Here is a 41,857-nt window from a genome sequence, read left to right on the forward strand (position 1 = left end):
CCGCATGCCTTGCCCATCGTAGTGCGTTGCACGCCTCTCACGCCAACTGCAATTGGGCCTTTAACGCCCTCAACGTTCGTCGGTGTATGCTCTAAACCTAAACCCCACGGTGGGCATTAGAAAAACAAAAACATCAAATATTTGTATTTCCTCCACTTATTCCCGCCATAAATGGCGAGGTTTCCCCCATGTGTATAAATGGTTCCTCCTCAATTAGAAATAATTATTAAGCCCCAACCGATAATAAGACCAGTAGGACAAGCGATATTATTATGGCAACCACGTATTGAGTCGCAATGTATCTAATAAACCTAGTAGGCACGCTTCTCTTAGTGACCCTGAGGACCAAGGTTAATCCCAGTATTAATCCCTCGGCGACTGGAAAGAACATGCTTATCATTATCGCCATGGCTGATGCCACTCCGCTGTATCCTATGGCTGGTATTGCTGCAACCACGCCGAGGTTAACCATGGCATACGCGGCGTACCACATGCCTATTATCGGTATATAGGCCACCCATACGGTGCTTAGGAGAGACGCGAATCTGGTCATTGATGCTGCGATGAATGACATGCCGGCTATGCTCTCGTCAAATGCCTTTATTTGGGACATGACTTCTGCAACATATGATGATGGAGAAGTCACCGCGTAACCCATTAGGAACGCGCCTATGAGCGACATAAGTACCGCCGCATAAACAACTAATCGGGATTTTATGTACCATCTAATCAGTTCCCTCATTAAATCGTTGCTCTCCATGACTCACCGATTCATTGCTGCTTTAAAAACGAATCGGAGTCGATTAATTCTGAACCCGTATTTTTATTAAGGGGGTTATTCTTCTTCGCCTGTGCAGGATAGGTGGAGGCATTGGACTATGAAGAGGAGGGGCCTTAGGTACCTCATACTTTACCTCCTAGCGTCTAAGGGGGCAATGACTGGGGCCCAAATAACGGATGAGGTTGAGAGGGCAAGCATGGGTATGTGGAGACCCAGCCCCGGCTCGCTGTATCCAATGCTGGACGAGTTGGAGAGGGAGGGATTAATACGGATAGATAGGGTTGAGGGAACAAAAAAGTACTACATCATAACCGATGCCGGAAGAAACATAGTGGGCCCCGCTCCCGATGATAGGCTAGCGCGGAGCATCGATGAATTCATATCAATGGCCAGATACGTTCTGGATAATTGGGATAAGTTAAGGATTGAGGATAAGAGCAGGATTAAGGCAATATTAATGGAGATGGAGAAGGTGATCCAAGAGTAGCTCTCGCTGCCGAAAAGATTAAATTCACTCATGGGCATCACGCAATCAATCATTGAGCAACCATGAGATGCATTATAGATAGGTTGGAAGTAGAGACGCACGCTCATGCAACGGAGGATCTGGGCAAGGTGATTCAGGCATTAAATAATCTAGTGGGCCAAGTAACTTACGAGACTATACAGGTGCAGGGGCATTATGGAAACCCCATAACCGTAGTGAAGGCAGCCATGGGAAAGGCGAGCGGCGAGTGCCTTGACGTAGTGGCTAAGAGGCTCCTCTCTATGCTTAGCGATGCCGATAGGCAGTTGCTTCTCCTGAGCTTAGATGAGAGGATGGATGGTGATAAGCTTTATCTCAGATTCAATAAGCAATCAGCCTATAGGGGCTTAGCCAGGCTCGATGATGGTGGCGACGTCATTAAGGTGGTTATCCACTTCAATCCAGGCTTAGCTTGGGGCCGCGGCATTAAGTCTCTCCTGGAGGGCTTGGTGAGAGCATGAGCATATTATCGGCGCGAGGAATATATAAGACATATGATGGCCAAAAGTGGGCCCTGAGAGGCGTTGATCTAGAGATAGATAGGTCTAGAATAGTTACTCTATTGGGGCCGAATGGAGCAGGGAAGACCACATTCGTGAGGATTGCGTCAACGGAGCTCCTCCCAACTAAGGGCGATATTGAGGTGCTTGGCATAGATGCAATTAAGTACCCAAACAAGGTGAGGCCCCTCATATCCATCATTCCCCAGGAGGCGCGACCGATCAACTTCATTACTGCCTGGGAAGCCGTTTACTCATATCTACTCCTAAGGGGCTTCAGTAGGGGGGATGCGCGGAGAATGGCTAGGTGGGCAATGGAGAGGCTCTCCCTAGATCAATATAGGGATACCCAATTATTCAATTTATCCGGCGGCTTAAAGAGGAGGGTATTGGTAGCCATGGCCCTCGCCAGCAATGCCTCTCTCATATTCCTCGATGAACCAACGGTGGGGCTCGACATAATAAGCAGGAGAGGCGTGTGGGACGCCTTAGCCGAGTTACGGAAAAGCGGCGCCGCAATACTATTAACTACCCACTACATAGAGGAGGCGGAGTTACTTAGTGATGAGGTTTTCATAATAGACGCGGGAACCATAGTGAGGAAGGGTTCCCCCCATGACTTGCTCTCGCTGGTTCCGGAGGATGCTGTGGTGGAGGCTTATGGGGATTCCCTTGACTTGGATGAGAGACATGTAAGGCTGGGCAACAGGTATATAATATACGTCGATCCATCAATGGCCGGCCCGCTTTCATCTGAATTGATCAGGCGAGGCATGACAGTCACTATTCGCAGAAAGACTCTTGAGGATGCGGTAATTTACTTACTGGGGGGCTGGAGGGAGGAGGAGGTCAGCAATGAGTAGGGTCAATAACTTACTAACTCAATTAAGGGGTTCCCTCGTGATTGCCTGGATAAATGGTTGGTTAGCCATGACTAGAATGCCGATATGGCTCGTCTCATCCCTAACGGCCCCCGCCTCGATTGCATTGATGATAATATTCTTCGGGGGTTATCGATACTTGGGGATAGGATTGATAGGCGGCATATCCATGTTAATAGGAGTTAATGGGGTTGAATTGGTCGGTGATGGCGCCTTCTACAGGTTAGAGTTGAAGTTTCAAAACATGTTAATAGCTACACCCCTAACCCCAGTCAGTTACACGCTTGGCCTCGCTCTCTCCTCCCTGATATACTCCATGCCCGGCATAGCAGTCATGGCTGGGATACTCGCATATAGGGGAATAATAACGCCCTGGAGCGCTGCGCCAATTGCTGCATCCCTCTTCGCCGAGTGGTTATCTACATCAATGCTTGGATTCACGATATCCACATACCTGAGGGACACCAGGTACGCCTGGGCAATAGGTAACATACTGGGATTCACGTTAGGCACATTATTCCCAGTGTTCTACCCAGCCACAATACTTCCGGTTCCTTACATAGCCATTGCATCCCCAGTTAGCGCTGCCTCTATAGTGATTCAGTACGTGAGCGGCGTCACGAGGTATGATGTGGGTCTCCCGCTTGCGGCCACCGCATCCCTCGCTGCTCAAGCAACAATATTTACCCTACTAGCCATGTATAAATCACGGTGGAGAAGTAATTAGGTCTTCACTGGTCTCTGTCTTATCTGGAATAGGCCTATGATCATCATTATGATGCCGACAAGGGATAGGAATGGCCCAACATATGGAATTATTGCGAGTATATAGAGAATGGCCCCGACACGAACCATGTCCGATCCATAATCCACCCCCAATCTATAGTAGCCTATGACGATTAGTATGAGACCCACAAGCGATAATATCCCACCCACTAGTATTAGAATAATGGATGGAATAAGCATGCTCAATGCAGCGGTTATCGGTTGCATCATTATTCCAAGGGTCGGCGCCGAATTGAGTTGATTAGTTGAAATCAATTCCTTCATTGTATCTATGAATAAGTAGATGCCGGGGACCTCAATTATAGAACCCACGGGGATCAATAAGGCGCCGATCTTTGCCGTGGAGTACCTGGAATTAATGCTGCTTAACTCGGCGAAGCCAAGGTACTGAATCACCGCTGCGATCACTGTGATGCTTACCCCAACCATGAGCATTATGGTTAATGAATTGAATACAGCCATCAATGCACTGACGCTTAGGGGAGCGCTTGGTTGAATCATTAGCTTAATTAGGGAGCCATACATGGTTATTAAAGTCACCGCGGCAGTCACGATGCCTCCCACAAAGCCTATCAATAGGCCGCTTGCTAATCTAGTTATGGCCCTCGTTGATGAGCTCATTGCGTGCTTAGCGTTAACTTACTTATAAAAATTTTTCAATACATTATTAATTAGCGGAAGCGAGTCATTAATGGATTTATTGCTTCTTGCTTTGGAGCTTCAGTATTGCCTCGGCTAAGTCGCCATTGCTTTCCCTCAGTGCCTTAATTGCCTCGTCCCTGGTTACGCCGGTTTGATCCATTATTAGCCTAACATCATCCTCGGACACGGGGGTCTCCTCTTGGGGTCTCTGCATTATTATGGATGGGGCTGGGGCCGCGGCGGCCTGGGTTTGGGTGGTCTTAATATCCTTCTCGCTTGCCTGTACCTGGTAGATCATCATTCCCTGCATCTTAATCGCGGCCACGCTTGGGTTTGGGATTTCCAGTGTTGATCCATTCCTTAAGTAAATCACCACTTTAGCGGCGTTGATCTCCTCCACATTTAGGTTGCCTATCCCCATCCTCTTAAGCATCTTACGGAGCTCATTTGGATTAATCATTGACCAAGCTCACCCAGCACATGCTTTAAAGCTATCTCAACCTTAGCTGCATCGCCCCGTAAGCCCTCGATCCTTCCCTGGGCATAAGTTGCTCCTCCTCCCCCTCGTCCCCCCAACTCCTTGAAAATTGACTTAGCTAATTCCCCTGCCTTGATCCTCCCATTAGTGTAAATATATACCTCGTCCCCCAGCACCTCGATCAACACGTCAGCGGTGGAGGTATAGGCCTTAGCTAGTTCCTGGGCATACTCCCGCCCCTCCAATGCGATCACTGCCCCCCTAACACCATTAATGCTCACCTCGCGGCTCCTCAACTCATTAAGCTCCGCGTTAATTGCCTTCCTAGCCAACCTCCTCGCCGCCGTCTCCTTCTCGCTTAATTCCATTATTAATTTATCTAGGGATTGAAGAACGGCCTCCCGCCCAACGCCCAGCCTCCTCGCCGCCTCATCCAGCGTCGACTCCAGATCATGAATATACCTAATCGCATGCCTCCCCGTGGTGAACGTGAACCTCACGACGCCCTCCTGTATCTTCTCGGCCTTAATTATCTTAATGGGGCCAATCAATCCGGTCCTCGTCAAGTGCGTTCCTCCACATGCCTGTACATCAAACGGCGTTTCCTCCCCGATCTGAAGTATGCGAAGCACTTTACCGGGCACAACGCCGCCCTGGTAAATGATGAAGCCGAACCGCCTCTCCGCCTCCGTTCTAGGCAGGACAAGGGGCTTAACTGGCATATCCATCATGACGGCATTATTGGCGATCTCCTCTATTCTCCTCAATTCCTCGGGGCTCGGCAACTTATAATGAGTGACATCTATCCTGCTCACGGGCACATCCTTCTGAGCCCCGGCCTGCCACACGTGGCGCCCAAGGACGCGCCTAATGCTTTGAATAAGCACGTGGGTGCCAGTATGCATCCTCATCAAGTCAAGCCGCCTCTCCCAATCGATCTCCAACTCAACCTCCTCCCCCTCCCTAGGCGGGGCTCCGCTCACCTCATGAACTATGACTGGCCCAACCCGCTGCACATCCACAACGCTCGCAGTTCCCCCGCTGTGCCTAATTACTCCCCTATCAGCGGGTTGCCCTCCGCCCTCTGGATAGAAAATGGTTGAGTCAAGGATGATCCACTTGCCATTAATCACCTTAATCACTCGCGCCCTTGATTTAGACTTATACACATCCTCATAAAACTCCTCCCTAGTTGGCGGGAGATTAACCACATCCTCCGGCGGCACCGCGGTCTTCATTGCTTCCTCCTTGACTGGCCGTTGATGCATCTTGGTTATGCGTTCATAAAAATCATCCGGCACCGTCACCTCGACGCCGCGGCTCGATGCAACCTCGGCAACAACCTCCGGCGGAATGCCGTGAGAATCATAGAGATTAATCAAGTCATCCACGGATATCTTGCCGCTCCTCAAGTGCTTCTCCACTAATTGAGGCGCAGCCTTCAGCGATGCCCTATACTTCTTGTCCTCCATATCAACAAGCTCCAGTATTAGTGGGGAGCTCTCCCTTAGCTCTGGATAATCATTGAGCAGCAGTTTTAGGTGGGCATCGAATACCTCGGTTATTGGGTCCTCAATTCCAAGCAGCCTAGCGTATCTCATCATTCTCCTAACGAGGAGTCTGGCCAAGTAGCCGACCCCTGAATTAGATGGAATCACTCCATCATTGATCATCCAGGACACCGTTCTACTATGATCTGCCAATACGTAGAGCGCCTCCTGCGGCTTCACTGCCTTAACTAGGTCCCCGGCATTGATCCCTATCTTCCTGGCGACAGCCTCATATGCCTTATCCAACGCCAGCACCTCCGGATCCAGTTGCCCCATTAATGTGGCTATTGATTGCATTAATGCATCGTTCGGTTTCTCGACGCCGAACCTGGATCGCGCCCAGGACAGGAATGGGGAGAAGACGGCCTCATACACGGTGGGCTTCCCAGTGAGCACCCAGTAAATCCTCTCAAGCCCATACCCAGTATCAACTATCTTCATCGGCATATCCCTATACTCCCCATTAATTATCCTGTAATGCATGAAGACCAGGGTAGCGACCTCCAGGCCCCTCACGAGGACCTCGAATGATTCCCCGGCATTGCCTCCCCCCTCCCAAATATTCTCCTTATAAGTCACCTCATCGCTCTTAATGCCTAATTCCTTGGTGAAGAATTCATGCGCGTACTCAACGGTCTCATTAACCCAATACACGCTCTTATCTGGGAAATTAAAGGCGTGATGCGCCATCATCTCGAACCCAGTCAAGTGCCTACCGCTTCTCCCAACCTTATCCACATCTGTTAACCTAATGCTGGGTTGTGAAATGGTTAAGGGATTGGCGGGCGGCGGAACAATGCCCTCAGTAACCCAGGGCTGGAAGTCATATATGGAGGCCCCCACCAAGTAAACATCATCGCGCCACCTAGCGACGACGGGGTACCTCCCCACCCTGGCGTGTCCCCTCTTCTCGAAGAATGAGAGGAACTTCTCCCTAACATCGGCCACCGAGGATGGCCTATAGGTGCCGGGCGGGTTACCTATGAAGCCGTATGGAGTGCAGGGCTGATCCCCGCAATTATCCTGCTTATCGTTCAGTGTCCAATAATGATGCCCACAGTAGGGGCACTTCCCCCTCCTGAAACCGTTCTCCCTGAATAGCCTCGTCCTCAGCAATTCCTCGTCAAAAACCATGCATCAACTCCAACTCCCCTTAATTTAAGATTTCCCTCCACGACCAATAGTTATTGGTCGGTTAGCGGCTTTATCGGCGTCAATGCTTAAAAATGCGTATTGGAGGGTTCATTCATGTCCAAGACAAGCAATGTAGTGGTTTGCCCCTCATGTGGTTTCCTGGGGTCCCCCAGCGAGGACTTGGCAAGTAAGGTTCAGGCCCTTGACTCCATGAAGTGCCCCAAGTGCAAGGCCGACGTAACTATAAGGGATGCCGCTGCCCACATGGAGAAGCACATAAAGGTTCAGGGAAAGAATTATGTCTGCGACATCTGTAACTCGAAGCTGCCCAGCATGGGTGCGGCCGAGAGACACGTTAAGCAGCACCTAATTCTCCAATTAAGCGGAACGGGCTTAAATAGATTCATTTGCCTCGTGTGTGGGAGGGAGTTCCTAACCATGAAGGCCGCATTGGCCCACATGAAGGCCCATCAATGAGCCTCGAGGCCCATGGCTAAATAATCATGGGCGTGCCCCGTCACGGCTTTTGCGTTATCTAATCAGCCCCAAGTTCCTCATCATTGTTCAGGGGCCTGTGTTCTCCTCATTGCTTCCGCTCCTAAATGGGTAAGGCTTTAAGCATTGGCGTTGCGGCGAAGCAGTGCTGGAGATATACCTGGGCAAGGAGCACGGCGAGGCAGTTATGGAGGAATTGAAGATCTTGGGGGTAACCGAGTTGATTGAGGGTGGCCCCACTATGCTCTTTGGCAGGAGGGTGCTGGGGAAGGGCCAGAACGCTGTCGTGATTAGGTGTAGGCATGAGGTGGTTGAGGGCGAGTGGGCATGTAAGTTGAGGCGGAGGGATGCCTCGAGGCCCAGCTTATTTTGGGAGGGCTATATCCTTCGCTTGGTTAATGGTATCGGCATTGGTCCCCGGCTCCTGACTTTCTCTAGGAACGTGGTAATTATGGAGGAGGTGCTCGGCGAGTCGCTGAATAAATCTCTTAATCCAGATGTTGCTCGGCGATTACTGGAGCAGGCCAGGAGGCTTGACGTGATGGGGATCAGCCATAACGAGTTGGGGAGAGGCGGGAGGCATGTGGTGGTTAGGAATGGGGAACCCATTATCCTGGACTTCGAGTCGGCGACAATTAATGGAAGCAGGAGCAATGTTCTTCAATTAATCAATGCCTTGGTGGGCGGCGCGCCCGAGCTGCGTGGCGCTGCGAGGAGGTATAAGGTGGAGAGGAGTGATGAGGCCTTCAGAGAGTTGGTTGAGGGCGTGGTGAGGTTAATGGAGAGGCGTGTCCGCTGAGCCATAACTCGACATCGGTGGCCTTGAGTCCCGGTTCATTCATCTATTGCTGTTAGGAATGGGGGCGTTGATGTTCGTAGGGGCTCCGGGGATGGGGTTTCCAGCAAGGCTTTTTTGGGAGCCATTAGTCCTTGTTTAGTTCCTCGAATATCTTCCATATCCTATCATTTACGTGATGAATGTTTTGAATGACTTTCCCCTTGCTCATTCCAATCATGTCGCCACTTGAGTATAGTGCTACCCCAACCGCTATGACTAGTCCCCGTGGATCCCTCACGAGAACTATGCTTCCCTTGCTGAAGTTCCCGCTTATCGTCTTTATTCCGGGCCTCATCACGTCCGCCCCGCCCGCCACGTGGCTGACGGCTCCTTGATCCACATCTATTAAGCCGTACCTATCCTGTAATTGGGGGTTCCTATTTATGAATGGGATAGTGGGGAACCTATACTCCCTCTTCACGCCCTCAATTATTAATTCAGTGACTGCCAGTATAGGCATTTTCTCGGCCACGTAGAGAGTTAAGTCCTCTAACCCATAATTCTCCAATTCGCTTAATCCCCTCAAGTAATCGCTGAGCTCCGGCACCGCGTTGATTAATTCCTTCATGTCGCGCTTGCTCAGGAGGTGCCTCTTCACGAAATAATATGGAGCCGGTGGTATAAAAACTAAGCGAATGAGGGGCAAGCAAGGAAACTGCCCAGCCCTCGCTTGATCATGGAAAAGGAAAGCAAAAATAATTATTTAAATCAAAAATAATTTGGTTTAAATTGCTGGGTCTTTCACCAGCAGTGCCTCCATCCGTGCCTGGCTCCCCATGCAGGATATGGCGGCCACGCTTGCCAGGGACCCCACGTTGAGAGCGCGGCCCTGCCCGCCTCCGTTAGCTCAAGGTACTCCTCNCCGCCCTCGCTTANTCGCTTGGCGAGCCCAGCCGCGAGTAGNCCNGTTACTGCCCAGTCAAAGGCGGAGCCGTAAAGCGGCGCCTCCTGCCTGAGTTGGTTTATCTTTTTCCTACCCCCCTCCAACTGCTGGAGGAGGGCTTGTATCCCCATCCACATCATTCCCCTCATATTTACCCGATAACGCTTCAGTTATCGGATATATAAACCTAACCCCAATGAGAAAGGAGAGAAAATAAAAACCGCCGCACACATGAAGCAAGCATGACCATAACAGTGATAGACCACCCACTGGCACAATCAATAATCACAATGCTAAGAGACAAGAGAACAGGCCAAATAGAGTTCAGGAAGGGACTAGTGAGGCTTGGCCGGCTCATGGGGTACGAGGTCGCCAAGTCATTCCCAACAAGGGNNGTGGAGGTCGAGACGCCGCTCGGAGTAAGAACCAGGGGAGTAANNATGGACATGGGCGATGTAGTTATAATTCAAATACTGAGGGCAGCAATGCCGATGGTGGAGGGCCTCCTCAAGGTATTCCCAATGGCCAGAATGGGAGTGATAAGCGCCAAGAGGAGGGAGGAAACGCATGAGAGGGGCTCCATGGAGTTCGAGATAGAGATGAATTACGTGAGGATACCAAGGATCCAGCGGGACACAACAGTGATGGTGGTGGATCCAATGCTCGCCACTGGATCCACAATGATAGCTGCATTAAACACAGTGAGGGAGAAGGGGGAGCCCAGGAGAATGATACTGATAAACGCCATTGGCACTAAGCAAGCAATAGATCGAGTACTAGGAAGATACCCCCAGGCAGACATATACCTAGCAGCAATAGACCCAGAAATCAACGAAAACGGATACATAATACCAGGACTAGGAGACGCAGGAGACAGAGCATACGGAGAAGCATAAAAATAATAAAAAATAATAAAAATATTTTTTTATTTTAAAAATGCCTAATATAAGCCTTTTACGATGATGATACGGTAAACGGGTACGTTTGACCTGAGGTAGTAGTTAATTCGCCCGAGTATTGAGTGCCAGCAGTCAACGTTACAGATCCAGTGCACACAGAAATAGAATCACCACTACCAACACCACCGATAGTAATAGAAGCAGAAGTAGTAGAAGGAGTAGCTACTGTATTACCACTACTAGTAGAAGAAACGTATGCCCCGTTACCTGCAGGTAAGGTAATAATTAATTGGGCACCTTGAGTTCCTGGTTGAATAGCTATTGCCGTTGAGAAGGTGCATGTTAATCCGCCTAGAGTGAAGCCGTTTATCCCTATTGATGAGCTTGAGGGATTGCTTAACACTAAGGTCAATTGACTATTTGAGCCACTTGTGGAACCTATTGTTAATCCCAGCGCTTGTACGTTGAGTGTTGCTGTTTTTGCTGATGAGCCGGCGAGGCCGAAGACCCATACGGCCACCGCTACTGCGAGGGCTATGGCCACCGCTATTAGTATTATTGTGGCCACGACATTGCTTATACCCTTCCTATTCCTAATTTGAGGTGCCATATGTAATTGCAATAGCTCCACTATTTAAATATTATCCTATTACAGGTGCGGCGGGGGAGTTGGCCGTTTCATTTGCGCTTAATGGATTGGGTGAAGTTTTAAAAGCTGGCCTGGGCGGTGCATTTCATGAGTTGGTCAGTTGATTACGGCGACTTAATTGAGTTGGTGAGGAGGCGATTCGGGGTCTCGATTGGGGAGGATCAGGTTGCGCGGGCTAGGGCCACGTTCCGCATTAGTTGGAAGAGCAGCATAGATGTGGCTAGGGCAATTAAGGGCCTCACGCTGGAGCAGGCTAAGCAGTACTTGGAGAGCGTAGTAAGGGGCGAGGCACCGGTCCCCGTTAAGGGCCATGATAAGAAGAGGCCCCATCACTCGGTGCCTTGGAGGGGTTGGCCAGTTGCTCGGTGGCCCAAGAGAACCGCCGAGGCCTACCTAGAGTTGCTGGAGAACCTCGAGGGGAACTGCACGTATAAGGGCTTAAATGCATCTAACGTGGTCATAATTCACGCTGCATCCAGCAAGGGCGCGAAGATACCGGGCTACATGCAGAGGGCATTTGGGCGATCAAGTCCATGGTACAATTACGAAGTGAATGTAGAGGTGGCTGCAGCCGAGCTCCCAACAGAGCTGGTTCCAAAGAAGCTCAGCCCAAGCAGGATACTTAAGAACAGCTGACCTCCTCCCCGCCCTGAAGGGCGAGGCTTTCCGCCCCCTTAACCCCCATTTCGGTAAGAATCCCATCCTCTGCACTTCCCCTAAGAGTCCAATGCCTTGTCGCATTCACGATTGAATCAAGGTCACGGTTCCCGGCCTTAATTTGTCTGGATCACTCATTAGGAACCCTATGGGGTTGATTCTATCCCCTATCTCCAAGTTGCTTATGGCTATTATTAATTGCTTGTTTTTCGGCACATAAATCACTTCCCCCCTCCTCGCGAATGTTCTGAAGGTCTCCGGCCCAGTTCCTAGGTCTAGGGGTATTATTGCCTGTGGCCCCGCCTTAATGATCGATGCATTGAGGGGCAGGGAAGCAAGTAATTTACTGACGGTTATGGGTGCCGCGGATGTTTCCAACTTAATCTCTACCTGTGAACCATCCCTGAACCTGAGGGCAAGCTTCATCTTGAACGCCTCGCTTGAGACGCATGACTTATAAATGCTTTTCCAATGCAAGTGATAATGCCTAATAGGGACGAAATCAGGAGGGCGCTGGATCCAATCCTCGGCGGGCGAGCCATAGATAACGGCGAGGATAGGGCTTGGCTATATTATGCTGAGGTCAAGGGGGGCCGGGATAAAATGGATGAGACAGTGAAGAGGGTTGAGGAGGCTCTACAGGGCTTAAACGCCAGGAAACTGGAAGAGGGGGACTCAGTGATATTCACCACAAAGAGCGAGGCAATAGCCATAATCCACGTATGGGCCTAAGCGCTCGCTCCAATCCCCACACTAAAGGGCGAGGTTCACCGCTCGCTTCAGGAACCCGCCCCGTCTCGAGGAGGATTTTCCTTAGAGCGGTCCTATTCTTCGTCGCTCCATGAACATTAGGGCGGCCGATTCATCGATGCTCGGCACCGAGTCCTCGTTCTTTTTCGGGTTATGTATGAAGTCTTGGATGCTCATTTGACTTACCTAAGTCAAATAATCCGAGACCCCCTTAAAAACCCTTCCCCCACGTTCACCGAGCCAATAAGGAAGCCCCTCAAGGCGGGAGCCATTAGTGCCGCGAAGTCACCGAATGCCTCAGTGCGGATTCAACGATGAAGTCGGCCGCGGCGGCATCCAGCACGGCGAAGCCAACCCCCTTATAAATCGATGCATCGCTGACCTCACACTTAACTCCCCTCAATGCCTCCCCCAACTCCACCAGCTTAACTCCCCTCAAGTCCTCCCCCGCCTCATTAATTGCGTTCCTGGTATCAACCAAGACGCATCCAACTCGCTCTATCAATTTCCTCCCCAACTCAACCACGGGCCTCGGTGCACCAATGCTGGCCACGTGCCTCCTTCCCCTCGGCACATCCTCCACTATGGGCGACGTGCTTGACGTGGTTAGTACAATAATGTCGGAGCTAAGCAAATCGCTGAGCTCAACCGCTTCTCCCCCGAACTCCTCAGCCAATGTCCTTGCCTTATCCATTCTCCTTCCCCACACCAATACGCGCCTCGGCCTCAATGCCTCCCTAAGCAGCAATAAGTGATACCGCGCCTCAACCCCGGTCCCCACAATCCCCAGCGACGATGTGGGCGCATTAACTACCCTAGCCCCAATCGCTGTAGCGGCCGCCGTCCTAATCCCGGTCAATGCCTCGCCATCAATCAATGCAACTAGGCTGCCCCCCTCATCGAAGTAAGCCGCCGTCGCCGTGACTGTGGGCAACCCAATCCCGGCATTGCCTGGATGCACGCCCACTACCTTAACGGTGACTCCGCCCCCAACATAGCCCGGCATGACTCCCCACCAATCGCTCCCTATATTGAATGAGAGTCGAGGCGGCGCAATGCCTAAGCCAGATGCATGGGCGATCAATGCCCGGCTCAAGTGATTGAGGAAATCCTCAAGCCTCGTCATCACGCCCTCAATAACTTGATCACCGCTAATCCAATTAACCACGAATAATAATGCATCCACTAACAAATAAAAAGCTTTATTATTAAGGAAATAAGTGGGGCATTGCTTCATAACCATGAGTTGAGCGTAGCTTAATGCATTGCTTTGCCGAGAAACATGGTGAGTAACGCCCGAGAATGATAAGGCACGTATTTTTAAGTTGATAATCGCTATGGAGCGTGTTTTCGCTATTATTTGTCTCTCACCGGCTTTGGCGTCGTTCATGGTTGGGCATTAAATGAAGGTCACGAGGGATTCCGTGGGTTGAGGGGTCTTCTTTTCTGGTAATGATTCTTTAATTGCTTGTGATGGCGGGCCCGGTGGGATTTGAACCCACGGCCTACGGCTTCGCAGGGTCGGCCCAAATTGGTCCGCCGCTCTGATTCCATGCTGAGCTACGGGCCCCTCCTTGATTCTGGGCAAATGCTTTAAAAGGATTGCTCCCCACCCTATCTTTATGCCGTACCTAGTGGCGTCCGATTACCATAATACCCTCGCGGCTCGGCTTAATGACTCATATATTGTCAGGGCGGAGGTCGAGGAGGCCGTTGCCGATTATGTTAGGTCGGGGGGCCTTTTTGCTGTGGTGACCAGCGGCACTCATAGGCATGTATCGCTGGATAGGTTGCGGGGCCTCATAATAATGGTGATAGAGAATGGGCTAGTTATTGAGATGCCTGGCTCAGGTAAATTAATGCTGGAGCCCAATGATTGGCCCCAAGCCAGGGAACGCGCTGCCGCACTATTGGCCGAGCGTGGCATTCCATTCTATAGGGGGGAGAGCAGCATATTTATCAATGAGGCTAGGGGAGTATTGGAGCCGCTCAGCGATGAATTGCTTCGGCTCGGCGTTAGGATTGAGTGGAATAGGAGGAGCGCCGCGTTGATGCCCGTGGGTTTCAATAAGGGCTCCGCGATTAGGTTTCTCCGGCGCGCCTTGGCTCCCGATGCTGTTGTTGCCGTGGGCGATGCCGAGAACGATATACCGATGCTGAGGGAGGCCGATGTGGCCGTGGCGGTGGGCAATGCCGAGCCCACTGTGAAGAGCATGGCTAAGTACGTGGTGCGGGAGGATGGGTTTGGAGTAATGGATGTTTTAAGCATGGTTAGGGATTGGGGAAAGGCTTATTAACTCAGTTATACTAGTAATTCCATGAGTTCCAGTACATCCGATAAAGACGCACAACAAGAAAAGAAGCAGGTCACGATAAAGGGCATAGACAAGGAACTATATGAGAAGGCGGTTCAATTATCCAGGGAAATGGGAATGACGGCGGGCGAACTAGTGAACAAGGCGCTTCGAACGGTCATGTCGGTGACCGATGCAGCCACAAAGACCGTGGCCGGCGCAGTGCAGGCAGTTGGGGAATCAGGCAAGGCATTTGCCGAGGGAGCGAAGGGGGTTAAGGTCGTGACGGGGATCGATGATCTAACAATAACGAAGGCCGACCTCGAGTCAAGCGATTCTCCCATATCATTCAGGGGAATAAAGAGGCTGGAATTCGCGGACGACGTCGATTGGGACACATTTAATGCCAAGGTGAGCTCCATAGTGATGTGCGGCACGGTCGTGCTTCCCCGCAGCCTACCTAAATTGAAGGTGCTGGAGAAGTGCAGTATGGTTAATAAAGTGGAGAGCAAGTGACGCTCTTCAATGCCGGAACTAAATGATCTTGAGAAAAGGATACTGGCCCACATCTATAAGTACGGCCCCGATACTCCCTGGCTAATGTCGAGGAGACTATTGGGCAGGGCGGGCTGGAGCCCCCTCGTGCCGCCAGAGGAGGTGGAGGCAGCCTGTCAACACCTAGAAGCGGCCGGCTTGCTTCAGAGGTTCCGGGGAAACCTGAAGGGGAGGGTAACCAGCTCGCTTAAGCCTTGGCTTAAGGTTAAGCAAAAGAATCCAGAGCATAAGGGCCGCGGTGTCTACTATGAATTAACCAGGGAGGGACGCAGAATAGCCGGCGACATATATAAGAACGAGATAAGGAATCGCTAGGCCACGCGCCCCCATATAACGGCTTAATCCATTTGAGGCCGATTCGACATGTTTATTTAGCCTGCTCAGCCCCATCATTAATGCAGTGCTTCGATTCGGGGGAGTACAGGAGCAGGATAGGAATGCTTGAGAATGCATTGGACTCGGCCGGCATTGATATGGCTGTGATAACGCCCGGAAGCAATATGATTTACTTCACGGGGTTCCCCGAGCCAGCCATGGAGAGGCCAATAATGCTAGCGGTGGGGGCCGGTGACCCAGTCCTAATAGTGCCTAAGCTATATGAGGAGCAGGTGAGGGGGCTACCGGTTCCAGTGCGCTCGTATGGTGATGGCGAGGATCCCTTTCAGCTGCTTAAATCCATTAAGCCCTCCCCAAGAAAAATAGCGATCGATGATTATGCCTACGCCAAGGATGCGGCGGCCATGGCTAGGACCTACGGTTCATACCCCTCCCTCCTCGGTCCCATTGCTTCGCGATTAAGGCGAGTCAAGACCGCGAAGGAAATAGAGATGATCAAGAGAGCAGTTCAATTAAGCGAGGATGCATTATCATCATTTATAACTAAGGTGGGGCCGGGCATGACCGAGCATGATGCGGCTCGCCTACTTAAGGATGAGCTTGAAGCTAGGGGCTTGGGGTTGGCCTTTGAGCCCATAGTGTCCTCAGGCCCTAACTCAGCCATGCCTCACTTAACCCACACGGAGAGGCGATTAAGTCCCGGCGATTCATTGGTGGTTGACTTCGGAGGAAGATTATGTGGTTATAATGCAGATATAACGCGGACATTCTTCATTGAATCCGTTTCCAGCGAGGGGGAGAGAATTTACGATACAGTCTTAAGGGCCCAATTATCCGCCGAATCCATTGCCGGCATACGCGTTGAGGTTGGCGACGTTGATGCGGCCGCTAGAAAAGTCATAGCGGAGGCGGGTTTTGGGGCCTTCTTCATACATAGAACCGGGCACGGGCTCGGCATTGATGTTCATGAGGAGCCCTATATAGTGGCCGGCGGCGATCAAAGACTTGAGGAGGGTAATGTGTTCACGGTTGAGCCCGGCATATATATGCCAGGCAAGCTGGGGGTGAGGATCGAGGATGACGTTGCGATAATGAATGGCCGCGCCAATCCCCTTAATGGCTTCCCCAAGGAATTAACGATAATAGGTAAGCGTTAATTCCCTAGCCTGCTCTATATGGGGGAGCCTAGGGTCGGGGAGCGATTTTCTTCATTGCTTGGCTTCCCCTGAGGAGAACTGTTATTAGTATGAAGTCGATTATTATCGCGGAGTGCATTATGGTGCAGTATACGCATATTGCCCTCACTATGGCTAGCTCTATATAGATTAGGTAAGGAACTATGGCTATCCCTATGAATCTCCATCCCATTAATGCCTTTAGATATGTGCCGGGCCTTCTCGATGTCGCGAATAGGATGACGAGTCCAGCGTTAATTATGAACCAGATCGCCGCCAATGCGTCGAGGGGAATGCCTGCCACTTCGGAGTAGGGACTGGAGAGAACCGCGGCGCAGTTTATGGTTATTCCTCCCCTGGGCTCTATGCTTGTGGGGGCGGTGCAGATGGGGAGGGGTTGCCTTAGGAGGTACCAGGTATAGAGAACCATGAATGATGATGCCATTCCCACAATCGACATGGCGAGGAGAACCATGAGTCGTGCCCTACTTATGTTCATTTAGGGACGGATTCATGTAAATGAATTAAAAACATATCGCGTTTTGCATGTTTTGCATAGTAACTCATCCATNTTAAAGTTTATATAGTNGCTCGTGTTATTGAATTGGGAAATGTCTCAAACCACGCTTTTCATGCCGCTGGATGCCAGGCTAGCGGATGTGCTTGGCCTCCTGGATACATTGGAGAACGACTTCGGCGGCGCGGCGGATATATATAAGGTAGCTCAGCAAATGGATTCGGATCTAGATGACTTGGTTCCCGCGCTTAATGCTGCGTCATCGCTTGGATTAGTGGAGGTGGTGAATGGGGACGTCAAGATAACCAGCGACGGCAGGAAGTTCCTCTCCGCAAAGATAAGCGAGCGTAAAAGGATGTTGAGGGATAAAATAATAAACATTGAGCCATTTAGGACCGCAATGGAGCTGGGGCGAAGGTCGCCTTTTCATATTGATGAATTGATAAGCGAATTGGGGAGGCGGGGCTATCATGATGCCAAGGATCCAAATGCCCGTGACCTCCTCTCCATACTGCTCGCGGAGTGGGGGGTTTATGCCGGCATACTTAGGCGAAAGGGGGATGAGTACGTCGCATTATAGCGCTGCTTGTTTCCTCCAGGCTTCAATTTGGAAACAAAGTTTATAAGAAGGCTAGTCGAGGTATTCCCCGTGAACTTTGACGAAGCCATTAATGGATTAAACACGATGCTGGGCCGCATAATAGATGAGAACAAGGAGTACCTCAGTGGCCTGCTTCTGCTCTCCAGGGACGGTTCCCTATTAGCCTATAGAACAAATGGTCCAGTGCTGGGGGATAGAAGCGATGCAGAGGTTGCGTTGCCCGCCAGTAAATTAATGGAGTGCATAAATAAATTCATTGAATCCAGTAGAATAGGTTCATTTAGGTCCATGGTTATGGAGACTCCGGAGCTAATAATCGTGATTAACTCGACGAGTAATGGCTCCATAATGGCATTAATGCCGCCCAGCGTGCCCACCGGCGTTGCATACATGGTTATAGATAGGTATATGCAGCAATTGGATCAAGCCATGGCCGACATAGAGAGGAGCGAGAGGGATATAACCATTGAGGAGATAGGGAGGCCTGGAGAAGGATCCGAGAGCTTGGCGCCCGATGATTTTGACTACATAATACTCTACTTAAGGGAGAGGCTAAAGGCCGTCGCAAAGGGTTAGGAAATGAAGATACTTAAGATAGTCATAGCGGGAAGCTACGGCAGCGGCAAGACCACTTTCGTAAAAACGCTAAGCGAAGTAGTGCCCCTTGAGACCGAGGTGAACACGAGCGATCCAAGGGGGGAAAAGAGGACCACAACGGTGGCATTCGATTACGGCAGGATAGCGGTTCGCAGCGACTTAGTGGTGCACTTATTTGGGTTGCCGGGTCAAGAGAGGTTCAGCTTCCTTTGGAGGGGATTATCCAGGGGAATGCATGGATACATCCTCATGGTGGACTCCACATCGCTTGACACAGTGAAGGAAAGCATTTTCGTGTATGGGTTCCTGCGGGAGTTCTTTCCATATACGCCGCACGTGGTGGCGGCCAATAAGCAGGACTTGCCGAATCACGTTCCGCCGGAGGAGGTTAGGAAGCTTCTTGAGGTGCCGAGCAGGGTGAAGGTGTTGCCCCTAGTAGCTAAGGATAAGGAAATGGTGGTTAACACGCTCATCTCGCTTCTCGAGGAGATCAAGTTAACTGGCGAGTATTAATCCTCTCCGAGAGGAACTTAATGAGTTCCTCCACGTCATAGAAGTATTCATGCACGTACTCAAACGGGTTCTCCGCGGCATTGCCGTCCTCATTGCTCCAATGAACATACACGGGTTTCCCCAAGTGAACAGCTAGATTAACCTCGGAGAGGCCTCCCTTGCTTAGAGTTCCACCATAGTTTGGCCTATACGCCACAACCATATCTGATTGCTGAATATACCTGTAGTCCCGCTTCATTATTTGATCCTGAATCAAGTCCCGCTTCGTTATTGGGTTCCTCGCCGTGACCTCCTCAACCTCCTCCTTCTTTAGCTCTATTGGGTACTGATCCAGGTCGGTCTCGGTTGGCCACCTAATTTCCTTAGTGATGGTTACGTTGCTTATTATGGATTCATCTATGGTCGTCGGCTCAAAGACAGTGGCGACTTCTCGAAGCTTCTTTGCGAATCCCATTATTTCCTGCACCGCCTCCCTATTGCGCCTAACGTGGGTTATGGGGTGGGATAGGTATGCCTTGGGGTAATTAGTGAATATCAATTTATAGAATGTATCTATTGGATGCTTTATGGCCACCACGTAGTGCGGAACCCCAAGGGCCGTGGCAATGGTGTCCCCCATCATTGTCTCCACCGTTCTCCAAATGAAGACGTCTCGAAGCCGCATGTAGACGCCATGTCTCTCCCTGGACTCCCTCTGCACTATTCTGCTCCAGACAGAGTAAGCATCATCTATTAGGGTTATCAACATATTGACCTTAAGCTCCTTAAGCATGTTTAGATCAACCAAGCTCCAATAAGAGTTATGCCTAAAGTAGGTTAAGTGCATCCCTATCAATGCATGCTCGGCCCCGCTCTCCCTTAATTCATCGAGGACCCTGGCGAACTCCGAGTACCACCGCTCCCTCTGCTTCTCCATGTAGCTATCCAGGAAGTACGGCATGCCTCGGGAAAGCATTGAGTCGAAGTCCAACGCGAATACTTCCTTGCCGGTCCTCGCCTTAGCTGTCTCGCTTAATTTATTAAGTAAATTGATCTTATTTAATCCACTGTGCCCCGCTATTAGTGCCCTCATTCTAGTCGAAGCCCAGGAGAGCATTTTAATAATGATTTCGTTTTCCTGCTTTGAGATGATGTTTAGGGCTCGGGAGAAAGTTTTTAAGCCATAGCAATTAGGATCAGCGATTGGTGGATAAATGTGGGTTTGAAAATTCATAGGCCTAGACGAGGATCGATGGCGTACTATCCACGGAAGCGCAGCGAGACCCTTGTGCCTAAGATATATAATTGGCCCCAGATAAATGTGGGTAAGCCGATGCTCTTATCATTCGCGGCGTACAAGGCTGGAATGGCCCACGTCGTAATGGTTGATGATAGGCAAACAAGTCCATTCTATGGAAAAGAAATCGTGAGGCCAGTCACTGTGCTGGATGCGCCGCCCATGCGCGTAGTGGGTGTGAGGGGATACGCCGTGGATCCATTTAAGGTGCTTAAGGCCAGTGTTGGGGAGGCATGGGTCAGCGAGGTTCCTAACTACCTTAGGAGGGTATTAACGCTGCCGGAGAAGATTAATACGGAGACAGCCATGTCAAGGCTACAGTCCCGCCTCAATGAATTAACGGAGATCAGGGTAATAGCCGTGACTCAGCCCCACCTCTCCGGCATCGGTAAGAAGACTCCTGAAATAATGGAGATACCGGTTGGGGGGACAAGCAATGTCGATGAATTATTCAAGTACGCCTCCTCGCTTCTCGGCAAGGAATTAAGCGCGCGAGACGTGCTCAGGGAGGGGCAATTAGTTGACGTAATAGGCATCACTAAGGGCAAGGGCACTCAGGGAGTCGTTAAGAGGTTCGGAGTCATGACTCTACCTAAGTGGAACAAGATGAGGAAGGGATATAGAAGAACCGGAACAGCGTCGCCCCAGAACCCGGCAGTCATGTTCACCATACCCAAGCAGGGACAGACCGGTCTCCACAGGAGAACGGAGTATAATAAGAGGGTACTAGCCATAGGCGATAATGGAGCCGAAGTAACGCCGAAAAGCGGTTTCCCACATTATGGCGTAATAAGGGGCAGCTACATAATAATTGAGGGCAGTGTTCCAGGTGCCATAAAGAGATTAATTGGACTACGATACCCAATAAGGCCGCCGCCCAGGTACGACTACGTTAATGTAAATAAGCCCCAGGTACAGTGGGTTAGCACCCAGGCGGTGACCAGGTGATGGGCATGAACATAGTTGGACTGGATTTGGAGCCTTACCTGAAGGGCTTGCCTCAATTACCCACTAAGGCAATAGTGTTGGGCAGGGATGGTTCAAGCAAGGGGGAGCTAGAGCTTCCGCTTCAATTCATGACCCCTATTCGCCTTGATGTGATAAGAAGGGCTTACCTAAGCGCATTCACTGCATCGCTTCAGCCCAAGGGCGCTGATCCAATGGCAGGCAAGAGAACCACGGCCAAGGCATTTGGAGTTGGATTAGGCATAGCTAGGGTTCCCAGGGCCACTGGCAGTTTATGGCCTCGTGCGCGGCTTGCCACCAACGTAGTTAAGGGCCGCTCAGCGCATGCGCCGACCGCCGAGAAAATCATTCATGAAAGGATCAACAAGAAGGAGCGTGACTTAGCCATTCGTTCAGCCATAGCTGCCACCGCCGTGAAGGAATTGGTTCAGAGGAGGGGCCACAATATTAGTGGGATCAAGGAGTTGCCGTTAGTGGTTGCCGATATTGAGTCCATTGAGAAGGCAAGGGATGCCAAGGCAATGCTTGAGTCCATTGGCGCGTGGAGGGACGTGGAGAGAGCAAGCGCAGGCGTGAGGGATAGGGCTGGCATAGGTAAGTTAAGGGGTCGCCGATACAAGGAGCCCAAGAGCGTCTTAATAGTGGTTTCAACCCCGCGATCCCCATTAGCCAGAGCCGCCAGAAACTTTCCGGGAGTTGATGTTGTTTACGTGAATAATTTAAGCGTGCTTTACTTGGCTCCAGGCGGTGTTCCAGGTAGATTAACCCTATGGAGCGATGCCGCAATCAAGGCCCTTCAAGAGAGGGGCCTATTCATGAGGTGATGAGGAGTGGCCGAATCCATAATTAGGTTCATAATAACCGAGAAAACAATTAGGTTAGCGGAGAAGGAGAATAAGGTGGCGATAGCTGTTCCCCTCAATGCTAGCAAGAGGGAAATAAAGAAGCAAGTGGAGAAGTCATACGGCGTTAAGGTGGTTAAGGTTAACACCATTATAACGCCTAAGGGAGAGAAGAAGGCAATAGTAAAGTTATCCCCAGAAAGCAATGCATTCGAGCTGCTCACTAGGCTGGGCCTAGTGTAATCATATCTCGAGGCTCCTACTTACTCTACCCAGGTACTCAGCGCTTCTCCTGATTATTCTCTTTTTCCCACTGCACTCAATTAAGCCGAACTTAGCTGAGTATCCGCGCTCCCACTCATAATTATCCAGGAGGCTCCAGTAAATGTAGCCAATGGTGCCGCTTGCCACGGCCTCTCGCAGATGGCTCCTTATGAAGGCTATGCGATCATCATCATTATCGGTCGCTATCCCATTCTCAGTTATCATTATTGGTTTCCCAATTCTCCCAGCCATCTTAACGGCCTCTCTCAAACCAATGGGGTTAGTGACCCACCCCATTTGATTATCCCTTCCCTCCTCAAACTCTATTAATGCTCGCCTAGAAAATCTGACCCGCGGCCTAGAGTAGTAATTCACCCCCAAGTAATCCACGTCGCCAATATCGTGGCTGCCCAACCATTTGGGTAATTGCCCCCTCCGCACGGCATTTATTGAAGTCAAGTTATAGAGCTTATTAATTAGGGCCGCGGCAATATGGTCCAGCATAGATAAATTATTCATTGGATGCACGGGCATTATGTTGATCACTAGCCCAACCATATTCGCCTCCTTCTTCAGCAAGTCGTATGCCTTCCCATGAGCCCTCAACAGGTTAGAAAAGACGCTCCACATCTTGGCTGGATCCGGCTTGAAGGGGGGAAACTTGCCTAATAGGTATGAGAGTATGGGGTAGAGATTAACCTCGTTTATTGTTAGCCAGTACCTGATATCTATGTTTCTGGCAACATAATCCACATACTCCAAGAAATACCTAATATTCTCCTCTCGCTCCCATCCGCCCCTTTCATGAAACCAAATGGGGTTTGTGAAGTGATGCAGGGTAATTATGGGAGTTATTCCATGGCCTTTAAGCTCAGCAACGATGTCCCTATACCTATCCATAGCCTCATCATTGAACACGCCTGGCCTAGGCTCTACCCGTGACCACTCTATGGAGAACCTAAATGCCCTGAGTCCAAGCCTCTCCATAATTGCGATATCCTCCTTATATAGCTCCCAGAACATGCAGGCCTCCCCACTTCTTGGAAGCAATCCAGCCTCCTCGAATCTCCACCAATCAGCATTGGAATTGCCTCCCTCGACTTGGTAAGCCGAGACGGCTGCTCCAATCAAGTAATCGCTGGGTACCCGCATTCGCTGAACCAAAGCCATGGGAAGCTATTAAATATTTGAGCGTTGCCCTATCTGGCTTACTTCAATGGCACGAAGAGAACCGATGATATGGGCTCCATGCGAATCTCGCTCCCCAGCTTAGTTACCCTGTAAAGCACTTGCTCATCGCCCTCCCTCACCGGTATCACCATTACGCCCCCCTCCCTTAATTGATTCAGTAATTGAGGAGGTATCGACTCGGCGGCGGCAGTGACCAGTATAGCATCAAAGGGAGCAAGGCTTGGCAACCCATTTCTCCCATTGGCCCTAAATACCTTGACCACATTGCCATAACCATTATGAACAACATTAATTGCAGCGTAAATGGCAAGGAATGGATCTATCTATCTCCAAACTATAAACAATGCCTTGCCTACCCATGGCCTCTGCACACACACATGCATGGTACCCAGTCCCACTGCCCACCTCCAGTAATCGCTTGACGAGGCTTGGACTAATTAATTCGCACATCATTGCGACCATATGAGGCGCACTAATGGTTTGCCCCCGCATAATGGATAAGGGGGAATCATTATACGCGTTCTGCCGAATATACCTGGGCAGAAACCTATGCCTGGGGACGGTCAGCATGGCCCTCTCAACATCTGCATCATGCAGATACCCCTCAATCCTTAATTCCTCAACTAATCTCCGCCTTGCGGTCGCGAATGATTCCTCGCCGTAACTCATGAAATCCACTGATTAATCAACAGTAATTAATAAAAATTAAGCGTAGCGATATCCAGGGAACCGAATTTACAAAACAAGCGGAAAGCCTCGCCCTTTAGGACGGGGAGGAGGTCAGTTCCTCACTATTCTCTGCTCCATTATTTCCCGTATTATCCTCGTCTCATTATTGAATTGTTGTGGGGTTTCATCTAGGTACTTCATGGCCATATCGAGCGCCACGAGGCTTATGACTTCATCCCTCCCAAGTCCCCTGCTGGATAAGTAGAATAATTGGTCATCATCTATCGACGCATCCATTGCGGAGTGCCGCGCCTCACTTACATCCCCCGTATCCACGGCTATTATTGGCACTGAGACAGCCACGGCGTCCCGGGACCCCATGAATAGCTTCCCCTCAACCACTGTGGAGCTCCATTTCCCCGCCTCAGTTATCTTCCCCATTCCCCTATGTATGATGATGGCCCCATCAAGCGCTATGCCATACACGGTGGAGTAACTTCTGCTGGACTCCCCTAGGTGAAGCATTGTGGAGTAATAATCTATCCTTGACTTAGAGGTGCCTGTCTCCAGAACCTTGGATGCAACGTTGGAGTAATTGCCGCGGAGCAAGTAATCCTCTTCCAGCCTATTCATGGATCCATCGAGAACCACGGTGTATGAGTTTATCGCTGAATTATCCATCACGGTGACTCGCCTCAAGCTATACGTTGGATTGCTTACCTGTAGTGACGCATTCAATAAATTAACTCGAGCCCCTCGCCCAATCAATAACTCAACTACGCTGGATGAGCAGGCATTTCCGCTTTCCATTATTGAGAGATCCACTGTTGCTCCATCCCTCACCTGTATCAGTACGTGGCTCGATTTAAGCCCCCCTCCCCCCGTCGAGTTTATGGATAAACTGAGCCTCTCCAGGCCCGGCTTAATATCTAGGTAAATAATTGATGATAGGTTCAACACGTGCTTAATCATCATTTTCGTTTCCTTTAAATCAATGGTATTTATCGGCAACTCATCCCCATCTCCAAGCACTTGCGCCCCTACCTCATTCTTAATGAGTTCTCCATCCCTTATCATTACTTGGGCATCAATGTTGGGCACGTGTCCAATCCCAGCGCCTCTGCACTCCTCATATGCTGACCAATCCGTGTAGTACTTCATGGATGGAGAATCCTTTATTAATTGATACGGCACGGAATCCACTAGCTTAGCCGCATCCCTCTTTAGTTCTCTCAGCGTAACCATTATGACCCCCTCATTAAGCTAGTTTCCCGTACTTGCTGAACTCCATTGCAATGACCTTGTTCAAAGTCATGGCGTACTCAAACGGCAAGCCCTCAGTCACGTCCTGTATGAAGCCAAGCACGACTAGGCTCTTTGCCTCGTCCTCAGTTAATCCACGGCTCCTTAAGTAATACAACTTGTCCTCGCTTATCCTGCCCGTCGTCGCTTCATGGGTCACAGTGGCCTCTTCCTCGAATACTTGATCATGTGGAATAGTGTAAGCCTTGGACGAGGAGTCGAGCACTAATGAATCGCAGACGACGTGGCTCTTGGCTCCCTTAGCCCCCTTCCTAACGAATACTAGGCCCCTATACACCACGGAGCCTCCATTGGCCGATATCGACTTATTCACTATACTGCTCGACGTGTTGGGTGCATCATGGTAAACCTTGGCCCCATTCTCCTTCCAGTGATTCCCATTAGCGAAGGTGATGCCCACTATGCTTGTCGAGGCGCCTTCGCCCCTCAAAATGGTAGATGGATAAACATAGCTGGCCCTGCTCCCTATGCTTGCCTCAACCCACTCAATAAAGCTGTGCGCCTCCCCTATGGCTCTCTTATTATTGAAGTTAATCACGTTCTTGCTCCAGTTCTGGACGGTGGTGAACTTTATGTGCGCGCCCTCATGCGCGTAGAGCTCAACCATGCCATCATGGAAACTAGTCTTACTGAAGCGGGGCGCTGAGCATCCCTCAATGAAGTGGATATAGCTATTCTTATCGGCCACCAGTAGAGTATGCTCGAATTGCCCCTCCAATGCATTGCTTATCAGGAAGAAGGCCTCAAGCGGCGCCTCTATCTTGACGCCGGGCGGGACATAAACAAATACTCCCCCACTCCACAGTGCTCCATGCAGCGCAGCGAATTTATGCTCCGGCGGAAATATCTTCATGAAGTACTTCCTAACTATGTCCGGATACTTCTGCACGGCCTCCTCCATTGACATCAATATTACCCCCTTCTCGCTTAACTGCTTCTTCACGTTTAGGTAAATTATCTCGGAATCAAGTTGAGCCCCCAAGCCGCTCAACGCCTTGGCCTCCAGCTCGGGAAGCCCCAATGAGTCATAGTAGCTCTTTATCTCGCTTGGCAATTGCTCCCAATCATTGGCCTTCTGAGTCGAGGGCTTCGCGTAATTAATCAACTCCTCTAGATCTATCTCATTAACGGCGCCCACCCAATTAGGCATTGGCAATTTATTAAATAACTCCAGGTTCCTCACTCTTAATTCCCTCATCCAGTCCGGTTCACCCTTAAGCCTGGATATCTCCTCCACGGTCTCCCTGCTTAGTTTACCCTTAACCGTCGCAGCCCACTCCACGGGTCTAGTGTGAGCCAATGCATCCTCCATTGTTTTCTCCCCAAGTATATCAGTGATAGTTAGTTTCTCCATTGCCCTCACCTCCTAAGGAAAGCCTCGTAACCCGTCTTCTCGATTTCCTCGACGACCTCAAGCCCGCCCTGGGCAACTATTCTACCGCCCTTAATGACTAGGACGCGCCTCGGCGTCACGTAGTGAAGTATCCTGGCCTGATGCGTGGTGAGCAGCACAGCGGTGCCTCTCTCAGCTAGCCTCGACACTGCCTTACCCACTGCGGCCACTCCATCGATATCAAGCCCGGAATCCGGCTCATCCAGTAACGCTACCTTGGGCTTAGCAATTAAGAGTTGAAGAACCTCGCTTCTCTTTGCCTCGCCTCCGCTGAATCCGTGATTAGTCCCCCTAGACAAGTGGGCCTGCGTGAGCCCCACCTCGCTCGTGGCCTTAATGAGTTCCGCCACTACTTGAGGCGGCGGTGAGTCAGTTAATTTTCTATTCATCCTCTTATTAACCATTGCCGTTATTAATGTGGTTAATCTCACCTCGGGCACCGGAACGGGGTTTTGGAACGCCATCATTAATCCAAGGAGGCTCCGTTCCTCCGGCGGGGACTTCGTTATATCATTGCCATTTAATAATATGGATCCCCGCGTCACCGTGTAGCGTGGGTGACCCATTAGCGTCATGAATAGAGTTGTCTTTCCGCTTCCATTTGGCCCCATCAATGCAACTACCTCTCCACTACTAACGCTGAGGTTTATGCCGTTCAATATTTCCTTGCCATCCACCGACGCATAAAGATCCTTCGTCTCCAGTGTAGTGTTCATGAATACACCTACCTGGTATGCGTGACACTGATTATAAATCTTACGTTAGTGTATACGCAGATTAGGCACTGCATGATAATCATTTTTCAGCGCACCCCTGAGCCCACGCGAATAACTTAATTACGCATGTGAATCCAGGACTCATGCCAATGATTATCGCGATAATGCTCATTTCATTAATGCTGCTTGGAGTACTTGCCTCCACCGCTTCACTGGTGAGGGAAGTAATTTACTGGAGGAGCACTAGATTGATGGGGAATAATGAAGTTGAGCCGGACATCACAATAGTGATGCCGATGAGGGGCGTTGATGTCGATCTAGAAGATAATTTANCCCGCATCGTTAACCAGAGATATAGAGGCAGAATTAACTATATAATAGCCGTCGACTCACCAAGCGATCCAGCGCTACCCATAGTCTCCCGCATCATTCCGAACCCCAGGATAGTGGTGCAGGATCCAGGCAATGCATCGGGCAAGGGATCGGCGTTATCACGTGCATTACGTGAAGTGAAGACGGATATAGTTATCATTTGTGACAGCGATATAAAGCCCCATGAGGAGTGGCTACGCAGGTTAGTGAGCCACGTGGATTCATTCACAGCATCGACGACGTATAGGTGGTACATCGGTCGAGGCGCGGCTGGGCTTCTCATGGCTAACTTCAGCTCCCTTGGCTTAACTGGAATGCAGAGCAATGCCAGCAGATTCACGTGGGGCGGCTCCACCGCTTTACCAATGAGTTTCGTGCTGCGCTCGGGAATAATCGATCTACTGCCCCTCTACCTCAGCGATGATTACTTAATAACGCGTAAATTACATGAGGCAGGCATGAGGATAGTCTTCGAGCCGGGCGCAATTGTTCTCTCCCTGGCCGAGGAGGATTTGAGGAATGCATTTAAGTGGTCGGTGAGGCAGATGTGGTATGTGAAGATCTACGGCACGAAAGCCTTCCAAGCATCACTTGTTTCCTACACAATCATGTCGCTTGCCTCCCTTCTTCCGCTTCTTCTTCCCATAATTGGCTGGTTCTCCCTCCTTCCCCTCCTANTTTTCCCAATGGGTGCGGCTAAGGAGTATATCCGTGCATCCGCCATTGCTCGCCTAAATCCCAGCCATAAGCCATACATTAAGCCCGGCCTCCACGCGTTATTCTCAATACCTAACCTCTATTTTACGTTGATTGTCCTTTACGCCACATTGATTACCAAGGAAATAATCTGGAGGGGTAGGCGCTACAGGGAGAGCGATGCATTGATGATGATTAAATCCAGCTAAGTATGATTGCCGCGCTGCTTCTCTTCCCTTAATGCTCTCCTCAATATCTTGCCCACAGCCGTCTTGGGCAACTCATCCCTGAACTCCACTTGCCTCGGCATTTTATAGTGGGCCACCTTATCCTTCAGGAAATCCATTATATCGCTCTCCGAGATTTTGCCTCTGCACTCATCCTTGAGCACTATGAATGCCTTCGGCACCTCGCCTGAAACTGGATCCGGTATACCCACGACAGCCGCTTCCTTAACGCATGGATTCTGGTAAAGCACCTCCTCTATCTCCCTTGGGAATACGCTGTACCCCTTGTACTTTATCATGTCCTTCTTCCTATCAACGATGAAGAAGAAGCCCTCCTCATCCATGTAGGCCAAGTCCCCTGTCCTTAACCATCTATGGCCGCAGCACTGGAAAAACACCAACTCATTATCGCTGGGCATATTGTGGTATCCCTTCATTACTTGGGGCCCCGATATGACGAGTTCCCCAGTTTCTCCCTGCGGCAGGAGCTGCGGCTTATCTGGATCAGCTATGGCCGCTATCGTATTCGGTATTGGANCTCCTATGCTTCCCACCTTGTACTTCCCCAGTATGGGATTCACGTGAGTAACAACAGCTGTCTCAGTCATGCCGTATCCCTCCCTCAGCCTTGCTCCAGTTAGTTTTTCGAACTTCTCCGCAACCTCATGGGGCAGCGGCGCCGCTCCCGATATGCAGGCTATTAGCGATGACATGTCGTACTTAGATGCATAGGGACTATTTAGGAGAGCTATGTAGAGTGTTGGAACGCCATGGAAGAGGGTAACCCTATGCTTCTCAATTGCGCTCATTACCTCCTTGGGATTAAACCTAGGCATAGCCACTATTTCCCCGCCTTCATATAGGGCATCCAGGAATACGGTTATCATGCCATATATGTGGAACCATGGTATGACGCCCATCCATACCCCCCTCTTCACATTAGCCTTACGCTCTACGTTCTGTATTATGGCCGATAATTGTTGTAGATTCGCCGCTATATTGGCGTGAGTTATCTCGGCGCCCTTGGGTATCCCGGTCGTGCCTCCCGTATACATTATGGCGGCTAAGTCATTGGAGGGATCAATGCTGACGCGATCCCTTAGGGGCTCTGACTTAATTAGGTCCTTGAATCTATGGGCATTAATTCGCGGTCCCCTATTCATTATTGAGTAAGNCACCGCAAGCCGCTTAGGTAAGTAATCCGCTATGCTGGTCACAATAATATCTATATTAGCCTCCTTTACTTTATCATAGAATTGATCAAGCACCACTATTATCTTGGCTCCCGAATCATGGATCTGGTGATCTATCTCCCGCTGAGTATAGAGCGGATTCATGGGAGTCACGACTGCGCCCAGCTTCAATGCACCGAAGTAAGCTATTGCAAATTGAGGAGAATTCGGCAGGAGAAGGGCAACCACGTCACCCTTCCTCACCCCGAGCCTCCGCAGTCCCCCAGCGAATCTATCGCTTAATTCACCGAGCTCTCCATAGGTGATGCGTCGACCCATGAATATAATGGCGGTCTCGCTTGGGATTGTTTTTACGTGATTATCTAGGATCTCATATAATGGGAACGTCCTTATATCAAGTTCCCCCGGCACCCCTTCGTCGTAGTTCCGCGTCCATGGTTTACTTTTGTAAAAATCAAATGCGTCCTCCATGAATGGCATCTACATGAGTAATTAATAACATTTTTCCCATATAGAGCAAGCGAAGAAATGGCCTATGACCATTATGTTCCATCGATTAACACATGATAATTATATTTTACTGTAATTATACTTACTACAAGCATAAAAGTGTATCACGCCCATGAGAATAATGCATTACAAGATGCATCCCATTAATGCTCTTAGCCAATGATAGGTTATAAATGGCAATCATTTATGGGCCTGGCGCCGCCGCCGGGACTTGAACCCGGGACCTATGGGTTAACAGCCCATCGCTCCACCAAGCTGAGCTACGGCGGCCTTACCGCCAATCAATGATTGGGTTTTAATTTTTTTCGTTCCGGCATCATAGAACTCTATAACTAGATGATAAAGTAACGATAATCCCGACCCCTTCTAGTGAGGGGTCAACAGAAAATTAATTAATTTGACGCATAGTTCAGCGTTATGGTTAGGCACTTGGTTTTAAGTAATGGCAAGTTAAGCGTGTTCTTTGATGATAAGTACTTCATGAGGGAGATTTATTACCCATTAATGGGGAAGGAGAATCATTCGCTTCAGCAATACTTCAGGATAGGGATTTGGCGGGATGGATTCACGTGGATTCATGATTCATCCCCATCCATGTCATATATCGATGACACGTTGGTGAGCGCCGTAACGGTTAATGCACGTGGAATTCAGTTGGAGATAAATGATACCGTGGACTTTGTTGTTCCAATCCTAATTAGGCGCATTAAAATAAGGGGGGAGGGCAGGGTTCGCTTGTTCCTCACCCATGACTTCACCATAAAGGAGAATGATGTNGGCGACACCGCCCTCTATGACCCGGAATTATCCTCAATTATTCATTATAAGGATGATAGGTGGTTCGCTGCGTCCACAGATAAGGGGATAACGCAGTACGCCGTGGGGTATAGGGGTGCTGGATTAGAGGGAACCTGGCGGGATTGTGAGGACGGCGAGCTAAGCGGTAATTCAGTGGCGCAGGGATCTGTTGATTCAGCGATGGCTGTGGATGCCGTTGGAGGTGACACGATTTATTATTGGCTAATCGCCGGCCAATCATATGGTGACTTGGAGAAGCTAACTAAATTTGTTAAGGAGAGGGGTCCAGATAAATTGCTTAAGCGCAACTTGGATTACTGGCGGGCATTCAGCAATAAGGATCCTAGGCTCCTCTCAATAGTTCCAAGCGATTTATTGGCTCCATATAAGAGGAGCGTGCTAACCATTATGACTCACGTTAATTGGAACGGCAGCATAATAGCGAGCGGCGACACCCATGTACTTAGGTACTTCACTAAAGATACATATGCATACGTGTGGCACAGGGATGCAGCCCTAACCGCGATAGCCCTGGATGATGCCGGATACGGCGACGTGACGCGGCGATACTATGAATTCGCGTTATCCACCATTAGGAATGGCTACATGTTTCATCGATACAAGGCTGATGGAAGATGGGGATCCACATGGCACTCATGGGCAACCAAGTGCGGCTCACTTCCCATACAGGAAGATGAGACGGCGCTTGTCGTATACGCATTGTGGAGGCACTATATGAGATATAGGGATATGGATTTCGTGAAGGACTTCTATAAGCCGCTTGTCAAGGCGGCGGGCGACTTCATGGTTAAGTACGTAAGGGATGGGCTTCCCCTGCCATCACATGACTTGTGGGAGGAACGATGCGGGGTCTATTCATGGACTATTGCGTCCGTGGTGGCTGGACTACGAGCCGCGGCTCGCTTCGCTGATCTCTTTGGAGAGGAGGATAAGAAGCAGGAATACGAATCAATGGCGAACTCCATAATAAATAATTATAGGGATTTAATGAAGGATCATGGCCTATACATCCGCGGCTTCACATCGAGGGGAGGCAAGTTAATGCCAGACGAGGAATTAGACTCCAGCATNCTGGGACTAGCGATTCTAGGAGTTATTGACCCCAGCGATCCCTTGATGATAAACACGGTTAAGGCAATTGAGGAGAAGCTTTGGGTTAAAGACGTGGGTGGATTAGCGAGATACGTGGGGGACCAGTATCAAAGGGCAGTTAATGGCCCCGGTAATCCCTGGATAATAACGACACTATGGTTAGCCCAATGGAACATAATGATCGGCAACCTAGATAAAGCAGCTCAGCTCATCAAGTGGGCCACATCAAAGGCAACCAAGGCAGGACTACTGCCTGAGCAGGTGGATGGCGCCGGTAAACCAATCAGCGTTGCACCGCTCACGTGGAGCCATGCGGAGCTGGTTAGGACCATACTTATGCTAGGTAAACGTGATGCCCCGGCTGGGATTTGAACCCAGGACCCCCCGGTCTTCAGCCGGGTGCTCACCCAGTCTAAGCTACCGGGGCCTTGCATTGATCGAGCATAGGCATTTTTATTTTTTACCCCCCCCCCCAATGAGTGATCGAGTTCCTTAACGAAATGTTTTTAAGGCTAAGTCACTCACGGATTTAGTCGGCTCGTTGGGATTCAGGCAGAGCGGGGGTGTCCCCCCTACACGGTGATGCTTGAAGGACGAGCCGCGGGGTCGTTCATCATAGTATCGATTCAATAATGGGGATGATGCATCCAATTGAGTGAAATAAGCGGTAATTACCAAAATGGGGGTTAAGGGGGCGAAAAGCCTCGCCCTCAAGGCGGGGAGGAGGTCAGATTGCCGATAATGGTTTAATCAGTCGCCTGGCATTTATTGATGTCATTGCCTCCAGCGAGTTCCTGGGCAAGTCTATTGAGAGGAATTCCTCGAGGTTCTCCCTGAGTCCCTTTACTCCCGGGCTTCCTATGTCGCTTCCATAAATCGATTTATCGCTTAGCTCAATTATTCGGGGGAGGTAGGAGAGCAGTCTCTTGGGCGGTATGCCGGATAGCTCCAGATATATATTGCTCCTTATTCTGGCCAATTGAAAAGCGGTTTGCATCCATATTGGTCTACCTGCATGCGCCATAAGTAATTGTAGTCTAGGGAAATCCACCGCCACATCATCTATGAATATTGGGTCCCCATACTTATTCCTAGCTGGCGAGAATGCGCTCGTGCCCGTATGAATGGTGACCGGCAGCCCATTGTCCACAGCGAATTCATAGAGGGCCTCCAGGGCAGTTACTCTTCCCTCCTCCTCTCTATAGGCATTTGGTTTCACCCATTGATGCACTGGATGCAGCTTTATCCCACTTATCCCGGCCTCATACTGCCTCTCAAGCGAATCCAGGGCCTCTCTTTTTCCATTGATTCTCTGGAAATCGAGGCCCCCAAATACGGCGAATCTATCCGCATACTCCTTAACCACATTTATGACCCTAAGGGGAAGATCGCTCACATCGCCATATATTGATGCTGGGTAAGCCATTATAGCCGCATAATCCATGCCTAATTCATCCATTAACTTAACTACATCCTTAACGCTACCATAATCTATCGCTTTAAAGCCGTCCCGTAGCTCCAACCTCATTCTCTCCACATCGCCGCCTATTAATCTAGGGAAAATCAGATGGGTATGCGCATCTATGAAGCCCATGAATCAACAAATATATTTCGGTGTTTTTATTAATTTAGGAATCATCCCCAAGCCATAGGAATAAATAATCTCGCCCTTCGGAGCATACATTGACTGAATTAATGAGTAAATTAGGTTGAAGTTGGAGATTATGGAGTCTATTAATGGGGTTTATGCGCAATATTTATATATGCGTTACCATTAATTGGACACGCAATTACAAGAAAACATGCTATGCCCAAACACAATCAAAATATGGGGTTATAATGAATCCACCGCAAGCATCTATAGCAATTAGCATGAAATCAATCTACGATAACCGCGGCATAATCATTAAAACATGAATGAAGCCATGGAATCATGGTCTTCTATGGCAAGTAGAAGTGGGCCCGCCGGGATTTGAACCCGGGACCTCTCGCGTGTAAGGCGAACGTCCTAGCCGCTAGACCACGGGCCCTCATGAAATTCCTAAACCAGCATTGCCCTTTTTAATTTTGCCCCACCACATGATGGAAATCATGAGTGCCAACTCCCTCTCCGCCTTGAGGGGCGAGGTTTCTCGTTCTCTTTATGAATCAGAAATATTGCTTGCGTTAATGGGGATTTTTATTACTCAACAAAGCTGTTGGCTCTTCAGAGTAAATCTTTAAGACCTAAGGATTCCCTCTTATAATTCGTGGATGAGGAGGTAATAATTCATAGATTCATAGTATATGTAGCGAGGGACCTCGGTGGTTACCATAAGTATGAGGCTGCGATTCGCTACTGCAACAGGTCCGGTGCGGATCTTAATGTTAGGCTAAGATTCAGTGGCCCCATAACTAAGACGGGGCTAGAGGGCTGGATTAATTGGATAAAGATAACCCTGAACAATGATTGGTCTGGATCAAGCAAGCCGTTGACCAATTCATTCATTATAAAAAATGGGGAATGCATTACGGGCAATGTCGAGTATGAGATCCGCGAGGGGCTTATGAACGAGCTTGACTTGGCTAGACGAAAGTTAATAATGGATGGTAGACTATTCATTGCAGGCTTTGAGTTCGATTTGATCCAGGAAAAGAAATGAGTCCAGCGAATTCAAGGCATTAATAAACGAGAATGATACCATAAATTAGAGCATGCGGGTTTCCTGAGCTATTAAGCCTAGATAATGAGAGATCTTCATTATTTGGGAGTGGGCAGGAAGTGGGATTCCTTAAAGGCGAGGTAACCAAGTCCAGGGGTTTCCTCCTTAAGGTGGAGAGGAGATCGATTGTGGTGCCCTTTCTTTATAGGCAGCCAATAAACTCTCCATTGTGACTATCCCCTTATATTTATTGTCTTCAACTACGCAAACCCATCTACTTCTGTTTCTGCTCATTATTTCCCATGCATCTTCAAGGCTGGAATTAGGATTCACATAAGGCACTCCTCTAACTACGTATTTGCCGACTAATTCCTCCTCTTTGGCTTTTCTTAAATCATTTAAGTAAACAATGCCTATTAATTTGCCTGAACTATCAATTACAGGTAAGCTTAGGAATTTTTGCTCCAGCATTATGCTTAAGGCCTTGCCTACCTCATCGTCGATTCTTACCTTGACGTCAATCAACTTGGCATTGCTCACCTTGATTAATCTCAGCAGGGGCATCTCGTACTCGGATCTATGGGCTGGTGAATCCCTTCTAGTGGGCACTTGGGATTGATAAATCGTGTAATTCCCGGATACNAAGTATGATACTGCAACTGCTATCATGGTGCCAGGCAGCAATTGCAGGCTTCCCGTCATTTCCGTAACCATAACTATCACGGATAAGGGCACCTTCCCAGCAGCGCTGAAGAATGCAGCCATTCCAACTATCACGAAGGGTGCAATGCTGGGAACTATTGATGGAAACAAATAGCGGAAAAATAGTCCTATGCTTGCGCCAATGGAGGCTCCTATAAATAGGCCTGGCGCGAAAACGCCGCCGCTGCCGCCTGAGCCCACCGAGAATGAGGTGGCTAGAATTTTGAGGACCGGTAAAAGAACTATTAATATTAATGGTGGGATGAGTGGGGAATATAATGTATTGATTCTCCCATACTCCATTAAATCTATCCAGCCATAACCAGTTCCAAGAACCTCCGGCGCTAATAATGCTATGGCGCCTGTAGACGCAGCGCCCACCATTGGCTTAAAGTGATTGGGAATCCGCATTTTCTTAAAAAATGAATTGACTCCATAAAATACCTTCACATACATTATGGCTAAAGCACCGGTAATCAAGCCTAAAATCCCATAGAGAGGTAGCCTTAAGGGATTAAATGGTTCATAATAATACCCAAAAACCGGAGTAAAGCCGAATATGGAACCAAATATTGCATACCCTATTGCGGAGGCAACTAAGGCTGGATAAATTACTTCCGGCTCTAAATCCCTTCTATAAAGTATTTCAGCCGCAAGTAAAGCACCGCCTATTGGTGTTTTAAAAATGGAACCTATCCCAGCCCCTATCCCAATGGCAACCATTCTCCTCCTATCCTCCGGCGAAAGTTTAAGCAAATCCGCAAGCATTGATCCAACACCAGCAGAGAATTGAGCAGTAGGTCCCTCTCTTCCAGCGCTTCCTCCGGAACCTATTGTTATCGCTGAAGCAATTATCTTCACCGGTATTACGATTCGCCTTACTTTGCCTTGGAAATAATGATAAGCCCTTATGGCGGCATCCGTTCCATGCCCCTCAGCCTCTGGAGCAAGGGTGTAAACTATTAACCCGGATAATAATCCACCTAACGCCAAAGACAACGGGATAAGATAATACCTACCAGTGTGAAAAGTGAATGCTAGGGGATTACCCCCCTCGCCAATAGGTCTAGGATAGGATACGTCAACTAACTTCTCAATGAATATTAACTCAAATAGATGTAAAAGAATATAAAACGTAGCCGCGGCTAGGCCTGCTATAATGCCGGCTATAACTCCTAGTATGAACCATTTCTCGAAATAAGCCATGGCAGAAAGCCTCGACATGATTCACAATGAAAATCCATATTTTTAAGGTTTGCAGCCGGATCAGCCAGATACAAGGATTAACCCCTCCCCAACCCTAAAAGGGGGTGCTTGTCGTTCTCTTTACCATAGAATGCTTGGGAACGCCTTAAGCCATGATTGGGCTTCACCTTTATTTATCTAGTTTTAAAAGCGAGATTTAGCTCAACAAGAGCTTAGGCAGATTAATGCGTGGACTGCATGGAATCCCCTCTAGAATAGGCTATCATGAGTTTCACAATCATGTTTTTGCGTAATATTCATAAACCTTGATTTATATAGTTGTTAATGTTATGGTTAGAGTTGCCGTGAAGCTGGTGTCTTGGGATGAAATAGTTGATTGGGCACGTGATTTATCCAATAAAATAATCAATAGTGGATGGGGGCCCGAAGTAATCATGGCCGTTGCCCGCGGCGGTTATGTGCCGGCTAGGCTGGTCTGCGATAATTTAGGCGTAACCGATTTAGTGAGCGTTCAAGTTGTTCATTGGCCTAGCACTGCTCAAGTTATAGAGAAGGCATTCATTAAGCATGAGGCAAAGGGAGAAAGCTTAATGGGTAAGAGGGTGCTCGTCATAGATGACATTGTGGATACGGGTGACAGCATTGCATTGGCGAAGGCCTATGCTGAGAAGGCCGGCGCAAGCGAAGTGAGGTCAGCGGCACTCCAATGGATATCAACAGTAGCTAAATTCAAGCCTGATTATTATTCATTAAATGTAACCGATTGGAAGTGGTTCGTTTATCCATGGAATATAACCGAGGACGTGACTAACTTCGTTAAGAGAATAGTGACAGAGGAGGCTTCGTCAAAGAAGCATTGGGGTCTCACGGAAATCTTGGATAGGATGCGTGNGTGGTATGGAGATGAAGTAATGAAAGTGCCTCTTTCCTATATAAGTAAGGCGCTCAGCAATTTGGAGCAGTTAGGATTAATGAGTAGGACAAGCAATGGGGCGGAGTACATAGTTAATAAGTAAATATAAGTTCGATAATTTAATAAGGTAAAACGCTTGGGATGATTCTAGGCGGGGAGACCTAAGCGATGGGACTTGACCATAAGTGTGATATATGTAAGGATAATATTGCCAAGTATGTATGCAATAAGTGCGGTAGGCATGTTTGTGAATTGGATTTCGATAAGGAACACGGTATCTGCCTAGTATGCTTGGAGACGGCTTGTTATATTTGCGGCGATTATTCAGTATCAACCTGCGCCTCCTGTGGACGATTGGTTTGCAGAAAACATAGCATTAGGATTGGGCTGAAGAGGATATGCTTGAATTGCGCCAACTCCACGTAGGCATATATATTCGCATCCACATGAGGGATCGAGGCAAGGGCTTTGTTTCTGAGGAAGGAGATCGGTGAAAGTTTGATGAAGCGTTTTCATTTTTCTTCACCGGAGACCCAGTCCGTAAGGGCCCGGGGTAGTTAACTTGGGAGGGGAGTTCGCTTCGCGATGAGGATATAGGGGAAAGAGTGGGGAGTATTCTACATTAATGGATGCGTCTCCTTAACTGGGGAACCCCATCATGGGGTAGTGCGGAGGCAATAATGTATTGCCCTTTTCTCTCTGTTCTCAATTGCCTCGGCGTAGTTAAGCTTTTAAATTCAGAACCTAAGTGGAGTTCGATATGAGCATAGTTAAGCAACCGCAGGAGAGTGCATTGAAGAAACCGCACATAAACCTCGCAGTAGTGGGGCATATAGATAACGGCAAGTCCACCCTAACGGGTAGGCTACTNTTAGAGACCGGTTACGTTGATGAGAAGGGCTTTAAAGAGATNGAGGAGCAAGCAAAGAAGCTTGGAAAGGAAGACTTCAAGTATGCCTGGATACTGGACAGGCTTAAGGAGGAAAGGGAGAGAGGAATCACTATTGATGCAATGCATGTTGGTTTCGAGACTCCTAAGTACTTCATCACAATCATAGATCTACCAGGTCATAGGGACTTCGTTAAGAACATGATAGTTGGCGCAAGCCAAGCAGATGCTGCCCTACTCGTAGTGTCCGCTAGGCCAGGTGAATTCGAGGCAGCCATAGGGCCTCAGGGACAAGCGAGGGAGCACCTCTTCCTATTGAAGACGCTCGGCGTTAATCAATTAATAGTTGCCGTAAATAAGATGGATGTAGTTAATTTCGACCAAAAGAGGTTCGAGCAAATAAAGGCCGATCTAGGCAAGTTGATGAGGTTGCTTGGTTATGATCCGACCAAGGTGCCCTTCATACCGGTTAGCGCCGTCACCGGCGATAATATAAAGGCCAAGAGCACCACAATGAGTTGGTACAACGGCCCAACACTATTGGAGCTTCTTGACGCCCTACAGCCACCGCCTAGGCTAACTGACAAGCCGCTGCGAATGCCCGTTCAAGACGTCTTCTCGGTAACTGGTGCGGGCACCGTTATAGTGGGTAGGGTTGAGAGCGGTATACTAAAGAACGGTGACAGGATAGTAGTGATGCCCTCGGCTAAGGTAGGCGATGTGAGAAGCATTGAGACTCATCACATGAAGCTAGAGGACGCTAAGCCAGGAGATAACGTTGGAATAAATGTTAGGGGAATTGATAAGAACGATGTGAAGAGGGGCGATGTACTGGGTCACTTGAATAATCCGCCCACTGTTGCTGAGGAAATAGTTGCTCGTGTAGTCATATTGGAGCACCCAACCGCGATAGGCGTTGGCTACACGCCGGTAATGCATGTCCATACAGCTACAGTGCCGACTCAGTTCATTGAGCTAATTTCCAAGCTTGATCCAAGGACCGGTCAAACCGTTGAGCAGAAGCCTCAGTTCCTAAAGAAGGGCGATGTCGCTATAGTTAGGATGAAGCCGCTGAAGCCGGTGGTTGTGGAGAGGTACAGCGATATGGCTGCGCTCGGTCGATTCGCGCTAAGGGATATGGGTAGGACAGTTGCTGCTGGGCAAATAATCGAGATTAAGCCGGCTAAGGTAGAAATAAAGACCTAATGGTTCTTGGTTGAAGTGAAGATATAATGCCTAAAACCGCGCGAATCAGGATATGGGGGACGGATCCCGAGGCCGTGGATGGTTTAGCTAGGGACATAGTTGACTTAGTGCAGAAGCTAGGGGTCAGGGTTAGGGGACCCGCCCCGCTTCCCGTTAAGAGGATGATGGTGACCGTTAGAAGGGCGCCCAGTGGTCAGGGGTATCATACCTTTGATCATTGGGAAATGAGGATACATAAGAGACTAATAGATATTGATGCGGATGAGCGGGCTATGAGGCAATTAATGAGGATAAAGGTTCCAGAGGACGTTAAAATAGAGATAGAGCTGCTCTAATTATTCACATGGGGAAAGCCTCGCCATTTATGGTTGGGATGAGGGGAATAACTTTAAATTAGTGACGTTCCTATTTTTCTGATGCCCATCGTGGGGTTTAGGTTCAGAGCGTACGCCGATCGACAGACGTTGAGGGCGTTAAAAGCCCAATTGAGGTTAGCCTCGGAGATCTACAACACCCTACGATGGGCAGACAAGTACTTCTATCAAAGGGATGGGAAGGGATTAACCCTCACGGAGTTGAGGCAACTAGCCCTCGACTTGAGGAAACAAGATGAGGAGTACCAACAATTATACTCACAGGTACTGCAACAGATCGCCGACAGATACTATGAGGCTAGGCAGCGCTTTTTCGATGGGTTATCGCGTTTCCCGAGGGAGAAGAAACCCCATAAGTACTACTCCCTGGTTTATCCGCAGAGCGGTTGGAGGATATTGGCTAGGGAAGTTAGAACGAGTGGGAATAAGAGGCTCGTGTTGAGGTTATCAAGTCTAGGGACGTTTAAATTAATCGTTCATAGGGACTTCCCGCTAGAGAAAGTTAAACGTGTAGTGGTGAAAATGACTAGGAGTGGAAAAGTGCATGTCTCATTCATTGTTGAGGATTATGAATTCCCAAAGCTACTAAACACTGGAAGGGCAGTGGGGATCGATGTCGGGATAGAGAAGTTGCTAGTGACCTCGGATGGGGAGTTCCTCCCAAACTTGAGGCCTTATGAGAGGGCGCTTAAGAAGGTGAGGAGGCTGCATAAGGCCCTCTCTAGGAAGAAGTTTCTATCTAAGAACTGGTTCAAGGCTAAGATGGAGCTGGCTAGGGCTTATGAGCACATGGAGAGCCTTAGAAGGGATCTATACATGAAGTTGGGGAGGTATTTTGCGGAGCATTATGATGCTGTGGTTATGGAGGTATCTCCGTTAAGCAACTTGTCGGCAAGTCTTCCAGAGGGCTGAGGATGAGGCTTCACGACGTCGCTTTTCACGAGCTTAGGGGCATCGTGGAGTATCAGTTGGGGAAGTATGGGAAGAAGGTGGTTTTAGTGGATCCAAGGAATTCCTCGAAGGCGTGCGCCAAGTGTGGCTACGTAAAGGACTTAACTTAGTGATGGGGTGTTTGAGTGCCCAGTCTGGTTGGAGGGCTGATAGGGATTATAATTCCTCTCTCAATCACTTGAAGCATGCAGGGTGGGAGCCGCCCGCAGCGCCCGTGGAGCTCCGCCCACTACCCATAACGATGGGCAAGGCGGGGCAGGGAAGCGGGAAGCCTCGCCCTTAAGGGCGAGGTAGCTCACTTTTCGGGAAACTATTTTAAACTAAAAATAAAGCCTCATTCAATGTATTTAACCAGAGAGGATGAGGCTGCTTTATCTAGGGACGACCC

42 protein-coding genes, 4 tRNA genes and 2 pseudogenes are annotated in these 41,857 nt (G+C 49.3%); 25 read left to right on the forward strand and 23 right to left on the reverse strand.

Going from position 1 to position 41,857, the window contains the following annotated elements; genetic code table 11:
• Positions 1-226: 226 nt before the first annotated feature.
• The gene (locus AT710_01175; protein ID KUO93024.1) at positions 227-760 is read right to left on the reverse strand and encodes a hypothetical protein; all 534 of its coding nucleotides are present in this window, start codon (positions 758-760) and stop codon (positions 227-229) included.
• Positions 761-878: 118 nt separating this feature from the next.
• On the opposite strand from AT710_01175, the gene AT710_01180 reads away from it, so the two are divergent.
• From AT710_01180 to AT710_01195, 4 genes are all read left to right on the forward strand, one after another.
• On the forward strand, positions 879-1,268 hold the full coding sequence (locus AT710_01180) for a PadR family transcriptional regulator (protein KUO93062.1): 390 nt from the start codon (positions 879-881) through the stop codon (positions 1,266-1,268).
• An 83-nt stretch (positions 1,269-1,351) separates the two neighbouring features.
• Positions 1,352-1,768: a hypothetical protein gene (locus AT710_01185; GenBank protein KUO93025.1), complete on the forward strand. Its 417-nt coding sequence runs from the start codon at positions 1,352-1,354 to the stop codon at positions 1,766-1,768.
• Complete coding sequence (locus AT710_01190; protein ID KUO93026.1) at positions 1,765-2,670, forward strand: hypothetical protein; 906 nt, start codon at positions 1,765-1,767, stop codon at positions 2,668-2,670. Before AT710_01185 ends, AT710_01190 begins: the two co-directional genes overlap by 4 nt.
• On the forward strand, positions 2,663-3,415 hold the full coding sequence (locus AT710_01195; protein KUO93027.1) for a hypothetical protein: 753 nt from the start codon (positions 2,663-2,665) through the stop codon (positions 3,413-3,415). The genes AT710_01190 and AT710_01195 overlap by 8 nt, the downstream gene beginning before the upstream one ends.
• Here the strand turns inward: AT710_01195 and AT710_01200 are convergent.
• The 3 genes from AT710_01200 to AT710_01210 form a co-directional block, all read right to left on the reverse strand.
• Positions 3,412-4,095 carry a hypothetical protein gene (locus tag AT710_01200; GenBank protein KUO93028.1) on the reverse strand — a complete coding sequence of 228 codons (684 nt, stop codon included), beginning with the start codon at positions 4,093-4,095 and terminating at the stop codon, positions 3,412-3,414. The genes AT710_01195 and AT710_01200 overlap by 4 nt on opposite strands.
• Before the next feature lie 76 nt (positions 4,096-4,171).
• Positions 4,172-4,576 carry a hypothetical protein gene (locus AT710_01205; protein ID KUO93029.1) on the reverse strand — a complete coding sequence of 135 codons (405 nt, stop codon included), beginning with the start codon at positions 4,574-4,576 and terminating at the stop codon, positions 4,172-4,174.
• Positions 4,573-7,260 (reverse strand): alanine--tRNA ligase, encoded by a 2,688-nt coding sequence (locus AT710_01210; protein KUO93063.1) that lies wholly within the window; start codon positions 7,258-7,260, stop codon positions 4,573-4,575. The genes AT710_01205 and AT710_01210 overlap by 4 nt, the downstream gene beginning before the upstream one ends.
• Positions 7,261-7,392: 132 nt before the next feature.
• Between AT710_01210 and AT710_01215 the strand changes: the two genes are divergently transcribed.
• Both AT710_01215 and AT710_01220 read left to right on the forward strand, forming a co-directional pair.
• Positions 7,393-7,755: a hypothetical protein gene (locus AT710_01215; GenBank protein KUO93030.1), complete on the forward strand. Its 363-nt coding sequence runs from the start codon at positions 7,393-7,395 to the stop codon at positions 7,753-7,755.
• 163 nt (positions 7,756-7,918) lie between these two features.
• On the forward strand, positions 7,919-8,572 hold the full coding sequence (locus tag AT710_01220; GenBank protein KUO93031.1) for a hypothetical protein: 654 nt from the start codon (positions 7,919-7,921) through the stop codon (positions 8,570-8,572).
• Between the two features lie 124 nt (positions 8,573-8,696).
• On the opposite strand, the gene AT710_01225 is transcribed toward AT710_01220, so the two are convergent.
• Positions 8,697-9,209 carry a hypothetical protein gene (locus tag AT710_01225; protein KUO93032.1) on the reverse strand — a complete coding sequence of 171 codons (513 nt, stop codon included), beginning with the start codon at positions 9,207-9,209 and terminating at the stop codon, positions 8,697-8,699.
• Between the two features lie 143 nt (positions 9,210-9,352).
• The gene (locus AT710_01230; protein KUO93033.1) at positions 9,353-9,643 is read right to left on the reverse strand and encodes a hypothetical protein; all 291 of its coding nucleotides are present in this window, start codon (positions 9,641-9,643) and stop codon (positions 9,353-9,355) included.
• Between the two features lie 93 nt (positions 9,644-9,736).
• Here AT710_01230 and AT710_01235 point away from each other — a divergent pair, with 93 nt between their 5' ends.
• Positions 9,737-10,390, forward strand: a complete 654-nt coding sequence (locus tag AT710_01235) for a uracil phosphoribosyltransferase (protein KUO93034.1) — start codon at positions 9,737-9,739, stop codon at positions 10,388-10,390.
• A 58-nt stretch (positions 10,391-10,448) separates the two neighbouring features.
• Here AT710_01235 and AT710_01240 read toward each other — a convergent pair whose 3' ends face one another.
• Positions 10,449-11,003 carry a hypothetical protein gene (locus tag AT710_01240; GenBank protein KUO93035.1) on the reverse strand — a complete coding sequence of 185 codons (555 nt, stop codon included), beginning with the start codon at positions 11,001-11,003 and terminating at the stop codon, positions 10,449-10,451.
• A gap of 126 nt (positions 11,004-11,129) precedes the next feature.
• On the opposite strand from AT710_01240, the gene AT710_01245 reads away from it, so the two are divergent.
• On the forward strand, positions 11,130-11,678 hold the full coding sequence (locus AT710_01245) for a 50S ribosomal protein L22 (GenBank protein KUO93036.1): 549 nt from the start codon (positions 11,130-11,132) through the stop codon (positions 11,676-11,678).
• Between the two features lie 105 nt (positions 11,679-11,783).
• Here AT710_01245 and AT710_01250 read toward each other — a convergent pair whose 3' ends face one another.
• Positions 11,784-12,125, reverse strand: coding sequence for a hypothetical protein (locus tag AT710_01250; GenBank protein KUO93037.1), 342 nt, complete (start codon positions 12,123-12,125; stop codon positions 11,784-11,786).
• Positions 12,126-12,182: 57 nt separating this feature from the next.
• Between AT710_01250 and AT710_01255 the strand changes: the two genes are divergently transcribed.
• Positions 12,183-12,431, forward strand: coding sequence for a hypothetical protein (locus AT710_01255; GenBank protein KUO93038.1), 249 nt, complete (start codon positions 12,183-12,185; stop codon positions 12,429-12,431).
• A gap of 289 nt (positions 12,432-12,720) precedes the next feature.
• On the opposite strand, the gene AT710_01260 is transcribed toward AT710_01255, so the two are convergent.
• A complete protein-coding gene (locus tag AT710_01260) occupies positions 12,721-13,839 on the reverse strand; it encodes a hypothetical protein (protein KUO93039.1) in 1,119 nt (372 codons plus the stop codon).
• 84 nt (positions 13,840-13,923) lie between these two features.
• Positions 13,924-14,019, reverse strand: a tRNA-OTHER gene (locus tag AT710_01265).
• 52 nt (positions 14,020-14,071) lie between these two features.
• Here AT710_01265 and AT710_01270 point away from each other — a divergent pair.
• From AT710_01270 to AT710_01285, 4 genes are all read left to right on the forward strand, one after another.
• Positions 14,072-14,746, forward strand: a complete 675-nt coding sequence (locus tag AT710_01270; GenBank protein ID KUO93040.1) for a hypothetical protein — start codon at positions 14,072-14,074, stop codon at positions 14,744-14,746.
• Positions 14,747-14,767: 21 nt separating this feature from the next.
• On the forward strand, positions 14,768-15,259 hold the full coding sequence (locus tag AT710_01275) for a hypothetical protein (GenBank protein ID KUO93041.1): 492 nt from the start codon (positions 14,768-14,770) through the stop codon (positions 15,257-15,259).
• A gap of 9 nt (positions 15,260-15,268) precedes the next feature.
• Positions 15,269-15,613, forward strand: coding sequence for a hypothetical protein (locus tag AT710_01280; protein ID KUO93042.1), 345 nt, complete (start codon positions 15,269-15,271; stop codon positions 15,611-15,613).
• Between the two features lie 80 nt (positions 15,614-15,693).
• Complete coding sequence (locus tag AT710_01285; GenBank protein ID KUO93043.1) at positions 15,694-16,791, forward strand: hypothetical protein; 1,098 nt, start codon at positions 15,694-15,696, stop codon at positions 16,789-16,791.
• 28 nt (positions 16,792-16,819) lie between these two features.
• Here AT710_01285 and AT710_01290 read toward each other — a convergent pair whose 3' ends face one another.
• Complete coding sequence (locus tag AT710_01290) at positions 16,820-17,308, reverse strand: hypothetical protein (protein KUO93044.1); 489 nt, start codon at positions 17,306-17,308, stop codon at positions 16,820-16,822.
• A gap of 112 nt (positions 17,309-17,420) precedes the next feature.
• On the opposite strand from AT710_01290, the gene AT710_01295 reads away from it, so the two are divergent.
• The 3 genes from AT710_01295 (at position 17,421) to AT710_01305 (ending at position 19,037) form a co-directional block, all read left to right on the forward strand.
• On the forward strand, positions 17,421-17,906 hold the full coding sequence (locus tag AT710_01295) for a hypothetical protein (protein KUO93045.1): 486 nt from the start codon (positions 17,421-17,423) through the stop codon (positions 17,904-17,906).
• A 69-nt stretch (positions 17,907-17,975) separates the two neighbouring features.
• On the forward strand, positions 17,976-18,503 hold the full coding sequence (locus AT710_01300) for a hypothetical protein (GenBank protein KUO93046.1): 528 nt from the start codon (positions 17,976-17,978) through the stop codon (positions 18,501-18,503).
• A gap of 3 nt (positions 18,504-18,506) precedes the next feature.
• Positions 18,507-19,037, forward strand: a complete 531-nt coding sequence (locus AT710_01305) for a GTP-binding protein (protein KUO93047.1) — start codon at positions 18,507-18,509, stop codon at positions 19,035-19,037.
• Here AT710_01305 and AT710_01310 read toward each other — a convergent pair.
• Complete coding sequence (locus AT710_01310) at positions 19,015-20,109, reverse strand: hypothetical protein (GenBank protein KUO93048.1); 1,095 nt, start codon at positions 20,107-20,109, stop codon at positions 19,015-19,017. The genes AT710_01305 and AT710_01310 overlap by 23 nt on opposite strands.
• Before the next feature lie 123 nt (positions 20,110-20,232).
• Here AT710_01310 and AT710_01315 point away from each other — a divergent pair, with 123 nt between their 5' ends.
• Genes AT710_01315 through AT710_01325 form a run of 3 tightly spaced genes read left to right on the forward strand, consistent with a single transcriptional unit; the run spans position 20,233 to position 22,364 of the window.
• The gene (locus AT710_01315; GenBank protein ID KUO93049.1) at positions 20,233-21,261 is read left to right on the forward strand and encodes a 50S ribosomal protein L3; all 1,029 of its coding nucleotides are present in this window, start codon (positions 20,233-20,235) and stop codon (positions 21,259-21,261) included.
• A gap of 5 nt (positions 21,262-21,266) precedes the next feature.
• Positions 21,267-22,103: a 50S ribosomal protein L4 gene (rpl4lp, locus tag AT710_01320; GenBank protein ID KUO93064.1), complete on the forward strand. Its 837-nt coding sequence runs from the start codon at positions 21,267-21,269 to the stop codon at positions 22,101-22,103.
• A 6-nt stretch (positions 22,104-22,109) separates the two neighbouring features.
• Complete coding sequence (locus AT710_01325) at positions 22,110-22,364, forward strand: 50S ribosomal protein L23 (protein KUO93050.1); 255 nt, start codon at positions 22,110-22,112, stop codon at positions 22,362-22,364.
• Here the strand turns inward: AT710_01325 and AT710_01330 are convergent, their stop codons facing one another.
• The 5 genes and pseudogenes from AT710_01330 to AT710_01350 form a co-directional block, all read right to left on the reverse strand.
• Positions 22,365-23,537 (reverse strand): hypothetical protein, encoded by a 1,173-nt coding sequence (locus AT710_01330; protein ID KUO93051.1) that lies wholly within the window; start codon positions 23,535-23,537, stop codon positions 22,365-22,367.
• A 56-nt stretch (positions 23,538-23,593) separates the two neighbouring features.
• Positions 23,594-24,245: pseudogene (locus tag AT710_01335) on the reverse strand (protein-L-isoaspartate O-methyltransferase).
• 111 nt (positions 24,246-24,356) lie between these two features.
• Complete coding sequence (locus AT710_01340) at positions 24,357-25,490, reverse strand: hypothetical protein (GenBank protein KUO93052.1); 1,134 nt, start codon at positions 25,488-25,490, stop codon at positions 24,357-24,359.
• 13 nt (positions 25,491-25,503) lie between these two features.
• A complete protein-coding gene (locus tag AT710_01345) occupies positions 25,504-26,922 on the reverse strand; it encodes a Fe-S cluster assembly protein SufB (GenBank protein ID KUO93065.1) in 1,419 nt (472 codons plus the stop codon).
• 5 nt (positions 26,923-26,927) lie between these two features.
• The gene (locus tag AT710_01350) at positions 26,928-27,677 is read right to left on the reverse strand and encodes a Fe-S cluster assembly ATPase SufC (GenBank protein ID KUO93053.1); all 750 of its coding nucleotides are present in this window, start codon (positions 27,675-27,677) and stop codon (positions 26,928-26,930) included.
• Between the two features lie 143 nt (positions 27,678-27,820).
• Between AT710_01350 and AT710_01355 the strand changes: the two genes are divergently transcribed.
• Positions 27,821-28,954 carry a hypothetical protein gene (locus AT710_01355; protein KUO93054.1) on the forward strand — a complete coding sequence of 378 codons (1,134 nt, stop codon included), beginning with the start codon at positions 27,821-27,823 and terminating at the stop codon, positions 28,952-28,954.
• Here the strand turns inward: AT710_01355 and AT710_01360 are convergent.
• The 5 genes from AT710_01360 to AT710_01380 form a co-directional block, all read right to left on the reverse strand.
• Complete coding sequence (locus tag AT710_01360; protein KUO93055.1) at positions 28,951-30,645, reverse strand: long-chain fatty acid--CoA ligase; 1,695 nt, start codon at positions 30,643-30,645, stop codon at positions 28,951-28,953. The genes AT710_01355 and AT710_01360 overlap by 4 nt on opposite strands.
• Positions 30,646-30,868: 223 nt before the next feature.
• Positions 30,869-30,945, reverse strand: a tRNA-Asn gene (locus tag AT710_01365).
• 1,994 nt (positions 30,946-32,939) lie between these two features.
• Positions 32,940-33,013: transfer RNA gene (locus AT710_01370), tRNA-Phe, on the reverse strand.
• Positions 33,014-33,313: 300 nt separating this feature from the next.
• Positions 33,314-34,180, reverse strand: coding sequence for an amidohydrolase (locus AT710_01375; GenBank protein KUO93056.1), 867 nt, complete (start codon positions 34,178-34,180; stop codon positions 33,314-33,316).
• A gap of 363 nt (positions 34,181-34,543) precedes the next feature.
• Positions 34,544-34,616 (reverse strand) — tRNA-Val (locus AT710_01380).
• A 219-nt stretch (positions 34,617-34,835) separates the two neighbouring features.
• On the opposite strand from AT710_01380, the gene AT710_01385 reads away from it, so the two are divergent.
• Entirely contained in the window at positions 34,836-35,228 is a 393-nt protein-coding gene (locus AT710_01385; GenBank protein KUO93057.1) for a hypothetical protein, read from the forward strand.
• Positions 35,229-35,393: 165 nt separating this feature from the next.
• On the opposite strand, the gene AT710_01390 is transcribed toward AT710_01385, so the two are convergent.
• Positions 35,394-37,154, reverse strand: coding sequence for a chloride channel protein (locus AT710_01390; protein KUO93058.1), 1,761 nt, complete (start codon positions 37,152-37,154; stop codon positions 35,394-35,396).
• Between the two features lie 311 nt (positions 37,155-37,465).
• Between AT710_01390 and AT710_01395 the strand changes: the two genes are divergently transcribed.
• The 4 genes and pseudogenes from AT710_01395 to AT710_01410 all read left to right on the forward strand — a co-directional run bounded on the left by AT710_01395 (position 37,466) and on the right by AT710_01410 (position 41,752).
• Positions 37,466-38,152 carry a phosphoribosyl transferase gene (locus tag AT710_01395; GenBank protein ID KUO93059.1) on the forward strand — a complete coding sequence of 229 codons (687 nt, stop codon included), beginning with the start codon at positions 37,466-37,468 and terminating at the stop codon, positions 38,150-38,152.
• 657 nt (positions 38,153-38,809) lie between these two features.
• A complete protein-coding gene (gene tuf / locus AT710_01400; protein KUO93060.1) occupies positions 38,810-40,144 on the forward strand; it encodes an elongation factor 1-alpha in 1,335 nt (444 codons plus the stop codon).
• Between the two features lie 26 nt (positions 40,145-40,170).
• A complete protein-coding gene (locus AT710_01405; GenBank protein KUO93061.1) occupies positions 40,171-40,479 on the forward strand; it encodes a 30S ribosomal protein S10 in 309 nt (102 codons plus the stop codon).
• Positions 40,480-40,560: 81 nt separating this feature from the next.
• Positions 40,561-41,752: pseudogene (locus AT710_01410) on the forward strand (transposase).
• Positions 41,753-41,857: the final 105 nt, after the last annotated feature.

This window comes from Thermocladium sp. ECH_B, from assembly GCA_001516585.1.
Lineage (GTDB): Archaea > Thermoproteota > Thermoprotei > Thermoproteales > Thermocladiaceae > Thermocladium.

What these genes read in the sequence shown, in the direction of transcription:
- AT710_01175 (KUO93024.1), bottom strand. Translation starts at nt 760, where the DNA reads ATGGAGAGCAACGATTTAATGAGGGAACTGATTAGATGGTACATAAAA.
- AT710_01180 (KUO93062.1), top strand. Translation starts at nt 879, where the DNA reads ATGAAGAGGAGGGGCCTTAGGTACCTCATACTTTACCTCCTAGCGTCT.
- AT710_01190 (KUO93026.1), top strand. Translation starts at nt 1,765, where the DNA reads ATGAGCATATTATCGGCGCGAGGAATATATAAGACATATGATGGCCAA.
- AT710_01195 (KUO93027.1), top strand. Translation starts at nt 2,663, where the DNA reads ATGAGTAGGGTCAATAACTTACTAACTCAATTAAGGGGTTCCCTCGTG.
- AT710_01200 (KUO93028.1), bottom strand. Translation starts at nt 4,095, where the DNA reads ATGAGCTCATCAACGAGGGCCATAACTAGATTAGCAAGCGGCCTATTG.
- AT710_01205 (KUO93029.1), bottom strand. Translation starts at nt 4,576, where the DNA reads ATGATTAATCCAAATGAGCTCCGTAAGATGCTTAAGAGGATGGGGATA.
- AT710_01215 (KUO93030.1), top strand. Translation starts at nt 7,393, where the DNA reads ATGTCCAAGACAAGCAATGTAGTGGTTTGCCCCTCATGTGGTTTCCTG.
- AT710_01240 (KUO93035.1), bottom strand. Translation starts at nt 11,003, where the DNA reads ATGGCACCTCAAATTAGGAATAGGAAGGGTATAAGCAATGTCGTGGCC.
- AT710_01245 (KUO93036.1), top strand. Translation starts at nt 11,130, where the DNA reads ATGAGTTGGTCAGTTGATTACGGCGACTTAATTGAGTTGGTGAGGAGG.
- AT710_01250 (KUO93037.1), bottom strand. Translation starts at nt 12,125, where the DNA reads ATGAAGCTTGCCCTCAGGTTCAGGGATGGTTCACAGGTAGAGATTAAG.
- AT710_01255 (KUO93038.1), top strand. Translation starts at nt 12,183, where the DNA reads ATGCCTAATAGGGACGAAATCAGGAGGGCGCTGGATCCAATCCTCGGC.
- AT710_01260 (KUO93039.1), bottom strand. Translation starts at nt 13,839, where the DNA reads ATGAACGACGCCAAAGCCGGTGAGAGACAAATAATAGCGAAAACACGC.
- AT710_01270 (KUO93040.1), top strand. Translation starts at nt 14,072, where the DNA reads ATGCCGTACCTAGTGGCGTCCGATTACCATAATACCCTCGCGGCTCGG.
- AT710_01275 (KUO93041.1), top strand. Translation starts at nt 14,768, where the DNA reads ATGAGTTCCAGTACATCCGATAAAGACGCACAACAAGAAAAGAAGCAG.
- AT710_01280 (KUO93042.1), top strand. Translation starts at nt 15,269, where the DNA reads ATGCCGGAACTAAATGATCTTGAGAAAAGGATACTGGCCCACATCTAT.
- AT710_01285 (KUO93043.1), top strand. Translation starts at nt 15,694, where the DNA reads ATGCAGTGCTTCGATTCGGGGGAGTACAGGAGCAGGATAGGAATGCTT.
- AT710_01290 (KUO93044.1), bottom strand. Translation starts at nt 17,308, where the DNA reads ATGAACATAAGTAGGGCACGACTCATGGTTCTCCTCGCCATGTCGATT.
- AT710_01295 (KUO93045.1), top strand. Translation starts at nt 17,421, where the DNA reads ATGTCTCAAACCACGCTTTTCATGCCGCTGGATGCCAGGCTAGCGGAT.
- AT710_01305 (KUO93047.1), top strand. Translation starts at nt 18,507, where the DNA reads ATGAAGATACTTAAGATAGTCATAGCGGGAAGCTACGGCAGCGGCAAG.
- AT710_01310 (KUO93048.1), bottom strand. Translation starts at nt 20,109, where the DNA reads ATGAGGGCACTAATAGCGGGGCACAGTGGATTAAATAAGATCAATTTA.
- rpl4lp (KUO93064.1), top strand. Translation starts at nt 21,267, where the DNA reads ATGAACATAGTTGGACTGGATTTGGAGCCTTACCTGAAGGGCTTGCCT.
- AT710_01330 (KUO93051.1), bottom strand. Translation starts at nt 23,537, where the DNA reads ATGCGGGTACCCAGCGATTACTTGATTGGAGCAGCCGTCTCGGCTTAC.
- AT710_01340 (KUO93052.1), bottom strand. Translation starts at nt 25,490, where the DNA reads ATGGTTACGCTGAGAGAACTAAAGAGGGATGCGGCTAAGCTAGTGGAT.
- AT710_01345 (KUO93065.1), bottom strand. Translation starts at nt 26,922, where the DNA reads ATGGAGAAACTAACTATCACTGATATACTTGGGGAGAAAACAATGGAG.
- AT710_01350 (KUO93053.1), bottom strand. Translation starts at nt 27,677, where the DNA reads ATGAACACTACACTGGAGACGAAGGATCTTTATGCGTCGGTGGATGGC.
- AT710_01375 (KUO93056.1), bottom strand. Translation starts at nt 34,180, where the DNA reads ATGGGCTTCATAGATGCGCATACCCATCTGATTTTCCCTAGATTAATA.
- AT710_01405 (KUO93061.1), top strand. Translation starts at nt 40,171, where the DNA reads ATGCCTAAAACCGCGCGAATCAGGATATGGGGGACGGATCCCGAGGCC.